A 48,114-nucleotide genomic window follows, 5' to 3' on the forward strand; every position below is an offset into this window, starting at 1 on the left:
GCGCTCAGTAAAAGTATCCAGCTGCTGGAGCAGGAGCTCGGCGTTACGCTGTTCGATCGACGCACCGAGGGCTTAACCCTGACGGCGTTCGGTCAGGTGCTGCAGGGCAAAAGCCAGCGCTTGTTGATGGCCGAAGAGGACCTTCGGCGGGACATCGCCCTGCTGGCGGTTGGCGACATCGGCACACTCAAGGTGGCCTTGGGGCCGTACCCCAGTGTGATCAGCGGCTATCGCGCCATTGCCCGGTTGCACACCCGCCATCCGAACCTCAAGGTGACGGCCCATGTCGCCGGTTGGCGAGAGGTTGCACAGCAGGTTGCCAGCGGTGTGGTGGACCTGGGGATCGCTGAAATCAGCGCCTTGCAAGGTGAAAAAGAATTCAATTGCGAGCTATTGGGTGAGCATCAGGGGCGCCTGTTTTGCCGGCCCGGCCATCCCCTTCTTGCGCAACGCTCCCTGAAGCGGGCGCAAGCACTCGATTACCCTTGGGTGGCGTCGCGCATTCCGTCCCGCCTGGCCGGCCTTCTGTCGCGCGCGACGTCAGGCTGCGCCGGCGCCTACGACACAGTGACCGGCGATTTCGTGCCAGCGATTGAAATTGACGTGCCCATGCAGATCGTTCAATTCGCGGCCAACAGCAATGCATTGGCCGTCGGCACGTTGACGACCTTTGAGCGGGAGTTGCTGGCGGGTGAAATCGTAGCGCTGCCCATCCACGATCAGGCGTCGCACACCCATTACGGTTTTATCTCCCTCAAGGAGCGCTCGTTGCCTCCCGCCGTAGAGGCCTACATGCGCGAAGTGCGGGCGGTGGAAGAGGAAGTTTCCCGGCGCGAACGGGAGCTGGCCGAGTTGATGATGAAGTAGCGAAAAATCAGTAGCTGAAGTCATGCCCCAACTCTTTTTGCATCCACTCCAGAAAACGCCTGACACGGGGAAAGTTCGAGTGGGCACGGGGAAACACCAGGTGATGCGCGGTGATCGGCGCGCTCAACGCCGGTGCCACCTCGACCAATGCACCGCGTGCCAGATAGTCCTGCGCCAGCAAGGTACTTTCGAGGGCAAAACCAAGCCCGTGACTGGCGGCTTCCAGGGTCATGTAGGAACGGTCGAAGCTGAGGGTGTAGGGTTTTTCCGGGCGTGAGACACCGTGCTGGGCGAACAACTGCGGCCACTTGATCAGCGTCGCCTCCGACAGGATCAACTGGCTGTCGAGCAAATCCGCAGCGGTGCGGATCGGGTGTTTTTCCAGCAACTTCGGGGACGCCATGACTGCAATCCGTTCATTGCGAATCGTGCGTACCTCGTAGCTCGGCCAATTGGGCATGCCATGGCGGATGTCGACGTCGATCTTGTCGCGACTGAAGTGCAGCGATTCATAAGAGCACGAAAGGTTGAGCTGGATATCCGGGTGGCTCTCGCGAAACTGCTCAAGGCGCGGCATCAGCCACAGCAGGCCGAAACTGGGCGATGAGTGCAGCCGCAGGCAATCGAGGCTGACGTCGCTGGTGGCACGTTCGGTGGCCACGGCGAGGCTGTGCAGGATGCCGGAAACCTCCGTCAGGTATTGCTCGCCGACCGGCGTCAGGGTCACGCCCCTGGCGGTTCGGAAAAACAACTGGCGCCCGATCATCGCCTCCAGCTTGGCCAGCTGGTGACTGACCGCCGAGGGTGTCAGGTCGAGCAATTCCGCGGCGCGAGCGACATTGCCGAAACGGGCTGTCTGCTCGAAGGCCTGAATGGCTTTCAGGGGTGGCAGTATCACAGGTGCATCGTCGGATGAGCGCATGATTGTGGTTATTCCGCTGCAAGTTACATAAACCGGGCGTTTCGCCATTCAATCATCCCGATACCTCGCTGGCGAGTGCTGAATTTTTTTCAGCACCCAGTGACGTTCGCGTTATTGCTCAAGGTTACGGTGGGGAACAAGCTGAGTCATCGATTCGATTTGGATCGAGCCAATAAAAACAATCTCAGAGGTACTCTTCCATGCTTCTTCAAGGCAAAGTCGCGATCATCACCGGTGCAGCTTCCGCACGTGGCATCGGCCGCGCTTCCGCGACCACGTTCGCGCAACAGGGCGCCAGCGTGGTGATTCTCGATCTGGACGAATCCGCCGCTCGTGATGCCGCGGCCTCCCTGGGCGAAGGTCATCTGGGCCTGGCCGCCAACGTCGCTGACGAATCCCAGGTACAGCAGGCGGTCGCGAAAATCATCGAGCACTTCGGCCGCATCGACATCCTGGTCAACAACGCCGGCATCACCCAACCCCTCAAGACCCTGGACATCCGCCCTTCGGACTACGACAAGGTGCTGGACGTCAGCCTGCGCGGTACGTTGCTGATGTCCCAGGCGGTGATCCCGGTCATGCGCCAGCAGTCCTCCGGCAGCATCGTGTGCATGTCGTCGGTTTCCGCTCAACGGGGCGGCGGCATTTTCGGCGGCCCGCACTACAGCGCCGCCAAAGCCGGCGTGCTGGGCCTGGCCAAAGCCATGGCGCGCGAGCTGGGCCCGGACAAGGTGCGCGTGAACTCCATTGCCCCCGGCCTGATCCATACCGATATCACCGGCGGCCTGATGCAGGACGAACGCCGCCACGCGATCATCGATGGCATCCCCCTCGGTCGCCTGGGTGAGGCGCAGGATGTGGCCAACGCGGCGCTGTTTCTGGCCAGCGACCTATCCTCTTACCTGACCGGCATCACCCTGGATGTGAACGGCGGCATGCTGATTCACTGATGACAGCTGACGGGCCTCGCGGCCCGTGCGGTTCTGGATCGACGACGCAGCCGGGCCACAAGCCTGGCGGTCAATAAAAACAAGAGATCAGACCATCATGACTACCCTGTCGCTCGAAGCGGTTTCGACCGTGCGCTCCAACGCCTACCGCAAGACTGCGTGGCGCCTGATGCCGTTCCTGATGCTGTGCTACCTGTGCGCCTATCTGGATCGGGTCAATGTCGGTTTTGCCAAGCTGCAAATGATGAACGACCTGGCGCTCAGCGAAACCGTGTACGGACTCGGCGCCGGCATGTTCTTCATCGGCTACTTCCTCTGTGAAGTGCCCAGCAACATCATCCTGCACAAGGTCGGCGCGCGGGTCTGGATCGCGCGCATCATGATCACCTGGGGCATCGTCTCCGCCCTGTTCGCCTTCGTCGAAACCGCCTGGCAGTTCTACGCCCTGCGCTTCCTCCTCGGCGTTGCCGAAGCCGGCCTGGCACCGGGTCTGCTGCTGTACCTGACCTACTGGTTTCCCTCCTACCGGCGTGCGCGCATGACCGTGTTGTGGTTCATCGCCATCCCGCTGTCGGGCATGGTCGGCGGCCCGCTCTCCGGCTGGATCATGAACCACTTCGCCGGCATGCACGGTTGGGCCGGATGGCAATGGATGTTTGTACTGGAAGCGGTGCCGACGGTGTTGATCGGACTGCTGGTGCTGAGCTATCTCAAGGACGGCGTGCATCAGGCCAGTTGGCTGGACGATGACGAAAAGGCACTGATCAGCCGCGAGCTGGCCGAGGACGACCAGCAGAAAGTCACCCATGCCTCGGTGGGTGAGTTCATCCGCGACCGTCGCCTGTGGTTGCTCGCCGGGATCTACTTCTGCGTGGTCATGGGCCAGTACGCCATCACCTTCTGGCTGCCGACCCTGGTGCGCAACGCGGGGGTTTCCGATCCGCTGCACATCGGTTTCCTGACCAGCCTGCCCTACCTCTGCGCAATCGTGGCCATGCTGTATGCCGGACGCAGCGGTGACAAACACCGTGAACGTCGCTGGCACCTCATTGTGCCGATGATCGCCGGTGCCATCGGCTTGAGCCTGGCGGCGCTGATGGGCGGGAATGTACTGCTCTCCATTCTCAGTCTGTGCCTGGCCGCTTCCGGAATCCTCTCCGCGACGTCGATGTTCTGGATGCTGCCCACCACGCTGCTCGGTGGCGTGTCCGCCGCCGCTGGCATCGCGGCGGTCAACAGCTTCGCCAACCTTGCCGGCTTCTGTTCGCCCTATCTGATCGGCTGGGTCACCACACAGACCGGCTCCAGCGCCATCGGCATGTACCTGATCACCGGCGTCCTGCTGTTCGGGGCCACGTTGGTACTGCGCATCCCCGCCGCCTCGGTCAATCGTTGATTCGTTGATTCATTGGAGTTTCACCATGACTGCTCATTCTGCATTCACGTCGTCCACGACGCTGGCGCAACGCGCCCACAACATTCGCCGCCACGCCCTGCGCATGGGTCAGGTTCAAGGCCAAGGCTACGTCGGTCAAGCCCTCGGCGCCGCCGACCTGCTGGCCGTGTCCTACTTCCACGCCCTGAGCTACCGGCCCGAAGACCCGGAATGGGAAGCCCGCGACCGCTTCTACCTGTCGATCGGGCACTACGCGATTGCCCTGTATGCGGCCCTGATCGAAGCCGAGATCATCCCGCAGGACGAACTGGAAACCTACGGCGCCGATGACAGCCGCCTGCCGATGTCGGGCATGGCCGCCTACACCCCGGGCATGGAGATCACCGGCGGTTCGCTCGGCCAGGGCCTGGGCATCGCCGTCGGTGCCTGCCTGGGGCTCAAGCGCAAAGGCTCACCCTCCTTCGTCTACAACCTGTTGTCGGACGGCGAGCTGAACGAAGGCTCGACCTGGGAAGCGGTGATGTCGGCGTCGCACTGGAAGCTCGACAACCTGATCGCCATCGTCGACGTCAACAACCAGCAGGCCGATGGTCATTCAAGCGAAATACTTTCCTTCGAGCCCATCGTCGATCGCTGGCAGGCTTTCGGCTGGTTCACCCAGCGCGTCGATGGCAATGATCTGGAGGCGTTGGTCACCGCCTTCGACACTGCCCGCAGCCATTCCGGCACCCAGCCACGGGTGATCATCTGCGACACCAAAATGGGCAAGGGCGTGCCCTTTCTCGAGACCCGCGAAAAGACCCACTTCATCCGCGTCGAAGAACACGAATGGGACCTGGCACTGAGCAACCTTGAAGAAGGAAACAACCAATGAGCAACGCAGCCAACACGCCGACTTCCACGGTTACGCCGGCCAAGAAACGCCTGACCACTTCGGCGATGATCGCCTCGATTGCCTCCGAGGGCCAAGCCACCCGATCGGCGCCGTTCGGTCATGCACTGGCTGCGCTGGCGGATCAGCGCAAAGATATCGTCGGCCTGTCCGCCGACCTGTCCAAGTACACCGACCTGCACATCTTCGCCAAGGCCCATCCCGATCGCTTTTATCAAATGGGCATGGCTGAACAGCTGCTGATGAGTGCGGCAGCGGGGATGGCCCGTGAAGGCTTCGTGCCCTTTGCCACCACCTACGCCGTGTTCGCTTCGCGCCGCGCCTACGACTTCATCTGCATGGCCATCGCCGAGGAGAACCTCAACGTCAAGATCGTCTGCGGCTTGCCCGGTCTCACTACCGGCTACGGCCCCAGCCACCAGGCCACGGACGACCTGGCAATCTTCCGCGCCATGCCCAACCTGATGATCGTCGACCCGTGCGACGCACTGGAAATTGAACAGGCCGTGCCCGCCATCGCGGCGCACCAGGGACCGGTCTACATGCGCCTGTTGCGCGGCAATGTGCCGCTGGTGCTGGACGAGTACGGCTACCAATTCGAGATCGGCAAAGCCAAGACCCTGCGCACCGGCAACGATGTGCTGATCATCTCCACCGGCCTGATGACCATGCGCGCACTGGAGGCTGCCAAAGCGCTGCAAGCGGACGGCGTCGATGTCGCCGTGCTGCACGTGCCGACGATCAAGCCGCTGGATGAGCAAACCATTCTGGCCGAAGCCCGCAAACCGGGTCGCCTGGTGGTCACCGCAGAGAACAGCTCGATCATTGGTGGGCTGGGCGAAGCCGTGGCCGGCGTGTTGCTGCGCAATGGCGTCACGCCCACCTTCAGGCAGATCGCCCTGCCCGATGCGTTCCTCGATGCCGGTGCGTTGCCGACACTCCACGATCGTTACGGCATTTCAACCCAAGCGGTTTGCACTCAAATCAAAGCCTGGCTTTAACTGAAGGGGCAAGGCACCTGGAAACGGGTGCCAGCCGGGGCATTGTTGCCGCGGCAACCGAGCCGGCATCAACCCCGGCTTGCACCAAACAGGACGGCTTGCTCTTGAGCCATCTCGAGCAAGGCATCGACGACCATTCTCACCTTCGGCTGCAGGTAACGCGTGCGCGGCCAGATGACGTGTATGGGCATGGTTGCGCCTGCGTGGTCGTCCAGGACCGTAACCAATGCGCCACTGCGCAAGTGTTCGGAAACCAGCCAGGTGGGCAACTGGCAAAGTCCGCAGCCATCCAGGGTCGCGCGCAGCATCATGTCACCGTCGCCAAACTCATGGCGCACTCGCACTTCCTGCTCTTGCACCTCGCCTTTGGCATTGCTCAGCAACCACGTCATGCGCAGCCCCCTGCGCCAGGCAATGATGCAATCGCGCTCCAGCAAATCGGACGGGTGCCGGATCGGCGGGCATTGGCTCAGATAGTCGGGCGCCGCACAGACCACCAGGTGCTGCTCACCGAGCCGGCGCGCCACCAGCTCCGGATCATCCTTGAGATCGCCGATTCTCACGGCCAGATCAATGCCATCGTTGATCATGTCGACCGTCCGCTCACCGAAGGTCAGGGTCAAGTCGAGCTGTGCGTATTGCCGCGCCAGGGCAATCAGCATCGGTGCGATATGCCGCCGTCCAAAGGCGGCCGGCAGATCAATCCGCAGACGTCCCTTCGGTTCGGCAACGCCGTTGAGAAAACTGCCCTCAACCCCCCGCAACTCGTCCATCACCCGCAAGCAACTGGCGAGGTAAATCTCCCCCTCGCTGGTCAAGCTCAGTTTGCGCGTGGTGCGATGCAGCAGCTTGGTGCCGAGGCGTTTTTCCAGCCGGGTCACGCTCTTGCCCACCGCCGAACTGGTCACGCCCAGTTGCAACGCCGCCGCCGTGAAACTCCCGCATTGCGCAGCCAGGATGAACTCGGGGATGCCATCGAATTGAAGGGAATCCATCACTGGCTCCACTGACATGAAAAATTGATTCTATCCCGAGAGGATCAACTGATCGTAATTTTCACGGATTAATGGAATTAGCAGACTGGATTAAGGTGGCCGCACTTTTGAACGACCTTCCCCTGGAGGCCACCCTGAACACCGACTTGAACCGATTGCTCACGCTGGAAGCGATCAGGAACCTGCGATTGCGCTACTGCCATCACCTCGACGCCAACCGGATGGATGCGCTCGCGCAGTTGTTTACCGAAGACGCCATTTGCCAGGTTGATCGCGCCGGCTGGCGGGGGCGTGACGCCATCGCGCAGGGCTTGTCTGAAGCATTCTCGGCATTCGATCAGCAACAACGTGGGGCGTATCCCTTCCTGCACGCGGTGTCGAATCACTGGATCGAGATCCTCGATGAAGACCGGGCCGAAGGCCGTTGCTATCTGATCGACTTCGCCACCCAGCGGGCGCCGGGCCAGAACCCTTTGCTGCTGCTTGGGCTGTACGCCGATGAGTATCGACGCGTGGACGGTCAATGGCTGATCAGCCGTACCCGCCTGGATGTGGTGTGGCCTGAACCCGATGTCGGCGGCGGCGATCCGGGCAACGGGTTGGTTCTGCCGTCCTGATTCATCCCCCCCTTCTCCCTCACTTGCAGAGTTCCTGATGAACCCATTATTCAATTCCTTTGATCTGGCCGGCACCCGGTTGGCCAACCGCGTGGTCATGGCCCCCATGACCCGGGCACGCGCCCTGAACGACATCCCGGATGAACACACGGTGCTCTACTACGCCCAGCGAGCCTCCGCCGGGCTGATCATCAGTGAAGGCATACCGATTTCCCGCGAGGGCTGTGGCTACCTGTTCAACCCCGGTCTCTATAGCGATGAACAGACCCAAGGCTGGCGCCGGGTCACTGATGCCGTCCACGCCAAAGGCGGGCGAATCTTCGCGCAGCTGTGGCATGTGGGGCGCGTGTCCCATGTCTCACTGCAGCCGGGAGGTGCCGCGCCGGTGTCGTCGGTCGCTACCGTTGCCGCCCACTCGAATGCCTATGCGTGGGTTGAAAAAGGCCAGCCAGGCCCCGTGCAGGCAAGCGTGCCGAGAGCATTGGGCACCCCTGAAGTCCAGCGGATCAGCGCTGACTTCGTGAGCGCCGCGCGCCGAGCGATAGAGGCGGGTTTTGACGGCATCGAATTGCATGGCGCCAACGGCTATCTCTTCGAGCAATTCCTCAACGGTGCATTGAACAATCGCCAGGACACCTACGGCGGTTCCATCGCCAATCGCCAACGCTTGCTGCTCGAAACCCTCGATGCCCTGGCCACGGAAATCGGCAGTGCCCGAGTTGGCGTGCGACTGTCGCCGTTTGGTCGCCTTTTCGACATGCACCCCTACGCCGAAGAAACCGAGACCTGGCTGAGCCTGGCTTCAGCACTCAATGACCGAGACCTGGCGTACGTGCATTTGAGTGATCAGCTGACGATTGGCGCAGAAGCGATTCCCGCGGGTTTCGCCAACCAGTTTCGCCAGGCGTACCAAGGCACGCTGATCGCTGCGGGAGGCTTCAACCGGGAGCTGGCGGAGGCTGCGCTGGAAGCCGGCGACCTGGACCTGATCGCGTTTGGCCGCCCCTTCATTTCCAACCCCGACCTTGTCCAACGGATGCAGAACGGCTGGCCGATCGCTGAAGGGGATCGGACGACTTTTTACGGCGTCAACGGCAGCCCAACCAAGGGCTACACCGACTATCCCGCCTATGGCGAGACGGTGGCGAATCAAGTAGCGTGAAAGTCAGGGGGGACTCGTCCCCCTGCGACTGTTGACTCTCGCAGCCAACAGTTATCGGCTGTGAATTTCTAGTTTTGGAAGAACTCCCGAATAACCAGCATCAAGGCAAGGCCGATCATGACCACGCCGGAAAATCTTCCTACCAGCCGTGCAACACCTGGCCGGGTTCGCAATGCCTTGTTCGCCCCGAACCCCACCATTGAATAGACCACCGAGCAGCTCGCCGTATACACCAGGCCGAGCGCCAGGAGTTGGGCGGGGATGCTCCAGGTCGCAGTCTCAGACGTCCACGGCGGCAAGAAGGCGAGGAAGAAGATGAACGCCTTGGGATTCAAGCCGCTGACAAGCGCACCCTGGCGGAACCAGGTCAGCCAGCTGCCCGCGTTTTCGGCGGCGCTATCAGTATGCGGAACCGGCGGGTTGCGCAGCATCCCATAGCCGAGCCATGCCAGGTACATGGCGCCCATTACGGTGAGGATGGCCATGAGAACCGGGTTACCGGCAATCAGTACGCCGACTCCCGCGGCAATCAGAATGCTCAGTACCACATACCCGGCCAGCAGCCCCAGAACGGAAGCACCAACGCCTCGGTTGCGAATCCCGGCCGAGATCGCATAGGCCCAGTCCGCGCCGGGTGTGAAGACAAAGAGCAGTGAAAAGGCCCAGAAAGCCGCCAGTGTTGATTCGCTCATGCTGGCTCCAGGGGACAGAAAGAAATCTGTGATGTGTGCATGTTTTTTTCCAGAAAAATCACCGCCCGTACCTGTCCTGCAAACCAGGTCTGAGGCGGGTATGAGCGTCCGGGAGTTACTTGTGCAGCGAGAGACCCTTGATGGCCTTGTCGACTGCTTTTTTGGAACCGCGAATGGCAATGCCGACGAAATCCATGTTGGCCGGATCCTCCTCGAGGAAGACCTTGCGGTTCGCCTCATCATGACCGGTAGAAAACATGGCAAACACATACGGCAGCAGGGTCAGCTCGCGCTCCAGGCCTACACGGTGGGCCTTCTGGATTTGCTCGAGACTGGCCTCGAAGATCAGCATTGGCTGGCCGGACATGCTTGCGTAGCAATGGCCATTGGCATCCACGTAGGGCTCTCCCATGACCTCAGGTGCTGCCGACGGGATACCGGTTGCGAGAAAGGCGACGACGTTCATCCGTTGCCACATGGCAAGGTCGTTGCGGACGATGATCGCTACTTTGGTGTCGAACATTGCGTACTCCTTCAAAACTGAAACGTGATGATGGAGTCGAGGGCTGGCGTCAGTCTGTTAGATTTGTGCACAGCCGCTGATAGGCTGCCGGGGTAAGGCGGTAGGCGCGGCGGAACCATACGCCCATGTGGCTCTGATCTGAAAAGCCCACTTCGGCGGCCACGTCGGCCGCGGGCTTGCCAGCGGCCAGCAACGCTCGAGCAGCCCGCAGCCTGAGCCTGATCAGATAGGCATGCGGCGCCTGGCCGTAGGTTCGCTTGAACTGCCGGGTAAGCCTGAAACGGTCGATGCCCGTGTAGTCGGCGAGCTCATCCAGGCTGACGTCCGTGGCCATCAGGACATGCAGGAAATCCCTGGCCCTTTCCATCACCGGTGCCGACTCGGCCTTGTCGGATGGCTGCGCTGGTCGCAGGTGCCTGGACAGTACCTGCATGAGGAGGTCCAGGCTTTCATCCCTGGCCAGCCGCCCTTCGTTCTGATGAATGGCCAGGAAGGCACGCTGTATCGCATCCCTGAGACCGACATCGTCGGTCAGGGTGTTGCGAAAGGCGGCACCGAGCGAGGATATGTCCCCCACGCCGAGGCGGTCGGTCATGCTCGATACCCAGCGCTGTGGGAGATAGAGCATGCCGTAGGTGAAGCCCTCGGGTTCGGGGGCGAAGCCATCATGCAGAGCGCCTGGCTCGATCAATATCGATCGGCCAGGCGTGCTGGTATGCGTCAGGCGATTGCAACTGAAGCGCTGCACGCCCTGGTGCGTCACGCCCACCAGCATCTCATCATGATCGTGGGGATCGTAGGCGTGGCCCTGGAAATGCGCATGCACGCTTTCGATCCCGGTTTCCTGATCGCGGCGAATGTTGATCCAGTCACTGGCGATTGGGTCATCGGACGGAAGAGTCATTTGGACACCTATGCTCGGGTCATCGATGCTGAGCTGGCATCGATGACGGCCATTCTACCCATACGAACTTGCTAGGCGTACTGAGCGCTGCCATTGCCGGCCCTATCGGGACGCAGTATCCATATAAGACTTCACAGCCGCGAGCCCCGGTTGACCTTCCACTGTCTGGACATCGAGCAACGTTTTATCCAGCCATTCGGGATGATCACCCAGCCATTTTTTTACCGCAGAGCGTGGGTCAAGCCCGCCATTGATCACGTAGTCCATCATGGTGTTTTCGGCATCGATGGAAAACTCCAGATTCTTCAGAAGCTGACCTACGTTGGGGCATTCGTCCAGGTATCCCGTGCGCACATCGGTACGCACCGACGACGCGCCGTAATTTGCTCCGTAGTACTTGTCGCCGCCTGACAAATATTCCAGTTCGATATTCTTGTTCATGGGGTGAGGTGCCCAGCCCAGAAACACGATCCAGTCGTTCTTTCTGATTTGCCTGGCCACCTGGGTCAGCATGCCCTTCTCACTGGACTCAACCAGGCTCCAGCTACCCAGGTTGTACGCGTTATCGGCGATGAGGTTCTGGATCGGTTTGTTTCCGCCCGGCTCTACGCCATAGATTTTCCCGCCAAATTTTGCCTTGTAAGTGTCCAGGTCTGCATAGCTTTTGACACCTTGCTCATAGACGTATCGCGGAACCGCCAAGGTGAACTTTGCGCCGGTGAGGTTCACTCGCACGGTCTGGATCGACTTGTTGTCGTAGTAAGGCTGAGCCGCCTCGATCAACGCCGGGTCCCATGTTCCGAGGAACACGTCGATGCTCTTGCCTTCCATCGCCTTGTAGGCGATTCCCGTCGATAGCGTGATGACTTTCGGGGTGTAGCCCAGTCCTTCCAATACGGCAGTGGTCAAGGACGTCGTCAACGTGATGTCGGTCCATCCAACCTCTGCGAATTGAGGCGCGCGACACGCCGCCGGCTCCGCGGCGCCGGCAATCCCCTGGAATGTCATCAACAGCACGGCACAACCGATAGCACTGCTTTTCATACCGAATCCCCTTGGATCTCTTGTTTTTAGGAGAACCAAGTGATAACTTTTTTTTCATTGAGTGTCCAATGAAAATAAAAGAGAAGCCCATGCCAAAGGTCGGAATGCAGGAAATCAGAAGAAAGCAGCTCGTCGAGGCAACGCTCGCCCTCATTGGCGAGCAAGGCATGGCGGGGACGAGCATGGCCCAGGTGAGCGCCCGCGCGGGGTTGGCCAACGGCATCGTCCATCACTATTTCTCGGACAAGAATGCGTTGCTCGAAGCCACCTTGAGAGAGCTGAACAAACGCATCAACGCCGAGATCTTTGCGCGCCTGCGACTGTCCACGACACCCGCTGAACGTGTTCTCGCGTTTGTGGACGGCAACGTCAGTGCCTTGAACCTGACGCGCGACAATGTCGCGGCCTGGCTCGCGTTCTGGGCCCAGGTACCGCAGTCCCCCAAATTGCAGCGGGTCCAGAACATCGTGGCGCGCAGGAGCCATTCCTTACTGTTCCATGCCCTGGCAAAAAGCATGGACAAGGCCACAGCCCATTCCAGGGCGCAGATGATCGCGATCTTCATCGACGGCTTATGGTTGCGGGCTGCGGTCGATTGCAACCCGGACACGATCGATGATTCGCGTCGCCTGGCTTACGAGTTCCTCAACAACGCACTTGGTTATGATCTGGAGGCGTAAAAATGACACCTGTAGAGTTCAAGAGTCTTGATGCCGTGGGCCTCGTTCAACGGTTGAAGTCCGGTGAAGTCACCGCGCTGGAGCTGGTCAACCTGGCCGCCAGGGAAATTGAAATCCAGGACCCGGCCCTGGGCGCGGTCGTTGCAATCGATATCGAAGGCGCGCAGCGCGCGGCGCTGGATCCCAAGGCAGGACCACTCTCAGGTGTACCGATCCTGATCAAGGACACCAATATCGATGTAAATGGCTTTGCAACCCGGCACGGTTCGCGAATGTACGAAGATGCCGCACCCGCCCAGGTCGACAGTGAGTTTGTCAGTCGATTGCGCAAGGCCGGGGCAATCATTCTCGGGAAAACCAAGACGCCCGAGTTTGCCGGAGACTTTGTCACAGAGCCTGAATGGCAAGGCCCTTGCCGAAATCCCAGGAACCCGCGGTACGCCTCTGGCGGATCAAGCGGAGGCTCGGCCTGTGCCGTGGGCGCAGGCATGGTGCCCGTTGCACATGGCACTGACTGTGGCGGGTCGATCCGGGTTCCGGCTGCCGTTTGTGGTGTGGTTGGACTCAAGCCAAGTCGGGGGCGCAATCCTGTAGGTCCGCATGTCGGCGAGTTTGTGGGTGGCCTTGATTGCGAGCATGTACTGACCAGGACCGTGCGCGATAGCGCATTGCTGCTGGATGTCCTGTCTGGGTATGAATCCGGCGCGCCTTATGCCGCTCCCCCCGCCCCGCCCTCCTGGCTCGAATGCCTGAAGACGAAGTCGCCACGACTGAAAATCGCCTTTGCCTGTGCCCGCCCGGATGGCTCGAGTATCGATGAGTCCATCCACAAAGCGATACTCAGTGCCGTGGATTTTTTAAGCAAAGACGGCCATGAATTACGCCCCTTCAATTGGCCCGACATGAGCTGCGCCGGGGCAGCTGCCGCATTATTCTGGCAGATGGAAATCGAGGCTTTGATGGAGCACAAGGCCCAAGCTCGCGGCTATCCAATCTCTGAAAAAGATGTCGAATGGATTACCTATGAGTTTTACAAATGCTCGACTCGAAGATCAGCATTGGATGTGCACCATGCACGTGCCACCCAGAACAAAGTAAGCCACGACATGGCGGATCGCTTCGCCAATATCGATGTCCTCATCACGCCCACAGTAGCGCTGGCTCCACCGTTGATTGGTGGTTTTGTCACAACGGGGGAAAGGCATCTGGAGGAGTGGTATAAAAACGCTTACGCATTCTCTCCCTTCACTGAAGTGTTCAACTTGACCGGACAGCCAGCCATCAGCATCCCCGTTGGGATCATGGAGGGCGGCCTTCCCATCGGGATGCAGATCGTTGGCAAATTTGGTGACGAGGAAACCATCCTGAGGCTCGCAGGTGAAATTGAAAAAAGTTTATTAGCGACGGCCTTGTTTTAACGGGTAGGCACTTTTGCTTTTCCTCAATGGGTGTTGTTGGTGTTAGCGGGACTGGCTGAATCGACCCACAACTTTATAGACACTGCCTACAGGCAGATATCTTGTTCCTGCCAACCATGATTGGCTGCTTCACGTCGTGGAGTATTCATGAGTGCCGGCTTTGGCCGTTTGCCGCCCGTCGTGAAAGGTGGCATTCGGCCAAAAGCAGTCATCGGTTCACGACCCTGATCCCACCGCGTTTAGGCTAGTTGCGCCTCCTGCTGTTAATCCGCTCGTCGAGTCTGATGACGAAAATTTGATGTGATAGCCATTTGCCGCTAAACATTAGGATTAGGACCAAAAATACAGGTTATGAAATGGCATCGCGATTTGTTGTCGTTCCAGCGATACCTACTGAGACGGGATCGATACGTAGTGGTACCCGCTTCTACTCCAACACGGTGCCTTCTGGCTTTAACATCTACGACAACAAGGAAAAGTGCCGCCTGCCACTTTCATTTTTAACGCGAGCGGAAGCAGAAACGGAGTGTGAAGTGAAAAATTCGGAGCAGTTATTCAGCTCAATGTATTGATCGCTCCGCATTCATCTGATTGTCCGCATTAATTCAACTAATGCCCTTTGCGACAGGCGCATCGGCCAAAAGCGGACACGTATCAAGACAGCTTCAACCCCGATCGATCAATTCCCATTCCCCGTTTACAGGGGGCATGCCCCCAGAGTTGGCTGTATTTCCCCATTAATTTAATTTGCCCGTGCTGATGACATTGCCAAAAAAATTCAGCTTGCTCCGTCTTAAGCATTGAAACGTTACGAACACTGGGTGGGTTGCCAACGCGACTAAACCCTGAGTTGTTGGCATAAAGAATGCTGGGACTTCATCAACAATTCTCTGAGTGATTCAAGCGGCTACAAATGGCCACGCAGCACGCACAGGACACTCCCATGCAACCAATACCAGATCATTTCAGACGTCAGCCTCGGGAAGCGGTCGACTCAATTGCGCCGACCAAACCAGCCAACCTCCTGCGGTGGTTTTCGATCATCAGCTTCATCCTGATCAGCGCGATAGCCATTGGGCTGGGTTTTGTGTCGACGCGCTTCCTGGTCATCGAAAGCCTGGAGCGCGACGCGCTGTTGTCAGCGCAATTTATTCAGACCATCGCCAAGGGAGAAATCCGTCACCACGGGTTGTCCGGGATGCGGATGGGTGACGTTTTGGCAGCCACCCAATATGGAATGCTGTCGGATGAAATGGCGCTGAATCGTCAACGGGCGCGTTCCGAGTTTCTCGACCACTTATCACACCTACCCGATTCACTTTTGATCAGCATCTACTCCCCGCTAAGGACGGTAATGTGGTCAACCAACCCGCAGTTGATTGGGCAAAAAATCGTCAACGACGAGGCACTTGAAGCAGCATTCAGTTCGAAAGACCGCGTTTCCACCAAGTACAGCAATGCAGATGAACTTCGTCCCGAACAGCAATTTTTGCTCGCTCCCAAAATGTTCTTCATCGAGAGCTACATCCCCCTTGTAGATGATCTGGGGAATACGCTGGCTGTGGTTGAGATTTACAAAGAACCAGCCGATCTGATTGAACGACTCAACCGGGGCCACTGGATCATCTGGCTGTCTACCGCGCTGGGCGGGCTGCTGCTTTATTTCGGACTGTATTGGATTGTTCGACGGGCATCGATTCAGCTAGCTTCACAGGAGGCGCAACTCGTCGCCAACAAGACGTACGTGGGCTTGGTCGAGATGTCCACCGCTGTCGCTCATAGCCTGCGCAACCCCCTGGCCTGCATTCGCTCCAGCGCAGAACTGGCTAACGAAATGGATTGCCAACCCGTCAAGAAGAACATCGACGATATTGTCAGCCAAGTGGATCGGATGTCGCAGTGGGTGCACGAACTGTTGCTATGCTTGCGGCCGATCCGTGGAGAGGCGGAATTGGTGGAGCCGATGATTGTGGTACAGGCCACGTTGGCCAGGCACAGCGCGCAGCTGGCTCAATCAAGAATCCAGGTCGAGTTCAACAACGAGCCCACCCCCCGGATCATCAGTAATCCACTGTTACTTTCTCAAGTTTTGAATAGCGTCATCGCCAATGCCGTCGAGGCGATGCCGGGTGGTGGAAAGCTAACAATCCAGGCGAGTGTCGATGACCCCCATCAATGGCTGCATCTTGTCATTGGTGATACCGGAGATGGAATGTCACGGCAACAGGAAATGATGGCTTTCAAGACTTTCTACACCACCAAGCAAGGCAAGCTGGGTATAGGGTTGATCATGGTGAAGCAGATCATGGAAAGTTTTGGAGGAGAAGCCACTCTGACCCACCACGAAGACAAGGGAACATCCGTACACCTAAGTTTCAGGGTTGTGGAAAGAAGAGCCAGTGGGTTGCACTAGTCTTCGCGCAACAGTTCCCCTATGAGGTCAATTATCAGGTCTTTTTTGCGTCGTCTTTGAATCTGATGGTTCTCCGATTCATGGGCATAGGCAAGCGCAGCCGCTCTGCTTCAATGCCCTTGTGGTGTCGGTCGCTGCCGCTGATGAGCGACTGCTATGGGGGTCGATTGCTGCCTCTCACGAAAGGCTGAAATCAACCAAAGGCTGCCAGTCAGAGCAACTACGGGCGTCTCCTTCACTGCAAAGTCTGCAGGTCGCACTGCTCGTTCACTTGAGTCAATACAGCCTCCCCCGCGAAATGCATCGCCAGATTATCGAACGCCAGATCCAGCATCGCCTGAACTGTCGCATCAGTAGTACTGGCCATATGCGGTGTCAGCACCACGCTGGGCAACTCCAGCAATGCCTGGGAAACGTGCGGCTCATCGCAAAACACATCGAGCCCCGCCGCGAGAATCCTGCGTTCGCGCAAGGCCTCGACAAGGGCCTGTTCGTCGACGATGGAGCCGCGCGCGATATTGATCAATACACCGCTGGGGCCAAGCGCCGTCAGTACGGCCGCGTTGATCATGCCGTGAGTGTCGGCGCCACCGCTCGCACACACCACCAGATAATCGACACTCGCTGCCAGTGCCTGCACATCGTTGCACCAGCGATAGGGCACGTCAGCCTTTGGCGTGCGTCCCGTATAGGCAATGCTCATACCGAACGCCTGGGCCCGTAACGCCACTGCCCTGCCAATGCGGCCCAGACCGACGATGCCGATTCGCCCGCCGAACACCCTCGCCGTCATCGGATAGCGGCCGGCGGGCCATTCACCTCGTCGCACAAACCGGTCGGCGCTCAGCACCTGGCGGGTGGCGCACAGCAAGAGCGCGATGGCGAAATCCGCAATGTCGTCGGTGGACAGTCCAGGGGTATGGGTGACACAGACGTTGTGTTCGCGCGCGGCTTCAAGATCGATGCCGTCGTAACCGACACCCAGCACCGAGATGATTTCGAGCGCGGGCAGTCGGGCGATCAATGCACGGGGCACGCGGGATTCGGCCGTTGCCACAATACCTCGCACAGTGGGCGCCAGCTCCCTGAGCCGCGTTTCGTCGAGAAGCGAATAGGCGTGGCAGTCGAATTGCTCACGCAGGTGGATGATGAAACTGTCGGGCAAGCGGGAAAGCAGTAGCAAGGTGGGCTTCATCGCGTGGTCATGTCTCGGCAAGGTTCGAAGTACCGGCGGCATGGACGTCGGCCATGCCGCCGCGCCTGGTGAGGGAGGCTTACTCAAGAACGCCTGGATCACGCCGGATTTCCTCGCGAGCCATGGCTTCCCACAGGAATGGAAAGCCATTGGCATCGGTGCGCGCTCCGGTGGCGAGCGCCACGCTGGCGGGCAAGGGTGAGCCGCCGCCGAGGGTTTCGACATGCCAGGCCAGGCGGCTGCGCCACTCCAGGGTGATGGCGCGCAAATGCGCCTGGCGGATGCCGTTGGCCACCACCAACACGCCGTGGTTGGCGAGCAACGCCCATTTTTGCGCACCGAGCGCGTCCACGACGGCGCGGCCTCGTTCGGTGTCTTCAACGGTGCCCTGATACTCGTCGTAGAGCACCGGGTCAGTGTCAACCAGGGCAGAAGTCTGGTCATAGATCGGTGGAACACGCCCGGCCGCCGACCACACCGAACCCCACTGCGGATGGTTGTGGATCACCACGCCGACATCATGCCGGGCGGTGTGTACATCGATGTGCAGGTTGATGGCCGGGGTAATGTTCCACTGCCCTTCGATCACCTTGCCTTGCTGGTCGAGGCGCACGATATCCGAGGCGGTCACTTCACCCCAGGTCAGTTCCCAGGGGTTGGCCAGGTAGGTGCCATCGTCCTGGCGAACGGTGATGTGGCCGGCGATGTGGTCGTTATAGCCCTCGCGATACAACACCCGACACAGCAACGCCACGCTCTGCCGGGGTGATAATTCGGGCAGCAGCGCATGGCGACCTGGCTTGGGCGCGAAGCGGGCCAGCAAATCCTTGTTCAGCGTATCCATCAACATGACTGTTTCCTCTTGAGCGACTGGCAATGAATTACCCGTGGAAAGACCCGCGAGCGAATACCGAAGTGCGCTGCATGCGCCGTTGGTGCGGTTGATAATCAAGGATGGCGTTGTGGAGCACGCTGCGGTTGTCCCAGAGCACCATGTCGCCGACGCGCCAGCGATGGCGGAAACCGAATTGCACGTGTTGGCAATGCGCATGCAGGTAGGCAAGGATGGCGTCGCCCTCAGGGACCGCCAGGCCGTCGATATGGGTGGTGTAGGTGGGGCTCAGGTACAGCGCGTTGCGACCTGTCAGCGGGTGTTGGATGACCAGTGGATGCAGGTGCCGTCGGTTCGCCTTGACGACCTCGATATAACGTTCGTGCGTGACCACGTTCTGGCGCAGTGCGGTCGTCATGGGTCCGTTCATGTCATGCCAGGCACTGAGGCCTTCGAGGTAGTGCTTCATGCGCTCGGACAGCGCGTCGTAGGCCGTGGTCATGCTGATCCAGCAGGTGTCGCCGCCGCAGGGCGGCAGGATCTGCGCGTGGGTCATGGTGACGATCGGCGGGCTGGGCAGGAAGCTCTCGTCGTGGTGCCACATATCCGCTCGATCGCCCAACTTGGAGTCGATCACGGTGATCTGTTCAAAGCCCTCACCCAGGTTGGGGTAGAAGGTGTGCACTTCCGGCTCACCGAAATACCGTGCAATCGCCAGATGTTGCTCAGGTCTCAGCCCTGGGACGTGCAGTACCAAGGTTTCATGTTTGATGAGTGCCGCCTCGAGCGCCGCCAGCGTTTCTGGCAAAACGACTGAAGCCGGATCCAGGTCAAGCACTTCGGCACCCAGGCTGGGGCCAAGGGGCCGGACGGTGAAAGATGAAGACATGGGCAATCTCCCGGTAGGGTTTGAACAGGGCGCATCACTACGCGTTTGGACGATGTCTGATCGACGAAAACGATCATACTCAGGTCGCGACAGCCGGAATATTCGCATTCCAAAAGCGCCGAAAGTCTCTATTAACCAATTGATTTAATTGATAAATATTGAGTTTTCAGTGCCGCTAGAAATGCCACACTCGGATTCCCATGAACAAGAAAGGCGTTGAAACCAGGATGGCCCCAAAGTCTTCGCCGGAGCAGCTTCCCGCGTTGCGCAAGCGTCCGACCCAGTCACGCTCTCGCGCACTGGTCGAAGCCGTGGAGCAGGCGTGCCTGCGGATTCTGGACGAGGCCGGCGAGCAGGCGCTGACCGTCGCCCGCATCGCGGAAATATCTGGAGTTGCCGTTGGCTCGATCTACCAGTATTTCCCCAACAAGGACGCGATCGTCGCCTTGCTCTACGAGCGTGTTCTCGACGAGGAATCGGAGGAGCTGCTGAGGGTGCGCGAACGGTTGGTGGGCGTGCCCTTGAAATCGGCACTGCGCGAGATCCTGGCCAACATCATTCGTGTCGAAACACGCCTGTTCAAATTGAACAAGGCCTTTCACTTGCGTTACCACTGCGCCCTTCACCTGGGAATGTGGCGCGGCCCTTACCGCACGACAGGTGAATTCATCGAAGCGACCTGGCTGCCGCTCCTGCATCTGTACGAACATGAGATCACCACGCAGCACCCCGCCTTGGCGGCTTACTTGCTCGGGCAGGGATTGCGCAGTGTCATCCGCTCGGTATTGGAGGATATGCCGGCACAACTGGAGGAGACGGCCTTGCTCGACGGCCTGGTTGCCATGGCTATCGGTTGCCTGCGTCCGTGCGCATTGGACTGACAGGTGGCCCACAATCAGTCTCGATGGAGATGGCGCGAGCGGCCTGATTCAAACCCTGAGGGTATCGGGCATCGACGCCAGCGGGATCAATGCACCGGGGTGCTGGATGACCGTCGCTGCCAATAGATGTCCCCAGGCGGCCGACTGGTCGGGCGCGCCTCCTTGCAGGCGGCACGCAAGATAACCCGCACTGAAGGCATCACCGGCGGCGGTCGTGTCGACCACGGTTGTGACCTGTTGCGCAGGCACTTCCAGGCGCCCCGCGGCACACTGGATCAAGCAGGACCGGGCACCGCGCTTGATCACCACCTCGTGCACGCCGATGTCCGCATAGGCTGCAAACAACGCCTCGGTGTCCGCATACCCGAACAACTGCACATCATCTTCCCAGGTCACGATGGCCAGGTCGGTCAATTTGAGCATCGCCAGATGAGCGCTGCGCGCCATATCAGGATGAGCCCACAGCAGAGGTCGATAGTTGTTGTCGAAGACCACGCGCAAGCCGTTTGCGCGCGCCTGCTCCAGTCGTTGCAGCAGGCGCTGGCGGCCGTTGTTGGAAAGAATCGCCAGGGTGACACCGCTGACATACACACTGTCGAAGCTGTCCAGCGCCGATAACAGTGGCTCGGCTTGCGGGCCATCGAACATGCGGCGTGCCGCCGATTGTCCGCGCCAGTAGAGGAAGCGGCGCTCGCCACGGTCATCGGTCTGGATGAAGTACAGCCCCGGCAGCGCATCCGCAATCACCTGGACATGGCGATCACCCAGTTGTTCGTCACGCCATGACTGGCGCATCGCACCGCTGAAAGCATCGGCTCCGATCGCCGTCATGTAATCCACGGTTACCCGGTCTCGCGGACACGTTCGCGCGAGGTAAACCGCCGTATTGAGCGTATCGCCACCAAAGGTCTGGGTGATGGTTTCGCGCCCACCCATTTCAATCATGCATTCGCCGACCAACGCAATGCGGCGTGGACGGGACAATGCGGGGTACAACTCATCGCCGACTGTTCTTGTCATTTTATGCAAAGAGCTCTTACTTGACTTTAACGATTAAGTCACTACCCATTGAAAAACCGCGAGAGTCTTGACCCTCTTTCCAATGAGTAGTGAGCTTCACAGGGGGTTACAGCACGCCGTATTTTTCGTAGACATCGCGCAGGAATTTGCCTTCGCGCAGTTCGTCTCGGGTGTTGTTTTCGCTGTTGACCTTGATACGCGCCAGTTCGATGACCTCAGCCGCACGTTCCTGCGGAATGATCACCACACCGTCGATGTCACCAAAAATGATATCGCCCGAACGCACCTTGACGCCGCCGCACTCAACCGGCGTATCCATCTCCGTCATGCGTGCGCGACCACGGCTGTCCAGTGGGCCGATACCACCATGGAACACCGGAAATTGCAGCGCCTTGATGTGGCGCACATCCCGCACCAGGCCATCGGTGACGCAACCCACCGCGCCACGGGCTTTAGAAGCCGTGGTCAACAATTCACCCCAGGGCGCGATGCGGTTGGTCGGCCCGTTGCAGGCCAGCACTGGCACCTCGCCCGGCTTCAGGTCGTCCAGCAGGGCGATTTCCACGGCATAAGGGTTTTCGCCCTCGCGCACCGAATAGGTGTCGACGAACAGCCCGGTGCGCACGCGCCCCATCATCACCAGTTGATCGTCCACCGGACGCACGAACGGACGCATGGCCTGGCTGGTCAGCCCCAGATCATCCATGACATCGGAGAGCACGGCCGAATACAGTTCTTTGGAGAGTTGCTTGAAGTCAAACATGGTTATTTCCCGACTGATTTTTTTTGTTGAGGTTTGGTTCATCGTTTCACTGCCTAGATCCAGCCGCCGTCGACGACGAAGGTCTGTTTGGAGCACATCCGGCTGTCGTCCGCCGCCAGCCACAAGGCCATGCGCGCGATGTCCGGCGAATACAGCAGGCTCTTGAGTGCCTGGCGGTCGTGAATCTGCTGGCGGCCCTTGTCGTCCAGCCACAGCGATACCTGCCGCTCGGTCATGACCCAACCCGGGGCGATGGCGTTGACGCGAATGTTGTCCACGCCCAGTTCGGTGGCCAGGGCGCGGGTCAGGCCCACCACCGCGGATTTCGCGGTGACGTAGCACACGCAGTCGCCATCGGCGACAGTCCAGGTGATGGAACTGAAGTTGATGATCGTGCCGCCACCGACCGCCTTCATCTGCGGCGCCACCGCCTTGGCCGCGAACAGTTGGTGCTTGAGGTTGACCGAGAGGCGGTCATCGAAATATTGCGAAGTCACATCCTGCAGTGGATGACGGTCATCGTTGCCGGCGTTGTTGACCAGCGCGGTGATCGGACCGAGCGTCTGGCCGACCCTGGCGATGATCGACTCCAACTGTTCTACGTCGCGCAGGTCGCAGGCTTCGAAATGCGGTTTGTAGCCGCCCTTCCCGCCCAGTTCCTCAGCCAGGTCGCGGCCGGCGGCCTCGCTGATGTCGACGAACGCCACCTTGCAACCCTGGTCGTGAAAGTGCTCCACCAGGCTGCGACCGATGCCCGAGGCACCACCGGTAATGAACACCACTTTGTCCTGCAGGCTCGGGTAACGAGCGCCGTTTTTCATGATTTCACGTTCCACTACTACATCCTCCACAATCGTTATCGATAGCGTTTCATGTGTGCTGAAGACTCAGCGTTTGGCCTTGGAAAATTGACGCGTCAGCATCCGCAGGCCTTTTGATTTGGCAATCTGATAGCCAAGTTTCTGCCCGATCCCGGTCTCCATCAGGCTGTCGGCAAAGGTCTTGCCGCCGGCCCGGGTGCGCACCTGGCGCACGTCGTGCTCACCGCGCAGGTCGGCCATGATCCGCATCGCGGCATTGTGTCCTGGCGCACCCGTGACGCCACCGCCCGGATGAGTACCGGCGCCGCACAGGTAGTAATGCTCGACCGGCGTGCGGTAGTGCCCCGCGTCAAACATCGGGCGGGCGTCCATCAGTTGATCCAGACCGACCATGGAGGCCTGGAAGATATTGCCCCCGGTGAGGTTGTATTCGCGCTCAAGATCCAGCGGCGTGATCACATGGCGACCGATAATGTGCCCGGCGAGGTTTGGCGCGTATTTGAGCAACGTCTTGACCACCCCATCGGCCCAGGCTTCCTTGTGGTCGTCCCAGGTGCCGTTGGCCAGGTGGTACGGCAACTGCTGCACGCCCAGGGTCAAGGTGTGTTGCCCGGTGCGGGCCACGCTGGCATCGGTGACCGAATGGATCAGCAACTCGATGACGTATTCATCGGCGAACTCACCCTTGCGCTGTGCTTCGAAGGCCTTCTCATACCGCTCTTCCGTGGCGCCGAGAATGGTGTGCGCCATGTGCTCGGGACCCGGTTCGGCGCTGTTGAACCCCACGTACTTGGGCAGTTCGTCGATGAGCAGGTGGATACGCCCCATGGAGCCGCGCTGATCAATATTCTCAGCCGCCTTGAAGTGTTTTTCCGGCAGCACTTTGCGGTCGAGAAAACGCGTCAGCGAGCGTTTCGGATCGGCATTGGACACCACGGTGTCGGCTTCGAAGACTTCACCATTTACCAGCGCCACACCCACGGCCTGACCGCCGCGCACGATGACGTTGGCAACCGGCACGCCCGTGCGGATCACCGCGCCATGGGCACGCGCCCCGGCTGCCAGCGCCTGGGTAATCGCACCCATGCCGCCGACCGGAATGCCCCAGCGACCGATGATGCCGTCGAACTCGCCCTGGGCGTGGTAGCCATACACATACGCAGTGCCGGGCGTCGAAGGACCACCCCATGTCGAGACCATGCCGAGGAACATCAGGTAAGCCTGCAAGCGTTCGGACTTGACGTATTTGCGCGTCAGATCGCCCGCCGAGGAGAAGACGAAATCCTTGAGCAATTCCTGCTCGTTCTCGTCTTCGAACAGCTTGAGAAACTCGGAGCGGCTCGGAGGCTCTGACAGCAACACGTCACGGGTCACATCGCCGAAGCGCTTCATGCGCGACGCAAATCTCAGGAAGTTCTCGCCATCGCCCTTGCTGTGTTTTTCGATCGAGGCGATGGTCTTGTCCAGGTCCTTGGACAGGAACAGGTGATCGCCGTCTTCCCACAAGGCAAAGCCCTGTACATCGGGTGACCTGGACACCAGGCCGTACTTGGCCAGTTCAAGATCTTCGATGATCTCCGGGCGCAACATGCCCTGGATGAACGCGCAGGAAGACCACTGTGCCCCTTCGATCAGCTCTTCACTGACACAGGCGCCGCCGACCACGTCCCGGGCTTCGAGCACCACCACCTTGAGACCGGCGCGGGCCAGGTAGTTGGCGCACACCAGGCCGTTGTGCCCGGCGCCGATGATCGCCACGTCAAATTTTTCTGCTTGAGCCATGACTCAGATCTCCCGGGCAAAAAACTGGATTTCCATTTCGTGGCAGTAGGTTTCGCCCGGCGCCAGACGTGTGGTCGGGAAGTGGGCGAAGTTCGGCGAATCCGGGAATTTCTGCGTTTCGAAGGTCAGGCCGGCATAGGTGCAATAAGGCTTGTTGCCCTTGCCTATGACCGCTGCGCTCAGGTAACCGCCGGTGTAGATCTGCACGCCAGGCTCGGTGGATTTCAGGTGAATACCGCGACCAGACACCGGGTCCCACAAGGTGGCCACCGGGTGCAACGCCGGGCTGGCACCACGCAGTACCCAGTTGTGGTCGTAACCGCCACCCAGTTCGCTGACGGTCAAGTGCCCCACCCCGCCATTGGCGACATTGCCGATGTCCTGGCCGATCAACTTGGCGCTGCGAAAATCGAACGGGGTTCCCGCCACCGAGAGCACTTCACCGGTGGCCAGCAACTGATCGCCGACCGGGGTATAGAAGTCGCCTTCGACGGTGAGCATCTGCTCGACCACGGTGCCGGTGTCATGCCCAGCGACGTTCCAGTACGAGTGATGAACCATGTTCAGGATAGTGGTTTCATCGGTGATGCCGGACATGGTGATCAGCAGGCGGTTGTCTTCGGTCAGCGTGTATTTGGCCTTGAGCAGCAGCTCACCGGGAAAACCGGCATCGTCTTTTTTCGACACGTGACTGAAGGTCACCGAGTTTTGCGCCTCGTCGACCGAGGCATCCCACACGTACTTGTCCAGGCCCTTTTCGCCACCATGCAGGTGATTCGGCGCTTCGTTGCACGCCACCTGGATCGCCTGGCCATCCAGCTCGAACTGGCCATTCTTGATGCGGTTGCCATAGCGGCCGCAGGTCGCACCAAAGTAGGTGTCGGTGGTGAGATAAGGCTCAAGGGTATCGAACCCCAGGACGATGTCGGCGAGCTTGCCGTTCTTGTCCGGCGCGTGCATTTCCACCAGACGGGCACCGAAGCTGATCAGCCGAGCCCGGCAACCGTTGCCGTTGGTCAGGGTGTAGGCCGTCACTTGCTGCTCGTGATGAAGGCCAAAAGGTGCTTGTGTAATTGCCATGTTCGACAGTCCTGATTAAGAGTGGCTGGTGCTTCGGGCATGCGAAGCGTTGATGAGTTTTTGCGCGACGATCACTGCCGCCAGCGAGATCACGCCGATGCAGGTGAAGATGGCGTTCACCGAAGGGGTGAAGCCGAAACGGGTCTGGTTCCACACGTACACCGGCAGGGTCGGTTCGGTCCCGCTTAGGAACAGCGACACCACAACCTCATCCACCGACAAGGTGAAGCCGAGCAATGCGCCACCGATAATGGCGCCGCGAATCATTGGCAGTTGGATCTTCCAGAATGTCACCAGGCGCCCTGCCCCAAGATCCCGGGAAGCCAGGGCGAAGCTTGGGTCGACGCGACGCAGTCGGGCGGTCACGACCAGCAGGATCACCGGCATGACGAACACCAGGTGACCGACAATCAGGCGCCCCATGCCCGGTGCGATACCGATGGACGAAGCGGTCATCACCATGGAGATCCCCAGTACCACGCCGGGTACCGCCAGCGGAAAGGCGATGAGGTTCTCCAGCAATGCTGCGCCGCGGCCTTGCCAGGAGGCGAACACAAAGGCAAAGCCCGTGCCCACGACCACGCCGACCAGGGTGGTGATCAACGCCAGCTCGACACTGCGCCACAGTGCCGACAGCAACGCCGTGTTGGCCAACAGCTCGCTGTACCACTTCATCGTGAAGCCCTTGAGCGGCAAGGCCTGCACCGACGAGTCGTTGAACGAGAACATCATGATCACCAGCAACGGTGCATAGAGCAGCAGGTAAGGCAGCACGAAGAGCACCTTCTTCACAACGCGCGACGCTTTTTGCCCGCTGCTCAACCGCGACCATTCGCTGATCTGTGGCGCAGCCCCGACGTCGACTTCCGTCAACACGCCACGGGTGCGGGTCAGCATGAACAACCCGCCCAGCAACAGCGTTACCAGCAGCATCAGGTACACCGCCATCGCGGCACCCAGCGGCCAGTTGCCCGCCATGCCGAACTGCGAGGAGATGGCCATGCCGATCATGGTGCCGTTGATTCCGCCGACCATGGAGGGCGTCACGTAGTCGCCGATGGACATCAAGAACGCCAGCGCAATGCCGATGCCGGTGCCCTGACGCGTCAGCGGCCAGATCAGTGAGGTGAAGGTGCGAAACTTCGACGCACCGTTATCCCTGGCCGCCTCCACCAGGCTGAACGGCACGCGTTCGATGGCAGCGTATGCCGCGACGAACACCAGCGGGATGGCCATGGTGGTAAAGGTCAGCACCACCGAAAACGGCGTGTACAGGAACAGCGAGCTGGGCTTGGCAATAATGCCCAGGTCCAGCAGCACCGTATTGAGAATGCCTTTCTCCCCCAGAATCACCCGCCAGGCGAACACCCGCATCAGCAGGCTGATCCACAGGGGGATGATGACCATCAAGGCCGCCACGGTCTTGCCGCGCACCAGGTTCCGGCTGATGTAGAACGCCAATGGGTAGGCGATCACCGTGGCCAGCAACGTCGAAACCAGCGCCACTGCAATCGTCTTGAAGATCAGCGTCTGAACGGTCATCGATCCGACGATCGACTGGTAGTTGGCCAACGTCGGGGAGTAGACAATCGCGCCCCCTGACGAGGACATGAAGCTGGTGATCAACAGCAACGCATTGGGAATGATCACCAGCGCCACCAGCCATGCGTAGATGGGCAAGCGCAAGCGCTGAGGGCCCTTCAACAGGCCCGACAGCCAGGAAGGCACGGCGGGCTTGAAGCCCGCGTTTGCAGTCATCTCATTCATGGAGCACCACCAGGTCTGCCGGGTCGAAACAGCAGTAGACAGCGTCATCGGTTGCCAGCGTCCGTACCCGTTGCGCAGGGATGCTGGCGAGCAGTTCGATGCCCTCGCCCTTCAGGCAGACTTCAAGGCAGTTACCCAGGAACAACACGTTGCTGACCCGTGCCGGCAGGCAAACCCGACCATCATTGACCGGTGTGCGCGAGACGGTGATGCTCTCGCAGCGAATGGCCAGCTTGACGTTGCCAGGGGTTGCCGGTTGCTGCAGCTCGACGGTCTGGCCGGCGAACTTGGCCAGCGACAGGGCACCGCTGGTGACGATTTGCGCGTCCAGCAGGTTGGACTTGCCGACAAAACCCGCGACGAATTTGTTCTTCGGTGTGTAGTACAGATCCTCGGGAGTGCCGATCTGCTCGATACGCCCGTTGTTCATGATCGCCACACGATCGGACATCGACAGCGCCTCGCCCTGATCATGGGTCACGTAGACGAAGGTGATGCCCAGGCGCTCCTGGATGGTGGTCAACACGTGCTGCATCTGTTGCCGCAGACGCAGGTCCAGCGCACCCAGCGGTTCGTCGAGCAACAACACTTTCGGGTTGCCGACCAGCGCACGGGCCAGGGCAATCCGCTGGCGCTGACCGCCGGACAATTGATGCGGCAGGCGGCTCTCGAAGCCGAGCATTTCCACCAGCTCCAGGGCCTGTTTGACCCGAGTCTTGATCTCGGCGTCCTTGACCTTTTTCATCTGCAGTGGATAGGCGACGTTCTGCTCGATGGTCAGGTGCGGGAACAGCGCATAGTTCTGGAACACCGTGTTGACGTCCCGGCTCTCAGGTGGCAACTGAGTCACGTCCTTGCCACCGAGCATCACCGTGCCGGCGTCCGGGGTTTCGAAGCCGGCGATCAGCCGCAACGTGGTGGTCTTGCCCGAACCGCTAGGGCCGAGGATGGAAAAGAACTCGCCCGGCTGAACCGACAGCGTCATCGGATGAAGGGCCGGCGCCGTAGCCCCGGCATAGGATTTGGTGACCGCGCCAAGCTCGATTATCGGCTCGACGCTGGCCTGTGCGACCGGCAGCGGCCGGGTATCGACGCTGTGCATGGCGATCGCAGAAACGGAGTTGGATTTCATCGTCTTGAACCCTTCTTGTTAGAGTGTGCCGGCCTTGAACGCATTCCAGATTTCGAGGCGGCGATCAATGTTTTCGGGGTTCTGCGAGAACGCCATCTTGTCCCAGAAGCCGGGCTCCTCTTCCGCAAGAATGTTGGTCCTGGCCAACACGTCCTTGGTCATGCCTGCCTTGAGCGCCACACTTGAGTCGATCACGCCGTTGTTCAACGAACGACCGATAAAACGCGATTGCCACTGCGGGGACAGGTTGTCGTTGATGAAGTCGTACACCACTTTTCTACCAGTACCGCGCGGGGTGAGAATCGCGCAATCGATCCAGGCCGGTGTGCCTTCGTCGGGAAAAGCAAAATCGAATTTCTTGCCTTGTCCCTGGAGCTGGAACACCGACGAAATGTTCTGGCAATAGCCAAGGTCCGCATCGCCACTGGCGTAGATGGTGGTGGCGTCATCAACACCGCGAGCGATGGTGCGCAACTGCGGGCGCAAGTCGCGAAGGGCCTGCGCGCACTGCTCGAACTCCGCATCGGTCAGGTTGAACGGGTCTTTGGCCTTGATGCTCAGGGCGATCATCTGGAAGGTGATATAGGCATCGTCCGGCAGGTTGACCCGGCCTTCGTATTGCTTGTCCCACAGCACTTTCCAGGTGGCCGGTTTTGGCTTGACCACGTCGGCGTTGAACATCAGCGGCTGCGTGCCCCAGTTGTACGGAACGCCCCAGACCTTGCCCTGGATGGTGCAGCGTTCCTGCCACTTGAGGCCGCTGGCAATGTTGGACGCGGCGGTGATTTTCGACGGGTCAATCGGCGCGATCACGTTGCCGGCGATCAGGCGTGGCATCGAGCCCACGTCCAGGTAAACCAGATCGGCCTCCACAGCGCCCGAACGCAGCTTGGCGTACATTTCGTCCACCGAGCCGGTGTAAATCACGTTGACCTTGACGCCGGTCTGCGCGGTCCATTGCGCGATCCAGTCGTCATCGTGGTAGGTCTCCCAGGTGAATATGGTGATTTCCTCACCCGCGCCGTAGGCCAGGGGAACCAGGTCGCCCAGCAGTGCCACGGCCCCCACCGTTGCACTCGCCTTGAGCAAGTTTCGGCGTGAGATGGGTAAGGAATCCTTGAAGTCTTTCATTGTTATACCTCATACGTTCGCTGGGCTCTGAGAGCTCGCAGGCAAGACACTAAGCCATGGCAGCCATCAACTTTAACGAGCGGGCCGCAAGGCCCGATCGGGGTCTGGTGTTGTTGTTTTTGTACCTGTTCTGGAACTTCGCGATCTGACGTCGGGTGTTTCTTTATTGTTTTTCAAGCGCGCTTCATCTTCCGATGACCACGCTGTCGGTCCTCAATGGTTGTTCCTGGGAATGCCTTTGGTGCGGTTGATCTGCTGGAATTTCAGGGCCGGGATCAGCACCATTCCTTCATCCAGTTGAGACACCATGGTGCGCTGGATTTCCTGCCACGGCGTCTGGCTTTCGGGAAACGCATAGCCTCCGGCGGCAGCCAGTTCATCGGCACGGCGTTGTAATTCATCGTCCTTGAGCAAGACGTCTGCCGTGCCGTTATTCAGGTCGATACGAATCCGGTCGCCGGACCGCACCAGCGCCAGGGTGCCCCCCACCGCTGCTTCAGGCGAAGCGTTGAGGATCGACGGCGAACCCGAGGTGCCGGACTGGCGACCGTCACCCAGGCACGGCAGCGTATGAATGCCGCGCTTCAACAGGTAGGCCGGTGGCTGCATGTTCACCACCTCGGCCGCGCCGGGGTAACCAATCGGGCCGGCGCCGCGCATGATCAGGATGGTCGATTCGTTGAGGCCCAGGGCCGGGTTGTCGATGCGTGCGTGATAGTCCTCGGGGCCATCGAACACTTCGGCGGTGCCTTCGAACGCATTCGGGTCCAGCGGGTTGGACAGGTAGCGCTCACGGAACTCAGGGGAAATGCCGCTGGTTTTCATGATCGCGCTGTTGAACAGGTTGCCGCGCAGATTGATAAAACCGGACTTGCTCTTGAGCGGGTTGTCGAACGAACGGATCACGTCCGGGCTGAAGTTCTCCGCTGCCCTGCAGTTCTCGCCGATGCTCAGGCCGTTGGCCGTCAATGCATCCGGGTGCGGCAGGCGCCCCGCCCGCAGCAACTCGGCGATCACTGCCGGCACACCGCCGGCGCGGAAATAATCCTCGCCCAGGTACTCGCCCACCGGTTGCAGGTTGACCAATAGCGGGACGTCGTAGCCGATGCGCTGCCAGTCGTCGTTGGTCAGGCTGACACCGACGTGACGGGCAATGGCGTTCAAGTGAATGGGGGCGTTGGTCGAACCGCCGATGGCCGAGTTGACCACAATGGCATTCTCGAACGCTTCGCGCGTCATGATCTGCGAAGGCTTGAGATCCTCCTTGACCATGTCGACGATACGCTTGCCGGTTTCAAAGGCGTTTTGGCCGCGCTCTCTATAGGCAGCCGGGATGGCGGCGCCACCAGGCAATTCCATGCCAAGCACTTCCGCCAGGGAGTTCATGGTGGTGGCGGTGCCCATGGTGTTGCACACACCCGGCGAGGTGGCCGAAGACTCCACGGCCTGCATGAACTGCTCGTAGTTGATCTCCCCCGCGGCAAGTCGCTCGCGGGACTTCCAGACGATGGTGCCGGAACCGGTGCGTTCGCCGCGATGCCAGCCATTGAGCATAGGCCCGACCGACAAGGCGATGGCGGGAATGTCGACCGTCGCCGCGCCCATCAGCATGGCAGGCGTGGTCTTGTCACAGCCGATGGTCAACACCACCCCATCGATTGGGTAGCCGTAGAGCAACTCTACCAACCCCAGGTACGCCAGGTTGCGATCCAGTGCAGCGCCGGGGCGTTTGCCGGTTTCCTGAATCGGATGCACCGGAAACTCGAATGGAATGCCGCCCGCCGCGATGATGCCGTCGCGCACCCGCTTGGCCAGCTCGATGTGATGGCGGTTGCACGGCGAAAGGTCGGAACCCGATTGCGCAATGCCGATGATCGGCTTGCCCGATTGCAGCTCCGAGCGTGTCAGGCCGTAGTTCAGGTATCGCTCCAGGTAGATGGCGGTCATTCCCGGATCATCCGGGTTATCGAACCATTCCTGGGAACGGAGTCTTTTGGGTGAGCTGTTCGAATTATTGTTCATTATCACTCAACTTTAACGATTAAGTCTAACTCTGTTAAAACGCGCTGAATCCGCTCTACAACACCGCTTTGCGCTGTATTTCATCCCCTTTTGCAGACTTTCGAATCAACGGCTTGGCCCGTCGTTCGTCGATCTGCCGTGGGTTGCGAGCTGATTTCCTTTAACGTATAAGTTCATCTACGAAAAAAAACAGCGGGTCGCTGATGGCCCTAGTTTTACGCTCAAGGTTTTGCAGCGTCAAGAGGAAAAAATGAAGAACACACGAACGATGATTTCGTCGAAAAGACCCTCGCTCCGTGACGTTGCCAAGCTGGCCGGTGTTTCCGCAGCCGCGGTTTCATACGTGGTGAACGGGCGCAAGGGCGAGGTGGGAACCCAGGCTACCGAGCGTATCGAGGCCGCCATCAAGCAGCTCAAATACCAGCCGCAACGGCGTGGCCTGAGCCTCAAGCTCAATCGCGAATTCGCCATCGGCCTGGTGATTGTCGATCCAGACCCTAACTTTCTGGCCGACCCGTTCACCACTCAAGTCGCTACGGGCCTGAGCACCGCACTGGTCGAGCCTGGCTACGGCCTGACCGTCACCGGCTGCCGCGAGTTGCGCGACCTGGAGAAACTGCTCAAGCGTCCGATTGGGGTCGATGCCTTCGTGGTGATTGCCTCGGGGCCTGTCGAGATGCGCGAGAAGGTGTACTCCATGCTCAGCGACAGCAACCTGCCGGTGATCGTGATTCAGGAGTCGCTCAAGGATTCGGACGAAGACATCTGCTCGGTGTTCCAGGACGACTTCGACGGCGGCCATCGCCTGACCAGGCACTTGATCGATGGCGGAGCGCGCAGCTTCCTGTTCGTCTCCCCTTCCCGGGATTGGCCGGCCATCGAGCGCCGTGAAAAAGGCATCCATTCGGCGCTGACCGATGCCTGCACGCTGACCAAAGTGTTGTGTGACGAACAGGATCTGTTCGGCACCATGGCGGTTGTCACGCGTTACCTCGCCAGCTCGCCATTGCCCGACGCGATCATCGGCGCGAACGATCAAATCGCGGTCGCGGTGTTGCGCGCGCTGGATGATCTGGGCGTCAGTGTGCCCAACCAGATCCAGGTCACCGGCTACAACGATTTTTCGTTCAGGAATTACGTCACGCCACTGCTCACCACTGTGACCTCCAACGCCAACGCCATCGGTCGCAGCGCAGCGCTGGCGATCCTCAGCCGCTTGGAGTCAGGCCTGTTCGAAAACCAGACCATCCAGTTGCCGGTCGTGCTCAACCCGGGAAAGACCACGCGGTACAACATGCCATGACCTCGTGATTCGAGGCCGTTGTACCGGCGACGTCCACTGCATGAAAACCATGCGCCCCCTCACAAACCTCTATTGGGAAAGGAACGCGATATGAAGCTTTCAACACCGTTGTGCCTGGCAGCCGTGGGCGATCGATGCGGCGAGGGTGCGGTCTGGTCCGCGACGGAAAACGCGATTTACTGGGTCGATATCAATCGATTCCTGATTCACCGGCTGGATTATCCGTCGCTGAAACTCAAGACCTGGACGTTTACCGAGCCGGTTACCGCACTGGCGCTGACCACCGACGAAAACCGCCTGATGGTCTCGCTGGCCTCTCGCCTGATCTGGTGGTGGCCGCAAACCGATGAGCGCGCCGAGCATGGTTTTCATTTGCCGGAATCGCCCGCTGCCCGATTCAACGACGGACGCGCCGACCCGCAAGGCAATTTCTGGGTAGGCTCCATGTTCAACAATGTGGATGCCGAGGGCGCCAGCAAGCCGGGAGGCGGCTCTCCAGGCGTGCTTTACCGCGTAGACCCTGAAGGTGTGGCGCAGGCGAAACTGCGGGACATCGAAATTTCCAACACCTTGTGCTGGAGCCCGGATGCCAGCTTGTTCTACTTTGCCGACACCCTGAAAAACGAGATCCGCGCCTACGAATACGACTCGGCCAGCGGCGACATCACCGGCACCAGCCGCAGCTTTTTTGCCGGGTTCGAACGTGGCCTGCCCGACGGCTCTGCGATCGACCGCGATGGCTATATCTGGAACTGTCGTTATGGCGGCCATGGCATCGCCCGTATCGCGCCGAACGGGCAACTGGATCGATTCATTGAACTGCCAACCGCCAATCCCACCACCTGTGCGTTCGGCGGCCCGGACTTGAGCACCTTGTTCATCACCTCGGCAGGCTATGACACCGTGCCGGGTGATCGGCTCGCCGGCTCGCTGTGGTCCATCGAAACGGACACCTGCGGCTTGCCGGAAAACAAAGTCCGGATATGAGCCCATCCAGGGGCCTGGGCGATGAACTCATCCTCCATGCCCCTGCCCTGCCAGTAAAAAGATGATTTCACAGCGACCCGCAAACGCTACGAAGACCGGTAATCAACCTGATGCCGCGCAATACGTGAGTTCCCCAACTCCCCTTTCACCCGCAGATGCTCGGGATGAGAAGCGTAGGCGTCCAGGGCTTCCCGGGAAGCGAATTCACTGTAGAGCACCACATCGCACGCATAGTCGATACGGCTGAAATCCACACCCACCTCGATTTTCAGAAGCCCGGGGATCAGCCCGGCAAGTCCTTCGAAACGCTCCTTGAGGAACAGGCAGGCCTGCTTGTGTTCCTCGGCCGTCTTGCCCTCCACTTTCCACATTACGATGTGCTTGATCATCGCGCTCCCCTTGCAGTGTCGGTCATGCCTGCCATTTCAAACCTTGCTCTTCTGATAAACATCCACAAATACCGCCGCCAGCAACACGGCGCCCTTGATCATCTGCTGATAGTCGATACCGATGCCCATGATCGACATGCCGTTGTTGAGTACACCCATGATGAAGGCGCCGATCACCACGCCGACGACCTTGCCAACCCCGCCAGACGCCGAGGCGCCGCCGATGAACACCGCCGCAATCACATCCAGTTCGAAGCCGGAGCCCCCGCGTGGTGTAGCGCTGTTGAGCCGGGCAACGAAAATCAGACCCGCCACCGCTGCAAGCACGCCCATGTTGACGAAGGCAAAGAAGGTCACCCGCGACGTGTTGATCCCAGACAACTTGGCGGCTTTCAGATTGCCACCCACGGCGTAGATCCAGCGACCGATCACGGTACGGTTCATGATGAAGGTGTACACGCCGATCAATACGCTCATGATCACCAGCACCGTGGGGATGCCGCGATACGTCGAGAGCAGGTAGCAGAAGTACACGATGAGTGCCGTGATCACGCCATTTTTCAGCGCGAACAGGGCCATGGGGGCGACGTTGCCACCGCTCTTGAGCGTGCGTCTGCGACTACGGTATTCGACGACCCAGAACGCGGCGGCGACGGCGATGCCCACTAGCAGGGAGGTAATGCGCAGGTGTTCATGGGCGAAGATGTCCGGGATGAAACCCGAGCTGATCGCTGAAAAGGCCGGAGGGAACGGACCGATCGACTGCCCCTGGGAGATCGCGATGGTCGCGCCACGAAAGATCAGCATGCCCGCCAGGGTGACGATGAAAGACGGCATGCCCCAGACCGCGACCCAATAGCCCTGCGCCGCGCCAATCAGCGCGCCGGTGGCCAGGCAGATGATCGTGACGGTGAAGAAGTCCATTCGATACTGGACCATCAGCACGGCGGCAATCGCCCCGATCACCCCGACCACCGAACCGACCGACAGATCGATGTGACCGCAGACGATCACCATCAACATGCCCAGCGCCATGACCACGATGTAGCTGTTCTGCAACAACAGGTTGGTCAGGTTGAGCGGCTGCATCAGCGCCCCGCCGGTGGCCACCTGGAAGAACACCATGATGACGATCAACGAGGCCAGAAGACCGTATTCCCGAGCGCCACGCTTGATTGACGTGAGCGCCGTTGGTTTGGATGTGAGAGGTACGCTGACTTCGCTCACTGGATCACCTCATTTTTCATGATTGCGTGCATGATTTTTTCCTGCGATGCCTGTGCGATCGGAAACTCGCCGACAAAGCGCCCTTCGTTCATCACATAAATCCGGTCGCAGGTCCCCAGCAGCTCGGGCATTTCCGAGGAGATCATCACGACCCCCCTGCCCTCGCTGACGACTTGATTGACCACGCCGTAAATCTCGTACTTGGCCCCCACATCGATGCCGCGGGTGGGCTCGTCGAGAATCAACACCTTGGGATCGGAAAACAGCCACTTGCCCAGCACGACCTTCTGCTGGTTGCCGCCCGACAGCTTGTCCACCGACTGCAATACATCCGGGGTGCGAATGCGCAGGCGCGCCTGGTAGTCGACGGCCACTTTGGTCTCGGCCAGTTCGTTCATCACCCAGCGTTTGGACACGGCAGCCAGGTTGGCCATGCTGGTGTTGCGCGTGATGCTCTCGCCCAACACCAGGCCTGCACCCTTGCGATCTTCGGTGGCGTACGCCAGGCCTTGATCGATGGCCTTGCGCACCGTGCCGAGGTCGACTTCCCGCCCTTCCAGGCGAGCCTTGCCGCGAATGTTGGTGCCGTAGGTGCGGCCAAACACACTCATGGCGAATTCGGTACGGCCCGAGCCCATCAACCCCGCGATGCCGACCACCTCGCCACGCCGCACATGGAAATTGATATTGCGAATGCGGTCGCGACCAGGACGCTCGGGGTCGCCCACCGACCAGCCCTCGACCTCGAACAGCGTGTCGCCGATCTCGCTGACGCGGGCCGGGTAGCGATCCGACAACTCGCGACCGACCATGGAGCGGATGACCCGAGCTTCATCGATGGGCTCGGCGCGGCAGTCGATGACGTCGACGGTGCTGCCGTCGCGAATCACCGTGATCTCGTCGGCCACGCGGCCAATCTCGTTGAGCTTGTGCGAAATGATGATCGAGGTAATGCCACGCCCCTTGAGTTCAAGCATCAGCTTGAGCAAGGTGTCGCTGTCTTTTTCGTTGAGGCTGGCGGTGGGCTCGTCAAGGATCAGCAGTCGCACGTCCTTGGCCAGCGCCTTGGCGATTTCCACCATCTGCTGCTGGCCGATGCCGAGTTTGCCCACCAGTGTCTGGGGGCTTGCATCAAGGCCAACACGAGCGAGCAAATCACGGGCCCGCCGGTGCGCCTGGTTCCAGTCGATTACGCCATGCCGGGCGATCTCATTGCCGAGAAACAGGTTCTCGGTGATCGACAGCATCGGCACCAGAGCCAGCTCCTGGTGAATGATGCAAATGCCCAGCGCCTCACTGTCGCGCAATCCCTGGAAGGTTCTCGGCGAGCCATCGAAGACAATTTCACCGGCGTAGCTGCCATGGGGATAGACGCCGCTGAGGATCTTCATCAGGGTCGATTTACCGGCACCGTTTTCACCGCAGATCGCATGGATTTCACCATCGCCGACCTTGAGGTTGACCCGGCTGAGCGCCTTCACAGGGCCGAAGCTCTTCTGGATATCACGCATATCGAGAATGGTTTTTGTCATTTTCTCTCTCCTGCCAGCACGCACCCATCACGGTTCGCCTTAGCGCAACTGCTCCGAGGTGTAGAACTTGGTGTCGTCCACCAGGACTTTCTGCCAGTTGTTGCCATCGACCAGTTGTGGCGTGAGCAGTTGAGTCGGCACGACCATCACGCCGTTGTCGTAGGACGTGGAGTCATTGACCACCACTGTCTTGCCGCTCAAGCTGGCGTCCATCATCTGCGCAGCGGCCTCGGCGAGGGCGCGGGTGTCCTTGAAGATGGTCGAGGATTGATCGCCGCGAATGATCGACTTGATGCTGGCCACCTCGGCGTCCTGCCCGGTGACGATCGGCATCGCTGCCTTGCCCGTGCCGTAACCCACGCCGCGCAATGAAGACACCACGCCGGTTGCGATCTGGTCGTTCATCGCCAGCACGGCGTCCAGATGGGCGGTGCCGTAGAAGGCGCTGAGCAGGTTATCCATGCGCGCCTGGGCCTGGGCGCCATCCCAGTTGGGCGTCGCCACTTTTTCCATGGCCTGCTGGCCGCTGCGAATCACCAGTTTGCCGCTGTCGATGTAGGGCTTGAGCTGAGACATCACCCCCGCGTACACCACGTGGGCATTGTTGTCGTCGGTGGAGCCGGCGAAGATTTCCAGGTTGAACGGGCCCTTGCCCTGCTGGAGTTGCAACTTGTCGACGATTGACTGGCCTTGCAGCACACCGGTGCGGTAGTTGTCGAAGGTGACGTAGTAGTCGAAGTCCTTGGTGTTGCGGATCAGCCGGTCATAGGAAATGACCTTGATGCCTTTTTCCTTGGCCTGCTTGAGCACATCGGCCATGGTCGTGCCGTCGATCGGCGCGACGATCAGCCCCGTGATGCCCTTGACCATCATGTTTTCGATTTGCGACAGCTGGGTCGGTGCTTCGTACTGGGCGTACTGCAGGTCGGTGTCGTAGCCGAGCTTCTTCAACGAGTCGACGATGCTGCTGCCGTCCGACACCCAGCGTGCTTCGGTTTTCGAGGGCATGGCCACGCCAATGGTGCCCTTGGTGCTGGTAGCGCTTTTATCGCAGGCACTGACGGTCAGTCCCAACAGTATTGCGCCGGCAATCTTGATGATCGTGTGCATGGTGACCTCTTTTTCTTGTTGTGGGCATTTCTCGGGATGCAGGTCCCCTTCCGACCCTGAAAACAGAGTCGGCTGGGGGTGTTTGCCTACGGGACTGCGTGTAGCCGATTACCTGGCCAGGATGACTTCCTGGCCGTTCAATTCAGCGGACTCGAACAGCGCTTCGAGAATCACGTTGATGTTGTGCGCCTGGGTGGCGGGCACGGTCGAAGGGCTGCCGGTACGCAACGACTGGACGAAGGCTGCGGCTTCGCGATCGAAATACACCGGGTTGCCGATCTCGGCGATCTCCGGGGAATAAACCGTTTTGCGCACCGCCCAGATCTCTGGAAAGCTGTTCTCGTTCCAGTGGGTCCAGCCTTGCTGATGGCCGTTCTTGCCATCGTGATACAGCTTGTACGACGCTGGCATCGGCGTGGAGTGCATCACCCCGTGGGTGCCGTAGGCCGTGATGTCCCAGCTCTCGGTCCAGGGCATCGGATCCCAGGACATGAAGTCGATGGTGATCAACTTGTCATCGTAGTTGAGGACCGCGCCCACTGCGTCTTCGCGCGCCGAATCGCTCATCTGCCCGGCGAATTTGGTGATCCGCGCATTGACCGACTTGGGCATGCCGAAGTGCAGCAACAAACGGTCGATGGTGTGGCAGCCAATCACGTAGAAGGCACCACCGCGGTCGCCCGGTTGCTTCATGTGGTTGGTGTCGGCCTCATCGTGGGAGCAGCCGGCATGCGCACGAACTTGCAGGACCTTGCCGATCTCACCGCTCTGCAGCACTTGCTGCATCTTTTCCACCGACGGCGCGTAGCGCCAGCAGTAGCCCACCTGGAACAACCCGCCGGTGCGCTCGACGGCTTCGACGATACGGGTGGTATCGATCGTGCCACGGCCTGCCGGCTTCTCGCAGAGTACGGCTTTGCCGGCTTCCAGGGCTTCGATGGCCCAGTCGGCCATCAGGTAGCTTTTTGGGTGTACCAGTACGACGTGCACGTTCGGGTCGGCGAGGATTTCTTCCTTGCTGCGCGCCTGCAAACCCAGTGCATCGCAGAAGGGTTCAAGCAACGGACTGTCGTCGTAGGCACCCAGGAACTGCGCGCCCGGTATGCGCTTGAACGCTTTGACGCGGCCCGACGTGTGTGGGTGGGTGATCCCCAGGCAGGCCACACCGATGGTGGCGCCACTCTCAAGCTGATAGGACATGTTGTTCTCCCGATGTTCTTGTCCGAAGTAGCGAGTAACGTTCGGCTCAGAGCCGGACCGCGCGCCCGGTCTTGACCGATTCGACGGCCGCATCCGCCAGTTTCAGCGCCTTGAGGCCGTCCTGTACGGTGGTCGGCATTGGGCTGCCTTTGACCAGCGCATCGATGTACGCATCCAGTTCGGCCTTGTAGGCTTGCTGGTAGCGCTCGAGGAAGAAGTTCAGCAACGGCTCGCGAGCGTCGGTGACATCCTGGCTCCAGCGACGGATGGTGGTCGGGCGCAGGTTGTCCATTTGCAGCATGCCTTTGGAGCCGAACACCTCGATGCGCTGGTCGTAGCCATAGACCGCCTGGCGGCAATTGTTGATGTGGCACTGTTTGCCCGATGCAGTCTGCATCTGCACCATCGCGGTGTCGTAGTCGTCGTACTTTTCCATCATCTGCGGGTCGATCAGGCGGCTGCCGATGGCGGTCAGCTCCACCGGTTCCTCGCCCAGCAGCCAACGGCCGATGTCCAGGTCATGGATGGTCATGTCGCGGAAGATGCCACCGGAATGTTCAATATAGTCCTCAGGCGCCAGGCCCGGGTCGCGACTGCTGATGATCACCTGGCGCACCTCACCGATATCGCCGGCTTCAATCGCCGCGCGCATTTCTGCGAAGGTGGTCTCGAAGCGGCGGTTGAACGCCAGCATCACCCGGCCGTTGAGGCGTTCCACTTCTTCGACGGCGGCCAGGCTCTTGGCCATGTCCAGATCGATCGGCTTCTCGCACAGCACCGCCTTGCCCTGGCGCACAGCGCGCAGCATCAGGCTGATATGGGTGTGGGTCGGGGTGCCGATGACGATGGCCTGGACGTCGTCGCGATCGATCGCCGCTTCGCAGTCGGTCATGGCCTCAGCGCCGAGCGCACCGGCCAATTGTTCGGCGGCGTTGCCGAACGGGTCGGCTACCACCACCAGTTTTGCGAACGGGCTGGCCGCGACGTTGGCTGCGTGAATCTTGCCGATACGGCCGGCGCCGAGAACTGCGATACCTACCATTGTCTTTCTCCTGAAAACTCTATTGTTCGTTGTTGTGTACGAGCAAAATTTGCGTGTTTATCCGGTGCATCAGTTCGGGAACTTGATCCCTTCGAACTGCGCGATGGTTGTTTCAAAGGCTCGCTTGGCCGCGACTTCCAGCGGCAGCTTGCGCAACTCGGCGGAGATCAGTTCGACGCCCCAGGGCCCGTCGTAGCCGACGTTGACCACTTGCTGGATGAAGTCCGGCACGTCCAGCTGGCCTTCGCCGCACAATTTGCGGTGGTGCGTGGAGTCGTTGAACAGGGTTTCGACGATGGCGTGGTTGGCGTCATCCAGCTCGATGGACTTGATCAACTCCAGCGGGATCTTGGCGATCTCATCGAAGCTCATGCCGCCGCGGGCCACATGCCAAGTGTCGACCAGGAGGCCGCCGTTGGGACGTACGCCTTCGGCCACGGCAATCGCGAGATCGATGGTGCGCACGCTGGAAAACGGCAGGAACTCGATCACCACGTTGACGCCGTAGGGTTGGGCGCGGTCGCACAACAGGCCAAAGGTTTCACGCATGCGCGGTACATCGGGCAAGCCGTCTTCGAACAGGCCGCCGGCGACCTTGAGGCTGCGCGCACCGAGTTCACCGGCGACTTCCAGCAGTTCGTCGCGGATCTTGTCCGATGCCGCGCGGCGCTCTCCGTCCAGGTGCCAGTCGGTCAGGAACTCCACTTCCAGGTGCTTGATGCCGTTGTCCTGGAAGATGTTACGCATGGTGGAGATGCCCAGTTTCTCAACGTTGTGCAGGATGTCGGCATGCACCAGGCCCATGCCGCGCCAGCCGGCTTTCGACGCCGCTTCGGCACGCGCTTGCAGGGAGAACGGACTGATCTCGCTGGGGGCGCCGGGGTATGTGTCGCCAGCGAGGGTCCAGTAGGCGGCAAGCAGTTCAATACTTTTATTTGGCATGACGATCACTTTTGAGTGAGTGGTTTCAGGACGGTCGCTAACAGTTTTTTGTTCAGGCCGGGGTCAGGACAAAGTCCCAATTCACCGCCAGGAACGGCACCTGCAAGTCATAGCGCTGCGCGACGTGCGGGTCGGTTTGGGTGGTGAACTCGGCGATCAGTTCTTTCTTCACGCCGAACACGGTGTCCTCGTGCAAGTACGGGCAATCGGGTGTGAAGATGTGCGTGATGACCTGGTCGTAACCTTCGGCGGTCACGATGAAATGCAAATGCGCGGCGCGGTTGGGGTGGCGACCCAGATCACCCAGCAACTTGCCCACGGGGCCATCGGCGGGAATCGGGTAATGGCGCGGCTTGACCGTGCGGAATGCGTAGTAGCCGTCGGCATCGGTGGTGAACAGGCCGCGCAGGTTGTAATCCGGTTGTACGCCTTTTTGCTGCACGTCGTAGAAACCGTCATCGTTGGTTTGCCAGATGTCCAGGGTTGCACCGGCAATCGGCCGCCCGGCGGTGTCGAGCACCCGACCGCTGACCAGCGTCGGTTCGCCCTTGCCATCCAGGCAGATGTTCGCGCCATTCTCGTAGCGCGGCGCATCGGCCACGTAGAAAGGACCGAGGATCGTGTTGGGCGTGGCGCCCTTGGGCCGGCGATGGTTGATCGCATCCACCAGCATGGTCGCGCCCAGCACGTCCGACAGCAGGATGTATTCCTGGCGCCAGTCGGTGCACATCTGCCCGGTCTGGGTCAGGAACTCGATGGCCTTGAACCACTCATCGTGCGTCGGCTCGATTTCCTTGATGGCCGCGTGCAGATGCCGGGTGAGTACCGACATGACCTCGACCAGCCGTGGATTGGCGTCGGCCGAGTTGCGGGCATTGACGATCTCGGCGGAGTGTTCCTCTTCGAAAAGGCCGCCGATGGCGATGTCGGTATCCAGATGAGCAGTCATGACGTGAGGTCCTTGTTTCATTGTTCTTGAAGGCCGGCAGGCTGTTCAGGTTTGACTGCCGGCAAGCGCTGGTCGTTCTCAATAGGCCTGGGCGTCGGCAGCACGCCATTTACGACCGTTGAAGCGTTGCTTCATCTGCTGCTCGATCTCTTCCAGGGTCAGCCCTTTGGTTTCCGGCAACCACAGCGTGCAGAAGACGATCGAGCCGATGTTCACCACCGCAAAGAGGAAGAAGGTCATACCGCCCATCACGCTCAGCAGCACCGGGAAAACGAAGGCGACGATGGCGTTGAAAATCCAGAATACGCTCACTGAAATGCCATTCATCAAGCCACGGGCGTGGGTCGGGAACAGTTCCGACATCAGCAGCCAGTAGACCGGGCCGATGCACATCTGCATGAAGAACAGGAACACCAGCACACCGGACAGCGCCAGGTAGCTTTGCACCAGCGAGTGCGGCATGAAGTTGAGCACCACACCGAGGAAGATCTGCGCCAGCACCACCACGGTCAGCCCCAACAACAGCATCGAACGCCGGCCCATGCGGTTGATCACCCACATGCCGATCAGGGTGGCGATCACCGAGATCACGCCGTTGCCAATGGTGGCGATCAGCGCGGCATTGATGCCCATCCCCGTCTCCTTGAGGATCATCGGCGTGTAATACATGAACGCATTGACACCGGTGAACTGGATCACGAAACCAAGGCCGATACCAATGGCGAGCAACTTGAGCAGCCAGGGTTCATTGAGCGTGGCGAGCACACTGGAATGGCGCTGTTCGACCTTGCACTGGGAGATGATTTCCTTCAGTTCGCGGTCTGCCTCACGCTGTGTGTCACGAATACCGGCCAGGACCGTCTTGGCCTCGGCAACACGGCCTTTGCTGACCAGCCAGCGTGGCGAAGTGGGGACGAAATGCATGCCAACGTACAGCAGCGCCGCGGGTATCAAGGCGATCGCCAGCATGTAGCGCCAGATGGTCGGGCTATCGAACAGGTGCGCCAATCCGGCACTGGCGATGTAGGCCAGGCACTGACCGGAGACGATCATCAATTCGCTCTGGCAAACCAGCCGTCCGCGATGCTTGGGCGCCGCCAGCTCGGCGATCAGCACCGGCACGGTGGACGATGCACCGCCGACGGCGATACCGAGAATGAAGCGGGTGACGACCATGGACCACATGTCCGGTGCCAGCGCGGTGCCCAGGGCACCCAATGCAAACAACAGGGCCAGGGCCTTGAGTACGCCGAGACGACCATAACGGTCGGACAACTGACCGGCGAACAGTGCACCCACTGCGCCGCCAAATATCAGGGAAGACGCCACCAGACCTTCCGAGACCGGGGTCAGGCCCAGGCCGCCCTGGCTGGCATCCAGCGACATGAAGGGCAATGCACCGGAGATGACACCGGTGTCGTAACCGAATCCCAATGACCCCATGGTGGTGATGGCTGCGATACGCCAGAGAATTTTCGACGAAGCACTGCTGGCAGTTCGACTGTTGGACATGAGGTCAACCTTTATTGAAGTTATGTGTGCACTCAGTGGGAATGAGACTACTGCCATTGAATCGGAAGAAAAACGTTCATATGGCAAATGTGTTTTCCGGCTGGTGGAAAACTGCGGCTAGCGCGTCCAGTAGCGCTCATATTCATGCTCGGCAAAATCGGCGAGCAGGAAGTCGATGAACACCCGCAGCTTGGTCGGCATGTAGCGCCGGCTCTGGAACGCCATGTTGATCGTCAAGCGAGGCAGGTCCCACTCATCCAGCACCGGGATCAAGCGCCCCGCCACCAGGTCGGCGTTGATGATGTACTTGGGCTGCACCAGGATGCCGCCATGCGCCAGCGCCGCTGCCCGAACGATCTGCCCGTCGTTGGTTTCCAGAATGGGATCGACCTTGATCGCGACTTCTTCATCGCCTTTGGTGAAACGCATGACCCTGGGCTGGTTGGCATGGCTGTAGATCAACAGGTCATGGTTGACCAAGTCTTCAATGGTCTTGGGCGTGCCCTTGCGCTGCAAGTAGCCGGGTGATGCCGCCAGGACCCTGCGGGTTTCCGCGAGCCGGCGGATGGTGATGTTGGAGTCTGGCTCGTATTCCTTGGTGCGGATCGCCAGGTCGATTTCACTATCGATGATGTCGTAATAGCGGTTTTCGCCCAGCACCTTGACGGTGATATGCGGGTACTTCTTGCGAAACGCCGGGATCAGCGGCGCGATATGCAGCATGCAGAACGAGATCGACGAGGTGATGGTCAGGGTGCCAACCGGCTGTACCAGCGATTCGGTCAGTGAAGCCTCGGCTTCCTTGAGCTCGCCGAGCAAGCTCTTGCAACTCGTATAGAACTGGTGGCCCGAATGGGTCAGCGCCAGCCGGCGAGTGTTGCGATCGATCAACCTCACGTTCAGTCGTTGCTCCAGCGCCACCAAGTGTCGACTCGCCGCCGCATTGGACAAGCCGAGGAATTCGGCAGCCTTGCTCAAGGTGCCCAACTCGGCCGTCGTTACAAAAAGCTCCAGTTCGGTTAGCCGATCCATCGCGTGCTCCGTCTTTTAGTTTTTCATATATGAAATAAAGAATTTCTTTATCGGACTTTTTTTGCGCTGTTTGGAACTATAACGTGCAGTGCCATGGCCTGAACAGATCGGTTGGCGGTGTAGCCGCGGGTGCCGGCAGGGCGTGAAAAAATCTGAAAAATTCTGGAGTCACGATGCGCAATCTGGACGAAGCCTCCATCACCCAAGCCGTATTGGCGCGTAACAGTGGTGCCACGGACGCGCGCTTGTGTGAAGTCATGACCAGCCTCGTGCAGCACCTGCATGCCTTTGCTCGTGACATCAAACTGACGGAAAAAGAGTGGCAACAAGGGATGGCGTTTCTGGCCCAGGCGGGCAAGGTCAGCTCTGCGGATCGGCAGGAATTCGTGCTGCTTTCCCACACCTTGGGGCTGTCGACCCTGGTGCTGGCACAGAACGACAGGAAGCCCGCCGGCTGCACCGAAGCCACAACCCTCCCTGTGCTGGAGGCGCCGGCCGCGACGATCCACGATCTGGGCGCCGATATAAACACCGGACACGTCGGGCCCAGGCTGCATGTGCGCGGGGTGATTCGTGACGTCAAGGGCAATCCCGTTCCCGGCGCCACGCTGCGGATCTCTACTGCGGTCGGCGACGCCGAGGGCGGCGGCCAGGCCTTGATTCAAGCCGGTCAGGCCGGGGACTACCATTTCTGGACCGTCGTGCCGCAGGGCCAGCCCATCCTTGACGACGGGCCTGTCGGTCACATGCTGACATCGCTCAATCGCCATGCATGGCGCCCGGCCCACTTGCAGTTCGACATCAGCGCCCCAGGTTTCCAGCGCTTGAACACCCAGGTATTTCGCGAAGGCGATCCGTATCTGGATTCGGACGCGGTATTTGGCGTACGCCCTTCATTGATCGCGCAATGGCTCCGGCAAGAACCCGGCCAGGCCCCGGACGGCACGTTGATCAGCGAAGCGTTCCATACCTTGGCGTTCGACTTTGTCCTGACCGAAGTTCGAGGGGCCCATGAATAACGACAGCACTGTCATCAAGGAACTTGAGGCGCAACGTTACCTGGCCATGCGCCAAGGTGACTTGCCAGCCTTTAAAAGGCTGTCCCACCCGCAGTTGACCTACATCCACTCCAACGGCGTCCAGGACAGTTTGAGCAGTTACCTGAGCAAATGCCGAGACGGTCTCTACGTCTATCACCGCATCGACCACCTGATTCATCAAGTTCGGTGCTCAGGCGATACCGCCCTCGTCTTTGGAGAAATGTCAGCCGACATCACGTCCCATGGCGTCGCCAAAACCATTCACAACCGCACGCTGACGGTCTGGGTGAAGGCCGGCCTGCAATGGCAGTTTTTCGCTTATCAACCCACGCCCATGGCCAAACCTTCAGCGCTCTAACTGCCCCCGGAGAACCGCCCCATGTCCACCCTACCCTTCATCTATAACGGCCAACCGTCGCGCGTCATTTTCGGCAAGGGCTCGCTGCAACAACTGGAAGCGGAAATCGATCGGTTGGGCGCCAAACGGGCGCTGGTACTGTGCACCCCGGAACAACGTTCCCAGGCTGAGCACATCGCGCAATTGCTGGGCAGTCGTGCCGCCGATATTTTCGACAAGGCCGTCATGCATGTACCCATCGAAACCGCCCGCGAGGCTCGCGAAGTCGCACGCAAACTGGGTGCCGATTGTGCGGTAGCCATTGGCGGTGGCTCGACCACAGGCTTGGGCAAGGCCATCGCCATGGACTCGGGCCTGCCGATCCTGGCGATCCCGACCACCTACGCCGGCTCCGAAATGACACCGGTATTCGGCCTGACCGAAAACGGCCTCAAGCGCACCGGCAAGGACCCGCGCGTGCTGCCAAAAACCGTGATCTACGACCCTGAGCTCAGCGTCAGCCTGCCCCTGGACATGTCCATCACCAGCGGCATGAACGCCATCGCCCACGCCGCCGAAGGTTTGTATGCCCAGGATGGCAACCCGGTCATGTCGCTGATGGCCGAGGAAGGCATCCGTGCACTGGCCGAAGGCATGAAAAAAATCCATCAGAGCCCATCTGACCTCGATGCCCGCGGCGATTGCCTGTATGGCGCCTGGCTATGCGGCACGGTGCTGGGCAATGTCGGCATGGCGCTGCACCACAAGCTGTGCCACACCCTGGGCGGCAGCTTCAATTTGCCCCATGCACAAACCCACACCATCGTGCTGCCCCACGCCATCGCCTACAACCAGCCCGCTGCGCCAGCACTGTCGCGCATCAGCCGGGCGCTGAACGTGGAGGATTGCAGCCCCGCCGCTGCGCTGTTCGATCTTTCCAGTTCGCTGGGTGCACCGACCCGACTCAAGGACCTGGGCCTGACCGAGGCGGATCTGGACCGCGCCACTGACATCGCACTGTCCAACCCATACTGGAATCCGCGGCCTATCGAAGCAACGGCGATCCGTCAGTTACTGCAAGATGCTTTTGACGGCGTTCGCCCGCAGTGACCTGAGGAAAGAACGCAGAGGGGCATAATCACTTTAGGTTGTTGGCTGCAGGTGTATGTTTGGAATGGGTGTATATCCATTCCTGCGGCAACGGCCACCTAGGGTTTCGCCCTTACGGCGAGTCACTTGGAAAAACGGAACGCCGCCCGGCCCTAAGTAACCAAGGGCTCTTGCCCCTGGCGTTCGGTGGCTCGCTAAGGCTCGCCATGCCCTCGCTCCGGTCCTGCTCCGTGGGCCCGCCGCGATGGGGCAAGAAAATCAAAAGCCAGATCAAGATCAAACGCGAAAGCGAGGTGGCCTTAAAGCCGACCTAATTGGGAACCGTACGCGTTTCCCCTGTAGGAGCCAGGCTTGCCGGCGAAGAACGATAACGCGGTACAACAGACACACCGCAGCGCCTGGTTCGCCGGCAAGCCTGGCTCCTACAGGGATTGGGGGTATCTGCAAGATCCGGTCGGCTTTAAGGCCGCCTCGCTTTGGCTTTTGATCTGGGTGCCCCGTTAACCACGCTGGCCGAACGCAGGCATTGCGCAGTGGGTAAACCGGCAGGACGCCGGTTTAGCCGCGCTGGGCCATGGATGGCCCATCGCGGCGACCCACGGAGCAATGCC

At 60.0% G+C, this 48,114-nt stretch carries 44 protein-coding genes (1 of these 44 cut by a window edge); 16 read left to right on the forward strand and 28 right to left on the reverse strand.

Annotated elements, in window-relative coordinates; genetic code table 11:
* Nucleotides 1-867 carry the 3' portion of a LysR family transcriptional regulator gene (locus HFK74_RS20730; RefSeq protein WP_180205123.1) on the forward strand. 90 nt of this gene lie to the left of the window's left edge, so 867 of the gene's 957 nt are visible here — the last part of the coding sequence; the start codon falls outside the window, past its left edge; its stop codon occupies nucleotides 865-867.
* 7 nt (nucleotides 868-874) lie between these two features.
* On the opposite strand, the gene HFK74_RS20735 is transcribed toward HFK74_RS20730, so the two are convergent.
* A complete protein-coding gene (locus HFK74_RS20735) occupies nucleotides 875-1,789 on the reverse strand; it encodes a LysR substrate-binding domain-containing protein (protein WP_180205124.1) in 915 nt (304 codons plus the stop codon).
* Between the two features lie 200 nt (nucleotides 1,790-1,989).
* On the opposite strand from HFK74_RS20735, the gene HFK74_RS20740 reads away from it, so the two are divergent.
* The 4 genes from HFK74_RS20740 to HFK74_RS20755 all read left to right on the forward strand — a co-directional run bounded on the left by HFK74_RS20740 (nucleotide 1,990) and on the right by HFK74_RS20755 (nucleotide 6,028).
* On the forward strand, nucleotides 1,990-2,739 hold the full coding sequence (locus tag HFK74_RS20740) for an SDR family NAD(P)-dependent oxidoreductase (RefSeq protein ID WP_180205125.1): 750 nt from the start codon (nucleotides 1,990-1,992) through the stop codon (nucleotides 2,737-2,739).
* Nucleotides 2,740-2,836: 97 nt separating this feature from the next.
* Entirely contained in the window at nucleotides 2,837-4,135 is a 1,299-nt protein-coding gene (locus HFK74_RS20745) for an MFS transporter (RefSeq protein WP_180205126.1), read from the forward strand.
* Nucleotides 4,136-4,160: 25 nt separating this feature from the next.
* The gene (locus HFK74_RS20750) at nucleotides 4,161-5,009 is read left to right on the forward strand and encodes a transketolase (RefSeq protein ID WP_180205127.1); all 849 of its coding nucleotides are present in this window, start codon (nucleotides 4,161-4,163) and stop codon (nucleotides 5,007-5,009) included.
* Nucleotides 5,006-6,028, forward strand: a complete 1,023-nt coding sequence (locus HFK74_RS20755) for a transketolase family protein (protein ID WP_180205128.1) — start codon at nucleotides 5,006-5,008, stop codon at nucleotides 6,026-6,028. The genes HFK74_RS20750 and HFK74_RS20755 overlap by 4 nt, the downstream gene beginning before the upstream one ends.
* Before the next feature lie 68 nt (nucleotides 6,029-6,096).
* Here the strand turns inward: HFK74_RS20755 and HFK74_RS20760 are convergent, their stop codons facing one another.
* Nucleotides 6,097-7,023 (reverse strand): LysR substrate-binding domain-containing protein, encoded by a 927-nt coding sequence (locus tag HFK74_RS20760; RefSeq protein WP_180205129.1) that lies wholly within the window; start codon nucleotides 7,021-7,023, stop codon nucleotides 6,097-6,099.
* Nucleotides 7,024-7,130: 107 nt separating this feature from the next.
* On the opposite strand from HFK74_RS20760, the gene HFK74_RS20765 reads away from it, so the two are divergent.
* The gene (locus tag HFK74_RS20765; protein ID WP_257230379.1) at nucleotides 7,131-7,640 is read left to right on the forward strand and encodes a nuclear transport factor 2 family protein; all 510 of its coding nucleotides are present in this window, start codon (nucleotides 7,131-7,133) and stop codon (nucleotides 7,638-7,640) included.
* A 37-nt stretch (nucleotides 7,641-7,677) separates the two neighbouring features.
* A complete protein-coding gene (locus tag HFK74_RS20770; protein WP_180205130.1) occupies nucleotides 7,678-8,802 on the forward strand; it encodes an alkene reductase in 1,125 nt (374 codons plus the stop codon).
* Nucleotides 8,803-8,870: 68 nt separating this feature from the next.
* Here HFK74_RS20770 and HFK74_RS20775 read toward each other — a convergent pair whose 3' ends face one another.
* The 4 genes from HFK74_RS20775 to choX form a co-directional block, all read right to left on the reverse strand.
* A complete protein-coding gene (locus tag HFK74_RS20775; RefSeq protein ID WP_180205131.1) occupies nucleotides 8,871-9,494 on the reverse strand; it encodes a LysE family translocator in 624 nt (207 codons plus the stop codon).
* A 115-nt stretch (nucleotides 9,495-9,609) separates the two neighbouring features.
* A complete protein-coding gene (locus HFK74_RS20780) occupies nucleotides 9,610-10,017 on the reverse strand; it encodes a DUF2000 domain-containing protein (RefSeq protein ID WP_180205132.1) in 408 nt (135 codons plus the stop codon).
* A gap of 49 nt (nucleotides 10,018-10,066) precedes the next feature.
* A complete protein-coding gene (locus HFK74_RS20785) occupies nucleotides 10,067-10,921 on the reverse strand; it encodes an AraC family transcriptional regulator (protein ID WP_180205133.1) in 855 nt (284 codons plus the stop codon).
* A gap of 102 nt (nucleotides 10,922-11,023) precedes the next feature.
* Nucleotides 11,024-11,965, reverse strand: coding sequence for a choline ABC transporter substrate-binding protein (gene choX, locus HFK74_RS20790; RefSeq protein ID WP_180205134.1), 942 nt, complete (start codon nucleotides 11,963-11,965; stop codon nucleotides 11,024-11,026).
* Between the two features lie 11 nt (nucleotides 11,966-11,976).
* Here choX and betI point away from each other — a divergent pair, with 11 nt between their 5' ends.
* The 3 genes from betI (at nucleotide 11,977) to HFK74_RS20805 (ending at nucleotide 16,476) form a co-directional block, all read left to right on the forward strand.
* Nucleotides 11,977-12,645 carry a transcriptional regulator BetI gene (betI, locus tag HFK74_RS20795; protein WP_257230380.1) on the forward strand — a complete coding sequence of 223 codons (669 nt, stop codon included), beginning with the start codon at nucleotides 11,977-11,979 and terminating at the stop codon, nucleotides 12,643-12,645.
* A gap of 2 nt (nucleotides 12,646-12,647) precedes the next feature.
* Nucleotides 12,648-14,063 carry an amidase gene (locus HFK74_RS20800; RefSeq protein WP_180205135.1) on the forward strand — a complete coding sequence of 472 codons (1,416 nt, stop codon included), beginning with the start codon at nucleotides 12,648-12,650 and terminating at the stop codon, nucleotides 14,061-14,063.
* 943 nt (nucleotides 14,064-15,006) lie between these two features.
* The gene (locus tag HFK74_RS20805) at nucleotides 15,007-16,476 is read left to right on the forward strand and encodes a sensor histidine kinase (protein WP_180205136.1); all 1,470 of its coding nucleotides are present in this window, start codon (nucleotides 15,007-15,009) and stop codon (nucleotides 16,474-16,476) included.
* 235 nt (nucleotides 16,477-16,711) lie between these two features.
* On the opposite strand, the gene HFK74_RS20810 is transcribed toward HFK74_RS20805, so the two are convergent.
* Genes HFK74_RS20810 through HFK74_RS20820 form a run of 3 tightly spaced genes read right to left on the reverse strand, consistent with a single transcriptional unit; the run spans nucleotide 16,712 to nucleotide 19,392 of the window.
* On the reverse strand, nucleotides 16,712-17,773 hold the full coding sequence (locus tag HFK74_RS20810) for a 2-hydroxyacid dehydrogenase (RefSeq protein ID WP_368738171.1): 1,062 nt from the start codon (nucleotides 17,771-17,773) through the stop codon (nucleotides 16,712-16,714).
* Nucleotides 17,751-18,521 carry a class II aldolase/adducin family protein gene (locus HFK74_RS20815; RefSeq protein ID WP_180205137.1) on the reverse strand — a complete coding sequence of 257 codons (771 nt, stop codon included), beginning with the start codon at nucleotides 18,519-18,521 and terminating at the stop codon, nucleotides 17,751-17,753. The genes HFK74_RS20810 and HFK74_RS20815 overlap by 23 nt, the downstream gene beginning before the upstream one ends.
* Nucleotides 18,522-18,552: 31 nt before the next feature.
* Nucleotides 18,553-19,392 (reverse strand): TauD/TfdA family dioxygenase, encoded by an 840-nt coding sequence (locus tag HFK74_RS20820; RefSeq protein ID WP_180205138.1) that lies wholly within the window; start codon nucleotides 19,390-19,392, stop codon nucleotides 18,553-18,555.
* Nucleotides 19,393-19,592: 200 nt separating this feature from the next.
* On the opposite strand from HFK74_RS20820, the gene HFK74_RS20825 reads away from it, so the two are divergent.
* Nucleotides 19,593-20,273, forward strand: coding sequence for a TetR/AcrR family transcriptional regulator (locus HFK74_RS20825; RefSeq protein ID WP_180205139.1), 681 nt, complete (start codon nucleotides 19,593-19,595; stop codon nucleotides 20,271-20,273).
* A gap of 48 nt (nucleotides 20,274-20,321) precedes the next feature.
* Here the strand turns inward: HFK74_RS20825 and HFK74_RS20830 are convergent, their stop codons facing one another.
* The 9 genes from HFK74_RS20830 to HFK74_RS20870 form a co-directional block, all read right to left on the reverse strand.
* Nucleotides 20,322-21,293 carry a sugar kinase gene (locus HFK74_RS20830; RefSeq protein WP_180205140.1) on the reverse strand — a complete coding sequence of 324 codons (972 nt, stop codon included), beginning with the start codon at nucleotides 21,291-21,293 and terminating at the stop codon, nucleotides 20,322-20,324.
* Between the two features lie 106 nt (nucleotides 21,294-21,399).
* The gene (locus HFK74_RS20835) at nucleotides 21,400-22,056 is read right to left on the reverse strand and encodes an RraA family protein (RefSeq protein ID WP_180205141.1); all 657 of its coding nucleotides are present in this window, start codon (nucleotides 22,054-22,056) and stop codon (nucleotides 21,400-21,402) included.
* A 53-nt stretch (nucleotides 22,057-22,109) separates the two neighbouring features.
* Nucleotides 22,110-22,892 (reverse strand): SDR family NAD(P)-dependent oxidoreductase, encoded by a 783-nt coding sequence (locus tag HFK74_RS20840; protein WP_368738172.1) that lies wholly within the window; start codon nucleotides 22,890-22,892, stop codon nucleotides 22,110-22,112.
* A gap of 51 nt (nucleotides 22,893-22,943) precedes the next feature.
* Entirely contained in the window at nucleotides 22,944-24,659 is a 1,716-nt protein-coding gene (locus HFK74_RS20845) for an NAD(P)/FAD-dependent oxidoreductase (protein WP_180205142.1), read from the reverse strand.
* A gap of 3 nt (nucleotides 24,660-24,662) precedes the next feature.
* Nucleotides 24,663-25,739 carry an aldose epimerase family protein gene (locus HFK74_RS20850; protein ID WP_180205143.1) on the reverse strand — a complete coding sequence of 359 codons (1,077 nt, stop codon included), beginning with the start codon at nucleotides 25,737-25,739 and terminating at the stop codon, nucleotides 24,663-24,665.
* Between the two features lie 15 nt (nucleotides 25,740-25,754).
* A complete protein-coding gene (locus HFK74_RS20855; RefSeq protein ID WP_180205144.1) occupies nucleotides 25,755-27,506 on the reverse strand; it encodes an ABC transporter permease subunit in 1,752 nt (583 codons plus the stop codon).
* Nucleotides 27,499-28,638 carry an ABC transporter ATP-binding protein gene (locus tag HFK74_RS20860; protein ID WP_218953760.1) on the reverse strand — a complete coding sequence of 380 codons (1,140 nt, stop codon included), beginning with the start codon at nucleotides 28,636-28,638 and terminating at the stop codon, nucleotides 27,499-27,501. The genes HFK74_RS20855 and HFK74_RS20860 overlap by 8 nt, the downstream gene beginning before the upstream one ends.
* Before the next feature lie 18 nt (nucleotides 28,639-28,656).
* Entirely contained in the window at nucleotides 28,657-29,769 is a 1,113-nt protein-coding gene (locus HFK74_RS20865; protein ID WP_180205145.1) for a substrate-binding domain-containing protein, read from the reverse strand.
* Nucleotides 29,770-29,982: 213 nt separating this feature from the next.
* Nucleotides 29,983-31,791 (reverse strand): IlvD/Edd family dehydratase, encoded by a 1,809-nt coding sequence (locus tag HFK74_RS20870; protein ID WP_180205146.1) that lies wholly within the window; start codon nucleotides 31,789-31,791, stop codon nucleotides 29,983-29,985.
* A 250-nt stretch (nucleotides 31,792-32,041) separates the two neighbouring features.
* Between HFK74_RS20870 and HFK74_RS20875 the strand changes: the two genes are divergently transcribed.
* Together HFK74_RS20875 and HFK74_RS20880 are read left to right on the forward strand one after the other, a co-directional pair.
* Nucleotides 32,042-33,094 (forward strand): LacI family DNA-binding transcriptional regulator, encoded by a 1,053-nt coding sequence (locus HFK74_RS20875; RefSeq protein WP_180205147.1) that lies wholly within the window; start codon nucleotides 32,042-32,044, stop codon nucleotides 33,092-33,094.
* Between the two features lie 90 nt (nucleotides 33,095-33,184).
* Nucleotides 33,185-34,081: an SMP-30/gluconolactonase/LRE family protein gene (locus HFK74_RS20880; RefSeq protein ID WP_180205148.1), complete on the forward strand. Its 897-nt coding sequence runs from the start codon at nucleotides 33,185-33,187 to the stop codon at nucleotides 34,079-34,081.
* Nucleotides 34,082-34,167: 86 nt separating this feature from the next.
* Here the strand turns inward: HFK74_RS20880 and HFK74_RS20885 are convergent, their stop codons facing one another.
* From HFK74_RS20885 to HFK74_RS20930, 10 genes are all read right to left on the reverse strand, one after another.
* Nucleotides 34,168-34,470, reverse strand: a complete 303-nt coding sequence (locus tag HFK74_RS20885; RefSeq protein WP_180205149.1) for a Dabb family protein — start codon at nucleotides 34,468-34,470, stop codon at nucleotides 34,168-34,170.
* Between the two features lie 36 nt (nucleotides 34,471-34,506).
* Nucleotides 34,507-35,697: a multiple monosaccharide ABC transporter permease gene (gene mmsB, locus HFK74_RS20890; protein WP_180205150.1), complete on the reverse strand. Its 1,191-nt coding sequence runs from the start codon at nucleotides 35,695-35,697 to the stop codon at nucleotides 34,507-34,509.
* Nucleotides 35,694-37,229: a multiple monosaccharide ABC transporter ATP-binding protein gene (gene mmsA / locus HFK74_RS20895; RefSeq protein WP_180205151.1), complete on the reverse strand. Its 1,536-nt coding sequence runs from the start codon at nucleotides 37,227-37,229 to the stop codon at nucleotides 35,694-35,696. Before mmsA ends, mmsB begins: the two co-directional genes overlap by 4 nt.
* A 39-nt stretch (nucleotides 37,230-37,268) precedes the next feature.
* A complete protein-coding gene (gene chvE, locus HFK74_RS20900) occupies nucleotides 37,269-38,339 on the reverse strand; it encodes a multiple monosaccharide ABC transporter substrate-binding protein (RefSeq protein WP_180205152.1) in 1,071 nt (356 codons plus the stop codon).
* 108 nt (nucleotides 38,340-38,447) lie between these two features.
* Nucleotides 38,448-39,539 carry a Gfo/Idh/MocA family protein gene (locus tag HFK74_RS20905; RefSeq protein ID WP_180205153.1) on the reverse strand — a complete coding sequence of 364 codons (1,092 nt, stop codon included), beginning with the start codon at nucleotides 39,537-39,539 and terminating at the stop codon, nucleotides 38,448-38,450.
* Between the two features lie 46 nt (nucleotides 39,540-39,585).
* Nucleotides 39,586-40,581, reverse strand: coding sequence for an inositol 2-dehydrogenase (gene iolG / locus HFK74_RS20910; protein WP_180205154.1), 996 nt, complete (start codon nucleotides 40,579-40,581; stop codon nucleotides 39,586-39,588).
* Nucleotides 40,582-40,650: 69 nt separating this feature from the next.
* Nucleotides 40,651-41,523, reverse strand: coding sequence for a sugar phosphate isomerase/epimerase (locus HFK74_RS20915; RefSeq protein WP_180205155.1), 873 nt, complete (start codon nucleotides 41,521-41,523; stop codon nucleotides 40,651-40,653).
* A 52-nt stretch (nucleotides 41,524-41,575) separates the two neighbouring features.
* Complete coding sequence (locus HFK74_RS20920; protein WP_180205156.1) at nucleotides 41,576-42,472, reverse strand: intradiol ring-cleavage dioxygenase; 897 nt, start codon at nucleotides 42,470-42,472, stop codon at nucleotides 41,576-41,578.
* 78 nt (nucleotides 42,473-42,550) lie between these two features.
* Nucleotides 42,551-43,984 (reverse strand): sugar porter family MFS transporter, encoded by a 1,434-nt coding sequence (locus HFK74_RS20925; protein ID WP_180205157.1) that lies wholly within the window; start codon nucleotides 43,982-43,984, stop codon nucleotides 42,551-42,553.
* 117 nt (nucleotides 43,985-44,101) lie between these two features.
* Nucleotides 44,102-45,016, reverse strand: a complete 915-nt coding sequence (locus tag HFK74_RS20930) for a LysR family transcriptional regulator (protein WP_180205158.1) — start codon at nucleotides 45,014-45,016, stop codon at nucleotides 44,102-44,104.
* A 173-nt stretch (nucleotides 45,017-45,189) separates the two neighbouring features.
* Between HFK74_RS20930 and HFK74_RS20935 the strand changes: the two genes are divergently transcribed.
* The 3 genes from HFK74_RS20935 to HFK74_RS20945 are packed head-to-tail and all read left to right on the forward strand — an operon-like array spanning nucleotide 45,190 to nucleotide 47,503.
* Nucleotides 45,190-46,035, forward strand: a complete 846-nt coding sequence (locus HFK74_RS20935; RefSeq protein WP_180205159.1) for a dioxygenase — start codon at nucleotides 45,190-45,192, stop codon at nucleotides 46,033-46,035.
* Nucleotides 46,028-46,414, forward strand: a complete 387-nt coding sequence (locus HFK74_RS20940; protein WP_180205160.1) for a nuclear transport factor 2 family protein — start codon at nucleotides 46,028-46,030, stop codon at nucleotides 46,412-46,414. The genes HFK74_RS20935 and HFK74_RS20940 overlap by 8 nt, the downstream gene beginning before the upstream one ends.
* A gap of 21 nt (nucleotides 46,415-46,435) precedes the next feature.
* Entirely contained in the window at nucleotides 46,436-47,503 is a 1,068-nt protein-coding gene (locus HFK74_RS20945; protein WP_180205161.1) for a maleylacetate reductase, read from the forward strand.
* Nucleotides 47,504-48,114: the final 611 nt, after the last annotated feature.

Source organism: Pseudomonas sp. SbOxS1 (assembly GCF_013416725.1).
Lineage (GTDB): Bacteria > Pseudomonadota > Gammaproteobacteria > Pseudomonadales > Pseudomonadaceae > Aquipseudomonas.

Excerpts from the sequence above, each read along its gene's own strand:
- HFK74_RS20735 (WP_180205124.1), bottom strand. The coding sequence starts at position 1,789 with ATGCGCTCATCCGACGATGCACCTGTGATACTGCCACCCCTGAAAGCC.
- HFK74_RS20740 (WP_180205125.1), top strand. The coding sequence starts at position 1,990 with ATGCTTCTTCAAGGCAAAGTCGCGATCATCACCGGTGCAGCTTCCGCA.
- HFK74_RS20745 (WP_180205126.1), top strand. The coding sequence starts at position 2,837 with ATGACTACCCTGTCGCTCGAAGCGGTTTCGACCGTGCGCTCCAACGCC.
- HFK74_RS20750 (WP_180205127.1), top strand. The coding sequence starts at position 4,161 with ATGACTGCTCATTCTGCATTCACGTCGTCCACGACGCTGGCGCAACGC.
- HFK74_RS20755 (WP_180205128.1), top strand. The coding sequence starts at position 5,006 with ATGAGCAACGCAGCCAACACGCCGACTTCCACGGTTACGCCGGCCAAG.
- HFK74_RS20760 (WP_180205129.1), bottom strand. The coding sequence starts at position 7,023 with ATGGATTCCCTTCAATTCGATGGCATCCCCGAGTTCATCCTGGCTGCG.
- HFK74_RS20770 (WP_180205130.1), top strand. The coding sequence starts at position 7,678 with ATGAACCCATTATTCAATTCCTTTGATCTGGCCGGCACCCGGTTGGCC.
- HFK74_RS20775 (WP_180205131.1), bottom strand. The coding sequence starts at position 9,494 with ATGAGCGAATCAACACTGGCGGCTTTCTGGGCCTTTTCACTGCTCTTT.
- HFK74_RS20780 (WP_180205132.1), bottom strand. The coding sequence starts at position 10,017 with ATGTTCGACACCAAAGTAGCGATCATCGTCCGCAACGACCTTGCCATG.
- HFK74_RS20785 (WP_180205133.1), bottom strand. The coding sequence starts at position 10,921 with ATGACTCTTCCGTCCGATGACCCAATCGCCAGTGACTGGATCAACATT.
- choX (WP_180205134.1), bottom strand. The coding sequence starts at position 11,965 with ATGAAAAGCAGTGCTATCGGTTGTGCCGTGCTGTTGATGACATTCCAG.
- HFK74_RS20800 (WP_180205135.1), top strand. The coding sequence starts at position 12,648 with ATGACACCTGTAGAGTTCAAGAGTCTTGATGCCGTGGGCCTCGTTCAA.
- HFK74_RS20805 (WP_180205136.1), top strand. The coding sequence starts at position 15,007 with ATGCAACCAATACCAGATCATTTCAGACGTCAGCCTCGGGAAGCGGTC.
- HFK74_RS20815 (WP_180205137.1), bottom strand. The coding sequence starts at position 18,521 with ATGTTGATGGATACGCTGAACAAGGATTTGCTGGCCCGCTTCGCGCCC.
- HFK74_RS20820 (WP_180205138.1), bottom strand. The coding sequence starts at position 19,392 with ATGTCTTCATCTTTCACCGTCCGGCCCCTTGGCCCCAGCCTGGGTGCC.
- HFK74_RS20825 (WP_180205139.1), top strand. The coding sequence starts at position 19,593 with ATGAACAAGAAAGGCGTTGAAACCAGGATGGCCCCAAAGTCTTCGCCG.
- HFK74_RS20830 (WP_180205140.1), bottom strand. The coding sequence starts at position 21,293 with ATGACAAGAACAGTCGGCGATGAGTTGTACCCCGCATTGTCCCGTCCA.
- HFK74_RS20835 (WP_180205141.1), bottom strand. The coding sequence starts at position 22,056 with ATGTTTGACTTCAAGCAACTCTCCAAAGAACTGTATTCGGCCGTGCTC.
- HFK74_RS20845 (WP_180205142.1), bottom strand. The coding sequence starts at position 24,659 with ATGGCTCAAGCAGAAAAATTTGACGTGGCGATCATCGGCGCCGGGCAC.
- HFK74_RS20850 (WP_180205143.1), bottom strand. The coding sequence starts at position 25,739 with ATGGCAATTACACAAGCACCTTTTGGCCTTCATCACGAGCAGCAAGTG.
- HFK74_RS20855 (WP_180205144.1), bottom strand. The coding sequence starts at position 27,506 with ATGAATGAGATGACTGCAAACGCGGGCTTCAAGCCCGCCGTGCCTTCC.
- HFK74_RS20860 (WP_218953760.1), bottom strand. The coding sequence starts at position 28,638 with ATGAAATCCAACTCCGTTTCTGCGATCGCCATGCACAGCGTCGATACC.
- HFK74_RS20865 (WP_180205145.1), bottom strand. The coding sequence starts at position 29,769 with ATGAAAGACTTCAAGGATTCCTTACCCATCTCACGCCGAAACTTGCTC.
- HFK74_RS20870 (WP_180205146.1), bottom strand. The coding sequence starts at position 31,791 with ATGAACAATAATTCGAACAGCTCACCCAAAAGACTCCGTTCCCAGGAA.
- HFK74_RS20875 (WP_180205147.1), top strand. The coding sequence starts at position 32,042 with ATGAAGAACACACGAACGATGATTTCGTCGAAAAGACCCTCGCTCCGT.
- HFK74_RS20880 (WP_180205148.1), top strand. The coding sequence starts at position 33,185 with ATGAAGCTTTCAACACCGTTGTGCCTGGCAGCCGTGGGCGATCGATGC.
- HFK74_RS20885 (WP_180205149.1), bottom strand. The coding sequence starts at position 34,470 with ATGATCAAGCACATCGTAATGTGGAAAGTGGAGGGCAAGACGGCCGAG.
- mmsA (WP_180205151.1), bottom strand. The coding sequence starts at position 37,229 with ATGACAAAAACCATTCTCGATATGCGTGATATCCAGAAGAGCTTCGGC.
- chvE (WP_180205152.1), bottom strand. The coding sequence starts at position 38,339 with ATGCACACGATCATCAAGATTGCCGGCGCAATACTGTTGGGACTGACC.
- HFK74_RS20905 (WP_180205153.1), bottom strand. The coding sequence starts at position 39,539 with ATGTCCTATCAGCTTGAGAGTGGCGCCACCATCGGTGTGGCCTGCCTG.
- iolG (WP_180205154.1), bottom strand. The coding sequence starts at position 40,581 with ATGGTAGGTATCGCAGTTCTCGGCGCCGGCCGTATCGGCAAGATTCAC.
- HFK74_RS20915 (WP_180205155.1), bottom strand. The coding sequence starts at position 41,523 with ATGCCAAATAAAAGTATTGAACTGCTTGCCGCCTACTGGACCCTCGCT.
- HFK74_RS20920 (WP_180205156.1), bottom strand. The coding sequence starts at position 42,472 with ATGACTGCTCATCTGGATACCGACATCGCCATCGGCGGCCTTTTCGAA.
- HFK74_RS20925 (WP_180205157.1), bottom strand. The coding sequence starts at position 43,984 with ATGTCCAACAGTCGAACTGCCAGCAGTGCTTCGTCGAAAATTCTCTGG.
- HFK74_RS20930 (WP_180205158.1), bottom strand. The coding sequence starts at position 45,016 with ATGGATCGGCTAACCGAACTGGAGCTTTTTGTAACGACGGCCGAGTTG.
- HFK74_RS20935 (WP_180205159.1), top strand. The coding sequence starts at position 45,190 with ATGCGCAATCTGGACGAAGCCTCCATCACCCAAGCCGTATTGGCGCGT.
- HFK74_RS20940 (WP_180205160.1), top strand. The coding sequence starts at position 46,028 with ATGAATAACGACAGCACTGTCATCAAGGAACTTGAGGCGCAACGTTAC.
- HFK74_RS20945 (WP_180205161.1), top strand. The coding sequence starts at position 46,436 with ATGTCCACCCTACCCTTCATCTATAACGGCCAACCGTCGCGCGTCATT.